Raw genomic sequence first — 45,539 nt, 5'->3', positions numbered from 1 at the left:
CCACCGCCCTCGTCGTCGGCCGGCGCGACCCGGCGTAGGTCAGCCGGCCGTGCGCGTCGCTGAGGGCTGGGGGACGACACCGCGGGCGCTAGGCTCGCCCGGTGCCGCCGACCCCGCCCGCCCGCGCTGCGGTGGTGATGCTGGCGGCAGGAGAGGGCCGGCGCAGCGGGCACCACACCAACAAGGTGCTGCTTCCGCTGGCCGGACGACGCGTGTTCACGTGGTCGATCCGGTGGGCCCGCGAGCTCGCCGCGGTCACGCACACGGTCGTCGTCATCCGCGAGCAGGACCGTGACGCCGTGACCGCGGCCCTCGACCGGGAGGTCGGTCCTCCCGACGTCTCCGTCGTCGTCGGCGGCGACAGCCGGCACAGCTCGGAGTGGCAGGCGCTCCAGGCACTGGCGCCCGCCATCGAGGCAGGAGAGATCGACGTCGTGGTGATCCACGACGCGGCCCGCCCACTGGCCGGGACCGGCCTCTTCGCCTCCGTCATCGAGGCGGCCACCGAGCACGGCGGCGCCATCCCCGTGCGCGAGCAGCGCAACCTCGCCACCCTCGAGGGCGGCGCGCAGCCGCCCAACCGGGTGGTCGCCGTGCAGACCCCGCAGGCCTTCCTCGCCCGGCCGCTCCTCGAGGCCTACCGGCTCGCGGAGGCGGACGGCTTCGTCGGCACCGACACCGCGAGCTGCATGGAGCGCTACACCGACGTCCCGGTGCGGGGCGTCGACGGCGATGCCGGCAACATCAAGATCACCTTCCCCGAGGACGTCCTCCTCGCCGAGCGCCTGCTCGCCAAGGCCGACTTCGACCTCTCCGGCCGTACGCCGCCCCGGCGCGAGTCGCCGCTGGCCCACCTGCGCGAGACCCTTCCGCACGAGGGCCGCGGATGAGCCTCGAGGAGGCCGATCCGCGCTGCGAGATGTGCGACCAGCTCACCGACCACGAGCCGCACCACACCGGGCGGCTACCTGCGCCGGCTGCCGCGCGCCGTGCTGCGGCAGCCGGTCACGTCCCTGCGCGAGTGCCGCGACCTGCTGCCCCGCTGACGGGACCGGCGCCGGCCTCCGTGCGCACGCGCCGCGCGAGCTCGTCGACGCACTCGAGCAGGTTCACCGCCGACGCGTCGTCGACCCGCCGGGCCAGCGACGGCGCGCGCACGAGCTCGACCCTTCCCCGCTCGCGCAACCAGGCCGCCAGCCGGGCGAAGTCGTCGACCGGTGGCTGCTCGCCCACCGCCACCGACGCAGCGACCAGCGACGGGGAGACCACGGCCGGGGAGACCAGCGCGGCGAGTGCCTCGCGGTCGATCGTGCCCTGGATCTGGTCGTCGACCACCGTCTTCACCGTGTCGGTCACGGGCCGGTAGGCCAGGAACGAGGTGTCGGGCTGCGCGCCGGCCCGCCGCCGTACGTCGCGCACGAAGTCGGCGGAGACCAGGGGACACAGCGGGTCGTGCACCACCAGGCCGGCGCCGGGCGCCTGCACCGCGGGCCACCAGTCCGCCCCGACGCGCACCGAGGCGGTGAGCCCGGCACGGCGCACCTCGCGGCGCACCCGGTCGTGGTCGGCCGGGTCGACGGCCACGACCACCGTCGAGCCACCGGAGGCGGCCAGCGACCGCAGCGCGTGGAGGTAGAGCGGCTGTCGGTGCAGCAGCGAGAACGGCAGTCCCCCGCGGCCCGTCATCGCCAGCACGGCGGGCCAGGCGACAGGGTCGCTCATGCCGGCTCGGGCGTGGTGAGGGCCTCGAGCGCCGCCACGTCGTCGGGGCCGGCGACGCGTCCGGCGCTGGCCGGGGCGGTGATCCGCTCGACGGGGAACCGGTCCTCGACCGCCGCCACGAGGACCTCGAAGTCCAGCGAGGGCAGCCCCTCGAGGCCGGCCACCACAGCCGGCGGCAGGACGACCGGCGACAGGACGGTGCCGTGCTCGTCGACGCCGACCACCGCCGCACCCGTCCGGGCCGAGCGCGTCAGGCAGTCGGCGATGAAGGACGCCGGGGTCATCGGGCACAGTGCGTCGTGGAGCACGAACGGCTCGCCGCTGTCGGCCAGGCCTGCCCACGCGGTGCCGAGGTCGACCGCGGTCACCCCCGCGTCGCCCAGCGCCCAGGCCGCGCAGGCGACCAGCGCCTCGCCGTGGATGAGGGCGAAGGGCAGGGCCCCGCGACCCTCCTCCACGATCGTGCCCAGGGCAGGGGTCGGGTCGTCGGTCTCCGGGGCGTGGATGTCCGTGGTCATGGCCCGCTCACGGTACAAGGGACAGCACGACCCCCGACACGGGACGTGTGTCGGGGGTCGTCCTGGTGCAGCAGGATCAGGAGGCGAGGACCTCGTCGAGGATCGCCTCGGCCTTGTCCTCGTTGGTGTGCTCGGCCAGCGCGAGCTCGGAGACGAGGATCTGGCGCGCCTTGGCCAACATCCGCTTCTCACCCGCCGAGAGACCACGGTCCCGCTCACGACGCCACAGGTCGCGCACGACCTCCGACACCTTCATGACGTCGCCGCTGTGCAGCTTCTCGAGGTTGGCCTTGTAGCGACGCGACCAGTTGGTCGGCTCCTCCACATGGGCCGCCCGCAGGACGTCGAACACGCGGTCGAGGCCAGCCTTGTCGACGACGTCGCGGACGCCGACCAGGTCGAGGTTGCAGGCCGGCACGCGGACGACCAGGTCCTGCTGGGCCACGATCCGCAGGACGAGGTACTGCCGGTCCTCGCCCTTGATGGTTCGCATCTCGATGTCTTCAATGACAGCGGCCCCGTGATTTGGGTAGACAACCGTTTCGCCGACGGTGAAAGTCATATGTTCGTTACCCTTTCCTAGGACTCCATTCTAACACGCTTTCACAGAGCCGCTTCCCCCGTTTGTGCAGGTCAGCGGCCTGTGGGGGGCTTGACAGAATCTGTGTTCGTGTGGTGGCGGCCACGTCGTGCACCTGCACGGGGCCCGGCCGGACGCCGTCCGCGCCGACCGGTCGCCCCCCGGCCGCGATACTGCGCCCCATGCCTGGACGCGCCGTGCCCGTGCTGCTGCTGCGCGTCGCGCACCCCCGGCAGGCGCTGCTGACGGCAGTCGGCGTGGCCGTCGCCGCGGCCCTCGCCGGGCGTCCCGGACAGGAGGTGCTGCTGGTGCTGGGCACCGTGCTGGTGGGCCAGGCGGTCCTCGGCTGGCACCACGACCTGGTCGACCGCGACCGCGACGCGCGCCACGACCTGCCCGGCAAGCCGGTCGCCCAGGGGCTCCTCGACCCCGGGACGGTCTCCTTCACGATCGCCTGCGCCGTCCTGCTCCTCGTGCCGCTCTCGGTCGCCTCGGGGGTGGAGGCCGCCGCGGCGTACCTGCTGTCGGTTCTCGTCGGCCTGGCCGGCAACGTGTGGCTGCGCACGGGCCGGCTGTCGTGGCTGCCCTGGGCGGTCGGCTACGCGCTCTACCCGGCGTACCTCTCCTACGGCGGGTGGGGCGGCACCGGCTCGGACACCCCGCCGGAGGCGGCGACGACGGTCGTGGCCGCGCTGCTGGGGGTCGGCGTGCACGTGCTCCGGGCGCTGCCCGGGCTGGTGGCCGACCACCAGGACGGCTACCGGTCGCTCCCCCTCCGCATCGCGGTGCGGACGGGCGCGAGGAGGCTGCTCGTCGTCACCTGCGTGTACGTCGTCGTGGTGCTCGTGGTGCTGCTCGTCCTCGCCCACCGGGCGGGGCCGGCCCTGCAGTCCTGACGGGGCGCGGCGGCGCTAGGCTGTCAGCGCGTCCGACCCACGCTGACCCAGACCGCGAAGGCCCACCGCATGCAGCTGCGACACACGTCCACCCCAGGCACCCTCGTCGGTGCGCTCCTGCTCACGGCGGCGCTGTCGAGCTCCTGCGGCTTCGAGCTCGGGACCGACCGGATCTACACCCCCGCCAACGGTGCCAACGACCGGGACGGCGAGATCGACGTGCTCAGCGCGCAGGTCGTCTCGCCCGAGCCCGGCACGGGCGTCTTCATCGCCTCGCTCTCCAACAACTCCGACGAGCCGGTCGAGCTGGAGGGCGTCGCCGGCAGCGACGCCCAGGAGCTGTCCGCCGAGGTGACCCCCGTCGAGGTCCCCGCCGGGGGGCTGGTCAACCTGGCCGTCTCCGAGACGCCCGTCACCCTCACCGGCGACTTCGAGGCGGGCGACTTCCTGCCGGTGGAGGTCTCCTTCAGCAACGGGGAGTCGGCCAGCATGGAGATCCCGGTGGTCATCAACTGCGGCTACTACGCCGACGTCGCCGGTGTGCCGCCGGGCGAGGAGGAGTGCGAGGTTCCTGAGCCAGCCCCGATCGAGGAGGCCGAGTGACCGTGCCGTACACCCTGGTGCTGCTCCGCCACGGCGAGAGCGAGTGGAACGCCAAGAACCTCTTCACCGGCTGGGTCGACGTCGACCTCACCGAGAAGGGCCGCGCGGAGGCGGTGCGCGGCGGCCGCCAGCTGGTCGAGGCCGGCATCCTTCCCGACGTCGTGCACACCTCGCTGCTGCGGCGGGCGATCACCACCGCCAACATCTCCCTCGACGCCGCGGAGCGTCACTGGATCCCCGTGCAGCGCAGCTGGCGCCTCAACGAGCGCCACTACGGCGCGCTCCAGGGCAAGGACAAGAAGCAGACCCTGGCGACGTACGGCGAGGAGCAGTTCATGACCTGGCGCCGCAGCTTCGACGTGCCGCCGCCGCCGATCGAGGACGGGGACGAGTTCTCCCAGGCCGCCGAGGCGCGCTACGCCGACCTCGGCGACGACCTGCCGCGGACCGAGTGCCTCGCGGACGTCATCGCCCGGATGCTGCCCTACTGGGAGTCCGACGTGACGACCGACCTGCGCGCCGGCCGCACCGTGCTCGTGGCCGCGCACGGCAACAGCCTCCGCGCGATCGTCAAGCACCTCGACGGCATCAGCGACGAGGACATCGCCGGGCTCAACATCCCCACGGGACTGCCGCTGGTCTACGAGCTCGACGAAAACCTCGCGCCGACAGTGCCGGGCGGTCGCTACCTCGACCCGGAGGCGGCCACCGAGGCCGCCGCCGCGGTCGCCAACCAGGGTCGCTGAGCCCGGCGAGCAGCGGTGAGCCCGGCACCGCCACCCGCACGACGTGACGCTCAGACCCCGGCCTCCTGGGGCGTCTGGCCGGTGACGACGAAGACCACCCGATTGGCGATCGACACCGCGTGGTCGGCGATGCGCTCGTAGTAACGGCCGAGGAGGGCGGCATCGATGGCCGCCTCCACGCCGTGCGACCAGTCGTCGGCGAGCAGCGTCACGAAGCTGTCCCGGCGCAGGCTGTCGATCTCCTCGTCGTCCTTGTGCAGGTCCAGCGCGGCCTCGACGTCGCGCTCGGCGATGATCGAGGTGGCGCGACGCACCATGTGCTCGGCGACCTCGGCCATCCGCTCGATGCTGGGCCGGATCTGCTCGGGCACGGCCACGTTGGGCACCCGCAGGCGGGCGATCTTGGCGACGTGCACCGACAGGTCGCCCATCCGCTCGAGCTCGGTGACCATCCGCAGGGCCGCCACCACGATGCGCAGGTCGCCGGCGACCGGCGCCTGCAGGGACAGCAGCTGGAACGCGTCGTCCTCCACCCGCTCGCGGGCCCGGTCGATGTCGACGTCGGCGGAGATGACCTGCTCGGCGAGGCCGGCGTCCGCGGTGAGCAGGGCGCGGGTCGCCCGCGCGACGGCGGTCTCGACGAGCCGGCCGATGGCGGCGAGGTCCTCGAAGATCGCGTCGAGCTGGTCGTGGAAGGCATTGCGCATGCGGCGCAGGGTACGGAGCCCGGGTGTCCGGACGGCGATGACGCGTGAACGAGGGGTGAACACTGGGAGGCCCCGGCGGCCGTGGGCGAACGTGAGGTGAATGCGCCCGTACGCTGGGACTGTGGATCCGACGACCCAGGCCTCCCTGGCCGCCGTCATCGGCGTGGTCGTCGGTGCGGTCTCCGTGCTCGCCTGGCACATCAGTGACCGCCAGCAGCACCAGCTCACCCAGCCGGAGGAGCCGGCCGTCCCGGTGGGGGTCGCCGCCGTGCTGTCGGTGCTCCGCAGCAGCGCCGTGGTCGTCGACGAGCACGACGTGGTGCTCAAGGCCTCCGCCCCGGCGTACGCGTTCGGGCTCGTGCGCGGCAACGAGCTGGTCATCGGCGACCTCGCCGACGTCGTGCGCCAGGTGCGCCGCGACGGCCAGATCCGCGAGACCGAGCTCACCCTCACCCGCGACAGGGCGGCCGCCCGCACCGTCGTCGCGCGGGTCGCGCCGCTGGGCTCGCGCCTGGTGCTCGCGCTGGTGGAGGACCGCACCCGCGAGCGCCGGGTCGAGGCCGTGCGCCGCGACTTCGTCGCCAACGTCAGCCACGAGCTCAAGACGCCGGTCGGCGCCATCCGGCTGCTGTCGGAGGCGGTCGCCGACGCCGCCGACGACCCGGAGGCCGTCAAGCGCTTCGCCGGCCGGATGCTGACCGAGAGCGACCGGCTCAGCCGGTTGGTCCAGCAGATCATCGAGCTGTCGCGGCTGCAGGGCGACGACCCCCTGGAGATGCCGGTGCGCGTGGGCGTCGACGACATCATCGCGATCGCGGTCGACACCAGCGCCATCGAGGCCCGCGCCAAGCGCATCAGCCTCGTGACCGGCGGCGACAGCGAGCTGGTCGTCCACGGCAGCCACGAGCAGATCGCCGCCGCGGTCAGCAACCTGGTGGCCAACGCCGTCGCCTACTCCGGCGAGGGCTCGAGCGTCGTGGTGACCACCCGCGGGACCGACACCAGCGTCGAGGTCTCGGTGATCGACCAGGGCATCGGCATCCCGTCCGGCGAGATCGACCGCATCTTCGAGCGCTTCTACCGCGTCGACCCCGCGCGCCACCGCTCCACGGGCGGCACCGGCCTCGGCCTCTCGATCGTCAAGCACGTCGCCGCCACCCATGGCGGCGACGTCACCGTGTGGTCGGTCGAGGGACAGGGATCGACCTTCACCCTCAGCCTGCCCCGCAGCCAGACCATGGACACCACCTACCAGAGCACCACCCAGGAGGTACGCCGATGAGCACCCCACGATGTCCGTCTCCACCGCTGCGCTCCTCCGACGAACACCGCGGGGACCCCGCGTGACCCGGGTGCTCGTCGTCGAGGACGAGGAGAGCTACAGCGACGCGCTCGCCTACATGCTCCGCAAGGAAGGCTTCGAGGTCGCCATCGCGGCCGACGGGCACACGGCGCTGAGCGAGTTCGACCGCAACGGCGCCGACATCGTGCTGCTCGACCTCATGCTGCCGGGCATCCCCGGCACCGAGGTGTGCCGGCAGATCCGGGCGACGTCCAGCGTGCCGGTCATCATGGTCTCGGCCAAGGACGACGAGGTCGACAAGGTGGTCGGCCTCGAGCTGGGCGCCGACGACTACGTCACCAAGCCCTACTCCCCCCGTGAGCTGGTCGCCCGCATCCGTGCGGTCCTGCGCCGCGGCCAGGAGCCGGACCTGCTGCCCGACACCCTCGAGGCGGGCCCGGTGCGGATGGACGTCGAGCGCCACGTCGTCACCGTCGGCGGACACGAGCAGCGGCTCCCGCTGAAGGAGTTCGAGCTGCTGGAGATGTTCCTGCGCAACCCCGGCCGGGTGCTGACGCGCGGGCAGCTGATCGACCGCGTCTGGGGCTCCGACTACGTCGGCGACACCAAGACCCTCGACGTGCACGTCAAGCGGCTGCGCGCCAAGCTCGAGCCCGACCCGTCGGACCCCCGCTACCTCGTCACGGTGCGTGGGCTGGGCTACAAGCTCGACCTCTAGCACGACGTCCGGAAGTCGCCGGTCATCGACCGGGAATCGGGCGGTGGCCGTCGGCGGGTTCGCCTACCGTCGTGGGGTGACCTCCTCCACCGCCCGCAGCACCCCGTCGGACGCCTCGCCGAGCGCTGCCGTGGCGCCGTGGAAGCCGCTGGCCGCCGTGGCCTTCACGCTGGTGACGTGGGCCTCGGCGTTCGTGGCCATCCGTCACCTCGGCCACGACGTCCCGCCGGGCGCACTGTCGCTGGGCCGGCTGCTGGTCGCGGTGGTGGTGCTCGGGGCGATGCTCCTCACCCAGCGCCACCGGCGCTGGCCGACGCTGCGTGAGTGGCCGCTCATCGCGCTCGGCGGCATCACGTGGATCGGCGTCTACAACCTCGCCCTCAACGAGGCGGAGCGCCGCATCGACGCCGGCACCGCGGCGCTGCTGGTGCAGATCGGCCCGATCCTGGTCGCGCTCCTGGCCACGGTCTTCCTGGGCGAGAGGCTGACCCGGTGGCTGCTGGCCGGCCTCGCGGTCGGGTTCGCCGGCGTCGTGGTCATCGGTCGTGCCTCGTCCAGCGGCGACAACGGCGACCTGCTGGGCGTCGTGCTGGGCGTGGTCGCGGCGCTCACCTTCGCCGTGGGCGTTCTCACCCAGAAGAAGCTGCTCGGGGCGATGAGCGCGCTGGAGATGACGTTCTGGTACTACGTCGTCGGGGCCGTCGTGTGCCTGCCGTGGGCCGGCGAGCTGGTCGAGGTCAGCCGCGAGACGAGTGCCGCCAACCTCGGCTGGATCGTGTTCCTGGGCGTGTTCCCCTCGGCCATCGCCTTCACCACCTGGGCCTACGCCCTCTCCCACTCCGACGCCGGCAGGTTCGCGATGTCGACCTTCCTGGTCCCCTTCATCACCACCCTCATCGCGTGGCTGGCGCTCGGAGAGGTGCCTGCCGCCCTGTCCTTCGTGGGAGGGGTCCTGTGCATCGTCGGCGTGCTGCTCACCCGGCGTACGACCCGGCCGGTGGCGCCGGCACCGGAGGGGCCGGCGCTGCGGTAGCGCGGCGCCTCCCCGACAGCCGCCTGCGCCGCCCAGGAAGGGCGACGGGTCACCGGTCGACCGGTGCGACCTCCGCGCCGCCCTCGCCGGCGCCGGAGGGGCGCAGGGCGGTGAAGGCAGCCAGGTTCGCCGTCGACTCCCCGCGGGAGAGCCGCCACTCCCACTCCTTGCGGATCGAGGACGCGAAGCCGAGCTCCAGGATGGCGTTGAACGACTCGTCGGCCTGGCTCAGCACGGACCCTAGGAGCCGGTCGAGCTCCTCGGCGTTGACCATCGAGAGCGGGAGCCGGGCGTCGAGGTAGATGTCGCCGTGGTGGTCGACGGCGAACGCCACGGCGTACATCCTCAGGTTGCGCTCGAGCAGCCACCTGTAGACGCGGGCGTGGTTCTCGTCGGGGTTGCGGCACACGAAGGCGTGCACGCCGAGCGCGTGCGGGCCTACGTCGAGCCGCACGGCCGTCTGCTGCTTGCGCTCGCCGGGCAGGCTCAGGGAGAACATGCCCGGCACAGGCTCGGAGAACTCGATCTCCTCGGCGACGAGGAAGTCGCGCACGGTCGCAGCGCTCATGCGGTGGCCTCGAAGCGCATCCGCCCCGCAGCCCGCTGGTAGACCTCGAGCGTGCGGGCGGCGGTGCGCTCCCAGGCGAAACCGCGGGCCTGCTCGACCGCGCCGGCCGAGAGCCGGGCGTGCAGCACCTCGTCGCGGACCACCGAGCCGATCGCGGCCGCCCAGTCGCGGGGCTCGTGGCTGTCGACCAGCACGCCGCTGCGGCCGTCGGCGACCACGGTGGTCAGCCCACCGACGGCGGCCGCCACGACCGGCGTGCCGGTGGCCTGGGCCTCGGCGGCGACCAGCCCGAAGGACTCGTTGTACGACGGCACGGCGACGAGGGTCGCGGCCGAGCACCAGGTGGCGAGCTCCCGCTGGGCGACGGGCGGCACGAAGCGCACCACGTCGCCGAGACCCAGCTCGTCGGCCAGCTGGGCGAGCGACTCGGGGTGCTCGAGCCCGCTGCCGGAGGGGCCGCCGACGACCGGGACGACGAGGCGCGAGCGCAGCGCCGGGTCCTGCTCGAGGAGGACCGCGACCGCACGCAGCAGCACGTCGGGCGCCTTGAGCGGCTGGATGCGGCCGGCGAAGAGCAGCACGACGGCGTCCTCGGGCACGCCCACCTCGCGCCGGGCCGCGGCCCGGTCGCGGCGGCGGAAGACGTCGAGGTCGACGCCGGGGTGCACGACCTGGACGCGCTCGGGTGCCGCGTCGTAGAGGTCGATGAGCTGGCGGGCCTCGATGCCGGTGTTGGCGATCAGCATGTCGGCGGCCTCGACCACCTGCTCCTCGCCGATGACCCGCGCCGCGGGCTCGGGGCTGTCGCCCTCGGCCAGGGCTGCGTTCTTGACCTTGGCCATGGTGTGCATGGAGTGCACCAGCGGCACGCCCCAGCGATCACGGGCCAGCGCCCCCACCTGCCCGGAGAGCCAGTAGTGGGAGTGCACGGCGTCGTAGTGGCCCATCGGCTGCAGCGCCTCGCTCCGCAGGACCTCGCGCGCGAAGACGCACAGCTGCCCGGGCAGCTCGGCCTTGGTGAGCCCGTCGAGCGGGCCGGCGTTGATGTGCCGCACGAGCACCCCGTCGGCCGCCTCGACGACCGGGGGCAACGAGGAGGACGTGGCGCGGGTGAAGATGTCGACCGCGAGACCGCGGGCGGCCAGCCGGCGGGAGAGCTCGATGACGTAGACGTTCATGCCGCCGGCGTCGCCCGTGCCGGGCTGGTCGAGCGGCGAGGTGTGGAGGCTGATCATCGCCACGCGTCCGCGCCAGCTCCTCCGCTGTCGTGTCACCGGTGCCCCTTCGTCAGATGTCCCCGGGGCACAACCCCGGACGTCGCGCCGTGATTCCCCAGTCGCGGGCGACGCTCGGCGGGCGTGGCCTCCAGCGCTCCCCCGTGGTACCCGTTCGCGCCCCGGAGCAACCCCGCTCAGGGCTCGCGGGTGCCCTGGTGGAAGCGCTGCACCCAGCGTCCGGAGACCCGTTGCCACAGCGACGAGCGCAGGGCGGTCGAGTCGTCGCGGAGGCTGCGCCAGACCAGCAGGACGACGTCGTCGGACACCCGCTGGACGTCGACCACGTCCAGCCCGACGTGCCCGCCGGGTCCGGTCTCGGCCAGCATCTCCTCGCGGCTCCAGAGGCGCCCGGACTGCCCGATCTCCTGCCACTGCGGGTGCAGCAGCGCCGCCACGGCGGCCGGGTCGGCACGGACGTCGTCGGTGAGCAGCGCCCGCTCGAGGGCGATGACGGCCTCCTCGTCGGTCGCGGGGGCCACCACGTCGTCGAAGGAGGCGAACAGGTCGGGCTCCTCCTCGACCTGCCCCGGGGCGGCCGCCGGGTGGGCCACCTGCGAGCCCGAGAAGCCGGGGCCCGGAGCGGGTGCGGACCCGGCCTTCCAGGCGGTGGCGGCCGCGTTCGCCAGCCGGTCGGCCTGCTCGTTGAGGTGGTGGCCGGCGTGCCCCTTCACCCACTCGAACCTGACTCGGCGCCCCTGCATCGCCTCGTCGAGGGCCTTCATCAGCTCCACGTTCAGCACGGGCTTGCCGTCGCCCTTCTTCCAGCCGCGACGCTTCCAGCCGGCCATCCACTTGGTGATCGAGTTGATGACGTAGGTGCTGTCGCAGACGACGTGCAGCTCGTCGTCGAGGTGCGCGGTCTGCTGGAGCAGGTCGAGCACGGCCATCAGCTCGCCCATGTTGTTGGTGCCGTTGGGCCAGCCACCGCACGCCCAGTGCTCGTCGTCGGCGTACCACCCCCAGCCGGCGGGACCGGGGTTGCCCAGGGCGGAGCCGTCGGCGGCGGCGGTGATCGTCACGGCGGTGATCCTGCCATCCCGGCGCGACGGCGTCGGCCGGGGCACCGCCTGGGCTCTGCGTCGACTCCGACCTCGAGGGCCGGCGTCAGGAGTCGGGCACCGACACCAGGGCCAGGCGGCCCGAGCCGTAGCCCGCGATGTCGACGAGCACGTCGTCGCGGGCGCCGATGGTGGCACCGACGGCGGCGAGCTCCGGCGGCAGATCCTCGCCCGGGTGGTAGGTGCGCTCGAGCCTCTGGTGGATCCCGCTGGCGTCGCCCAGCGGCGCGGCGAGCACGTTGAGCACCTCCGCGCAGTTCTCCATCAGGTTCGTCGGCATGAGGTTGTCCTCGATCGCAGCCTGGGCACCGCCCGCCGGGATCAGCGCCAGCGAGGCACCGGTGTGGGCGGCGAGGGCGAAGTCCATCAGCGCGACGGCCGAGAGGCGGCCGCTGTCGTCGACGTACACGGCGCACGCGGGCCTCGGCGCGACGTGGGGGCTGAGCGGCTCCGGTGCGTCCCCGACGGTGACGTCGCGGCCGAGCAGGCCCTCGAAGAGGTCCTTGAGCTGCTTGCGGTCAGGCATGTCCATGGTGGTGTCTCTCAGACGAGGACGCGACCGAGCGCGTCGCTGAAGGTGTCGGCGGTGAAGGGCTTGGCGATGACGAACATCGCGCCGGCCTTCTCGGCGATGTCGCGCATCTCGGGCGAGCCCTCGGAGGTGACGAAGCCGAACGGGACGGCGTTGCCGCCCGCGCGCAGCTCGCGCAGCAGCTGGATGCCCGTCATGTTGGGCATGTTCCAGTCGGAGAGCACCATGTCCGGGAGCTCGGTGGCGACCTTGGCGAGCGCGTCGGCGCCGTCCTCGGCCTCGACGAAGTCGTGGTGGCCGAGACCCGCCTGGCGCAGCGTGCGGAGCACGATCTGGCGCATGACGCGGCTGTCGTCGGCGATGAGGACCTTCATGGGAGTGTTCCGTTCCTGTGTCGTGAGGTGGTGTCCGCCGGCGGGGTCAGCGGGCGGGGTGGTGGATCGAGACGAGCACCGGGTCGCCGTGCCACGACGCGGTGAGGTGGGGTCCTGCCGGGGACCAGGCGGGCGACAGGCCCCGGGCCACGTGCGGGAGGCCGAGCCGGGAGGTGCCACCGAGGGCACCCTTGAGGCTGCCGGCCACGACGTTGACGACCTCGCCGAGCGCGTCCTCGACGTCCTCGGCGTCGGCCTCCGAGCCCGCAGCCGGCTTCAGCAGGGCGCGGGTCATCGACGTGGCGGCCCCGTCGGTGCACCACAGCCGGAGCGTGCCGCTCCAGTCGCCGGTGACCGTGATGGAGGCGAGCGGGCCCACCGTGCCGGTCGGCCACGGGGCGGTCCACGGCAGCACGGGCTGGTGCAGCATCGAGGCCCAGACCTGCTCGACGACGGCGCCGAGCAGCAGGTCGTCGGGGTGCAGGATCGTCGGCACGTCAGGCCTCCACGGGCACGTCGGGGAGCAGGCCGAGGAACGCCAGCTTCTGGCGCAGGTCGTCGGCCTCGAAGGGCTTGGTGAGGTACTCGTGGGCACCCGCGGCGAGGGCCCGCACGATGCGCTCCTGCTCGCTCTCCGTCGTCACCATCATCAAGGTGATCCCGCGCCACTCGGAGCGCCTGCGCACCCGGGTGATGAAGGTGAGCCCGTCCATGACCGGCATGTTCCAGTCGACGCAGGCCAGCTGCGGCGGCTCGGGCTGCGTCTCGAGCACGTCGAGCGCCTCCCTGCCGTCGCCGGCCTGCAGCACCTCGAACCCTGACGAGGCCAGGACCCCGCCGACGATGCGGCGCATCGCGCGTGAGTCATCGACTACCAGGGCACGCATGAGCGGTCCTCCTCCCGAACGCGGTACAGGGCTGAGCGTCCGGCCGGCTCTCGTTCCCACTTGTCGTCGAGGCCGCGCGTCATCTCGGCGGCACCGAGGAACAGGTAGCCGTCCGGAGCGGTCACCTGCCTGACCCGGCGAAGGATGTCCTGCTTGGTGGCCTGGTCGAAGTAGATGAGCACGTTGCGCATGAAGACGATGTCGAACCTGCCGAGCGACGTGTAGGGGCGCAGCAGGTTGAGCTGCTTGAAGTCCACGCGCGAGCGCAGCTGCGGGCTGATGCGCCAGCTGAGGCCCTCGCGCGTGAAGTGGCGCACCAGGAGCGAGGCCGGCAGACCGCGGTTGACCTCCAGCTGGGAGTACTCCCCCCTGCGGCCCTTCGCCAGCACCTCCTCGGAGAGGTCGGTGGCGACGATGGTGACGTCGAAGCCGGCGAGCAGCGGCGAGTCGAGCACGGTCATCGCCACGCTGTAGGGCTCCTGGCCGGTGGAGCAGGCGGCGCACCAGATCCGGATCGACCTGCGGGTCCGGGTCTCGGCGAGGGCCGGCAGGACGGTCGTGCGCAGCGCGGTGAAGGGGTCGTTGTCGCGGAACCACGACGTCTCGTTGGTCGTGAGGGCCTCGACGACCGCCGTCCGCGAGCGCGGCTGCCGACGCAGGGCCACCTCGGCGACGTACGACGTCACGTCGGGGTGGCCGGCGGCGCGCGCGAGCGGCAGGAGCCGGGACTCGACCAGGTACTCCTTGCCCGCGTCGAGCACGATCGCGCTCTCGGTGCGGACGAGGTCGCGGACGAAGTCGAACTCCCGGGCACCGAGGCTCACCCGGCCACCTCCACGGGTGTGGTTGCGGCGACGACGGGCCGGCCGGGACGGGCGAGCCGGCGGACCAGCTCGGGGGCGATCTGGGGCAGCGGGAGCACGAGCTCGGCGAGCCCGGCGTTCGTGACGGCGCCCGGCATGCCCCACACGACGGAGGTGGCCTGGTCCTGCGCGAGGACGGTGCCGCCACGCTGGGTGAGGACGTCGGCGCCGCGCTCGCCGTCGGAGCCCATGCCGGTCAGCACGACCCCGAGCACGCCGGCCCCGGCGGACGCGGCGGCGCTACGGAACAGCACGTCGACGGCCGGCCGGCAGTAGTTCTCCTGCGGGCCCTGGTGCAGCCTGGCGACGAACCCGCGCGAGGTCGAGACGACCTCGAGGTGGTGGTCGCCGGGGGCGACGACGACCTGCCCCGGCCCCAACGGCTGGTCCTGCTGCGCCTCGCTCACCTGCCACGCCGAGGACCGGTCCAGGCGGGCGGCGAACTGGCGGGTGAAGACCGGTGGCATGTGCTGGACCACGGCGACGGGCACGGGCAGCAGCGGCAGCGACGAGAAGAGGGTGTGCAGCGCCTCGGGACCACCGGTCGAGCTGCCGATGACGAGCAGCCGGTAGGTCTCGGTCGCCCTCCGCGTGGCGGGGGCCGGACGCGGCGGGACGGCGGCGCGGGGGGCGGGCGGCGTCACCGGCGGGCGCAGGGACGTGCGAGGCGCCAGGGTCTTGATCCGCGGGATGAGGGCCTGGCGGACCAGCTCCATCGACCGGCCGACGCTGCCCACGTTGGCCGGCTTGGCGACGTAGTCGGTGGCCCCGGCCGAGAGCGCGTCGAGGGTCGCGACGGCACCCTGCTCGGTGAGCGTGCTGAACATGATGATCGGCGCGGTGCAGCCCGTGGCACGCAGGGCACGGACCGCCTCGATGCCGTTCATCTCCGGCATCTCGATGTCCATGGTGATGATGTCGGGCTTCAGCGACTCGACCTTGTGCAGGGCGGCGCGGCCGTTCACGGCCGTGCCGGCGACCTCGATGTCGGGGTCGCCCTGGAGCAGGTCGGTGACCAGGCGCCGGATGACGACCGAGTCGTCCACCACGAGCACGCGGATCGGCGCCATGGAAGTCCTTCTCTTGCGGGGCTCGGGCCCCCCGGACGAGCGACCGCCTGGTCCATCGGCAGACGGTGGGACGACCTGAGTGGAATCAGCCGTGGACCAGGTGCCAGGGCCGCAGCAGCACCTCGGCCTCGGCCCGGGGCAGCAGGTCCTCGACCAGCCCCGCCTGCAGCACGCCGGCGAGCGCGTTCCACGCGCCGTACGCCGCGTCGATGGCGGTGAACCCGCCCCGGTGGAAGGCGATGACCCCGGCCAGCTGCACGTCCATGGCGATCCTCAGCCGCTCGGACAGGCTGACCGCCCACGTCGCGCGGTGCATCGCCGGCGCCCACTGGGTGGTGTGCGGGCGGAGGTCGTCGACGACCTGTCGCCAGGAGGTGCGCACGGCCTCGTCGGCGGCGGCGACGGCACGCAGCACCGTGGCCGCCTCCGGCGCGTCGGTGACGTCGAGGTCGTCGCGCAGGGGCACCGCGGCGCGGGCCAGGGGAGCCGCCATCTCGGCCCACAGCCCGGCGTGCACCGGCTCGTGCAGGTAGGAGGCGGCGGCCGCGTCGGAGAGCACGTCGGCGGCATCGGCGGCGACGGGGTCCTGCACGGCCATCGAGCCGCTCCGCAGCCAGGTCCAGTCGAGGATCTCGTGGCGCACGAGGTGGTCGAGGCCGGCGGCGTCGCCCAGCATGCCGGCCTCGAGACGGCGCAGCGTGTGGACCTGGCCCCGGGCGGCCTCCTCGAGGGCACGGCCGGCGTGCGGGAGCAGGGCCGTGAGCGCCTCGCGCTCGACGAGGGCCTGCTCCAGCGTGGTCTGGCGCCGGCGCCGCTCGTCGGGTCCCGGGTGCGCCAGGGCCAGTCGGTCGAGGCCGGCGGGGCCGCAGGCCAGCGCCGAGCGCAGCACCGCGGCGACGACGTCGCCGTGCGGGAGCCGGGCCAGGTCGAAGCCCAGGGTGGCCGCGCCGACGACGGTGTAGCGCATGCTCGACCCTCCCCCGGTTGCCGCGCCGCCTCCCGTCGTACGACGAGGCCGGCGGCACCCCCAGGATGCCACCGGCCCCGTTCTGCGTCAGCCCCGATTCAGGCGATGCGGAACCGCCCGACCTCCGAGCGGAGCTCCCCCGACATGCGGGCCAGCTCGTTGATGGCGTCGAGCGTCTGGGTGACCGACTGCGTCGTGGTGTCAGCGGCGGCGGCCACCCCCGAGATGTTGGCGGCGATCTCGCCGGAGCCGGCGGAGGCCTCGGCGACGTTGCGGCTCATCTCGTTGGTGGTCGCGGTCTGCTCCTCCACCGCCGAGGCGATGGTGAGCTGGTAGTCGTTGATCGAGGTGATGATGGTCGCGATCTCGCCGATCGCCTCGACCGCGCCGCCGGTGTCGCCCTGGATCGCCTCGACCCGGCGGGCGATGTCCTCGGTGGCGTTGGCGGTCTCCCGGGCCAGCTCCTTGACCTCGTTGGCCACGACCGCGAAGCCCTTGCCGGCCTCGCCCGCGCGGGCCGCCTCGATGGTCGCGTTGAGCGCCAGCAGGTTGGTCTGCTCGGCGATGGAGGTGATCACCTTGACGACGTTGCCGATCTCCTGGCTCGAGGTGCCCAGCTTGGACACGGCCACGTTGGTGGTGTCGACCATCTGCACCGCCTGCGACGCGACCCGGGCGGCCTCGTTGGCGGAGTGGGCGATCTCGCGGATCGAGGCACCCATCTGCTCCGCGCCGGCGGCGACGGTCTGCACGTTGCGGGAGATCTCCTCCGAGGCACCGGCCACCAGGCCGGCCTGGGTCGAGGTCTCCTCGGCACCGGCCGAGATCTGCTGCGAGGAGGCGGAGAGCTGCTCGGAGGCCGCGGCGACGGCGTCGGCGCTGCTCGCGACGGAGGTCACGATCTGGTTGACGGACTCGACGGAGTGGTTGATCGCCCGCTCGAGCTGGCCGAGCTCGGCCGCCGACTGCTCGGGCACCCGCTGGGTCAGGTCTCCGTCGGCGAAGGCGGCGAGCGCCTGCACCGAGCGGCGCAGCGGTCGGGTGATGCGCTGGGCGATGAGGAGCGCGGCGGCAGCGAGGACGCCGATGCCGAGCACGGCGATGAGCAGGGTCAGCGTGCGCACCTCGCTCGCGACCGCCTCCTGCTCGTCGGTGAGCTCGCCGAAGTGGTCGACCAGCGCGTCCTTGGCCGCCGAGACGGCTGCGTCGGTGACGTCGTTGGCCGCCTGGATGTCGTCGACGTCCTGCCGGGCGCGCGCGGGGTCGGTGCCGGCGAGGGACAGGAAGGCGTCGATGCTGCTGACGTAGTCGGTGAGCGCGTCGGGCAGCGGCTCGACGACCTCCAGGTCGTCGGCGTCGAGCGAGCCCGATCCGGCCTCGATCGCTGCCAGGAGCTCCTCGACCGTGGCCGCGTCCTCCGCCAGGCTCGCACGGAGCTCGGCGAGGTCGCCGCCGGCCAGCGACCGGTAGGCGGTCACCTTGATCTCGCTGGCCCGGGTGTCGAGGGCCAGGATGGTCGCCTGCACGTCGCTGGCCTCCGCGAGCCGCTCGCTGATGTCGTTCTGGCGTGACTGGCCGTGGATGGCGGTGGCGAGGATCGTCGTGGCCGTGAGGGCGCCGACGGCGGTGATGGACGCGATGCGGCGGCCGACGGTCCAGTTGATGTTCTTCAAGGCGATGGTTCCTTCGTGGTGAGGGGGGATCGGTCAGGCGGCGACGGCGCGGTCGACGTCGAGAGCGAGGAGAAGCCGGCCCTGGAGCTTGTAGGCGCCCAGGAGCAGGTCCCGGGAGGGGTCGGTGAGGGTGTCGGGCGGCGACTCGAACTGGTCGTCCTCGACGTCGACGACGGCACCGATGCTGTCGACGAGCAGCGCGATGGACTCGCCGGCGACCCGGATGACGACCAGCATCTGGTCGACCTCCGCGTTCCGGGGCGGGAGACCGAGCTGCTCGCGCAGGTCGAGCGCGCTGAGCACCTGGCCGCGCAGGTTGATCAGGCCGGCCATGGTGGCGGGGGCGAGGGGGATGCGCGTGCGCGGCAGGCCGCGCAACACCTCCTGCACCGACTCCACACGCACGCCGTACAGGCGTCCGTCCAGGGTGAAGGTGACGAACCGGGTGCTCACACCGCCTCCTTGACGAGTGCGTCGAACGCCGATCCGGTCCCCGACCAGGCGCCGACGGGCGTCGCCTCGGAGAGGTCGGTGCCGGCGTAGAAGTGGGGGTCGGCGGCGAGCACGGCGTCGCGGACGTCGAGGACCTCCACGACCCTGTCGCGCACCAGCACCGAGCCGAGCAGGCCGCGGTCGGCGATGTCGTGCTGGATCTCGGTCTCCTCGTCGACGATGTCGACGATCTCGTCGACGACGATGGCCAGGCTGCGGGAGCCGGCGGTGTAGATGATGACCACGAGGTTCTCCTCGTCCGCGCCCGGGTCGTACGACGCGACGCCGAGGTGCCGGTCGAGGCGCAGCAGCGGGAGGATGTCGCCGCGGTACTGCACGACCTCCCGGGTGCCGACGACCTCCACGGCTGCTCGGGGGATGTTCTCCAGCCGGGTCACCGACGAGAGGGCGATGGCGATGCGCCGGCCTCCGCCGATGCCGGCGACGAGCAGCCGCACGTGCTCCGCGGCTGCCCTGACGTCGTCGGGGCCCTCGTTGCCGCGCTCGAGGGTCTCGGCGTTGAGGGCCTTGCGGGCCAGGGCCTGCACGTCGAGGATCAGGGCCACGCGACCGTCACCGAGAAGCGTGGCGCCGGAGTAGGTGCCCAGCGCCTTGAGCCGGGCCCCGAGCGGCTTGACGACGATGTCCTCGGTCGAGAGGACCCGGTCGATGACCAGGCCGAAGCGCTTGCCCTCGGCCTGCAGCACGGCGATCAGGACGTGGCCGTCGCTGCGATCGGACTCGACACCGAGCACCTGGGCGAGGTGCACCAGCGGCAGCAGGCTGCCGCGCAGGCGGTAGACCGGCGCGCCGTTGACGTCTTCCACGGCCGTCGCGGCGCGATCGGCGTCCAGGGCCACGAGCTCGAGCAGGTTGACCTGGCCGATGGCGTAGGTGTCGCCGGCCGACTCCACGATCAGCGCCGGCACGATCGCCAGCGTGAGCGGGATGCGCAGCCGGCAGGTGGTGCCGCGGCCCAGCACCGACTCGATCTCGATCGTGCCGCCGATGCTCTCGATGTTGGTCTTGACGACGTCCATGCCGACGCCGCGGCCCGACACGTTGGTGACGGCGGCCGCAGTGGAGAACCCGGCGGTGAAGATGAGCTGGAGGATGTCGGCGGTCGCCATCTGGGCGACCTGGGCCTGGGTGCGCAGGCCCCTGTCGACGGCCTTGGCCGCGATGCGCTCGGGATCGATGCCGGCGCCGTCGTCGCAGACTTCGACCACCACCTGGCCGCCCTCGTGGTAGGCGCGCAGGGTCAGCAGGCCGGCGGCCGGCTTGCCGGCGGCGACCCGCTCGGCCGCGGACTCGAGGCCGTGGTCGACGGCGTTGCGGACCAGGTGGGTGAGCGGGTCCTTGACCGACTCCAGGAGCGAGCGGTCGAGCTCGGTCTCGCGACCCACCATGGCGAGCTCGACCTGCTTGCCGCACGCGGCGCCGAGGTCGCGCACGACGCGGGGCAGCTTGGCCCACAGGTGGTCGATGGGCTGCATGCGCGTCTTCATGACGCCCTCCTGCAGCTCGGTGGCGATGAGGTTCAGCCGCTGGGCGGCCCGGGCCAGCTCGACGTCGTGCTGGGACGACGCCTGGCGCACGATCTGGTTGCGGGTGAGGACCAGCTCGCCGACCTGCCGCATGAGGCTGTCGAGCAGGTCGACGTCGACGCGGATCGACGACTCGGCCACGTTCCGACGGCCGGCGTCCTCGTCGCCGGCAGGGAGGGCGGTCTCGCGCACCGGTGCCGGCTGGGCGACCGGGGTGGCAGCCAGCGCGGGCTCGGGCTCGGGCTCGGGCTCGGGATCAGCGACGGCGGCGGGTGCCTCGGCGCGGCCCTCGAGCACGTCGGTGATGCGGGCGACGACCGAGCTCACGTCGACGTCGCCCTCGGTCCCGTCCCGCTCGATGGCGGCGAGCAGGTCGCGCACGCGGTCGACCATGGCCAGCAGCACGTCGGTGGTGCCCGGCGTCATCGTCATCTTGCCGTCGCGCAGCCGGGCGAGGAGGTTCTCGCCGACGTGCGTGACCGCCTCCAGCCGGCTGAACGCCAGGAAGCCGCTGGTGCCCTTGATCGTGTGGATGGTGCGGAAGATGCTCCCGAGCAGGTCCCGGGAGGCCGGGTTCCTCTCCAGCTCGACCAGGTCGCGGTCCAGCTGGTCCAGGTTCTCGTGGCTCTCCACCAGGAACTCGGAGACGATCTCGTCCATCTCGTCGAACTCGCTCACATTGACGGCCCTTCCCACATGTGTCGACAGGGGGCCTATCGACAGGGGCAGGGACGACCTGAGGGAATCACCGCAGCGGCGGCCCCTCGCCCTGGTCGGAGAGCACCACGCGAGCCAGCCTGTGCAGCCGGTCGGAGAGGGCCTGCTCCGGCAGGACCACGGGATCGGCGCCGCAGATCTCGAACGTGTAGACGAACATGTCCGGCATCGGCGCCGCGGGCTTCACGCGCTGCAGGTCCAGCCCGGCGACCAGCTCGCGCACCTCGGTGGCACGCGGATCGGGCCCGTCGAGGTCGACGACGCCGCCCGTGGTGCGCCCCGCGAAGCCTCCCGAGCGGCTCACGGCGACGACCCCCGCCGGTGCCGACGCCCGCTCCGGCCGTCCGGTGACCGGCGCGCCGCCCGAGGGGTCGACGCCCACGGCGAGCCAGGCGTCGCGGACGACGTCGGCGTGCTCGCCGGCCACCGAGACCGTGACGCCCGCGAAGGACGCGAAGTCGCTGTCGGTGGCGACGTCGCCCGAGGTGAGCGCGGCGTACCAGACTCGGCCCGCGCCCTCCCACAGCAGGCCGCCGATCCCCGTGGCGGCGAGGTGGAAGGCGCGGTTGGGGATGCCGGAGTTGAGGTGCACCCCCCCGTTGTCGTCGGTGGTCTCCACGAAGTCGTCGAGGTGGCCGACCTGGGGGTCCTTGCCGAGCGCCGGGTCGTCGTAGGCCGTGCCGGGTGCGGCCATGTCGCGCAGCGCCCGCGCCCGGACCCCGGGCAGGAACAGCCCCTCCCCGATCAGCCAGTCGGCCGTGTCGACGCTCTGCCCGAGCACGCGTTGCTTCAGGCAGGCGGCGAAGGCGTCGGAGACCGCCTCGTTCAGGGCCCCCGACTGGCCCTCGTAGGCCAGGCCGACGGTCTTCTCGGTCACCGCGTGGGTGAACTCGTGCGCGAGCACGTCGACGGGCTTGGTGAAGCGGTCGAAGACCTCCGCGTCGCCGTCGCCGAAGACGAGATGGGCGCCGTCCCAGAAGGCGTTGTCGTAGTCCTTCTCGTAGTGGACGGTGAGCGAGACGCCGACGCCCCGCCCGTCGTACGACGAGCGGCCGAACTCCTCGGCGAACAGCGCGAGCGTCGCCGTGATGCCCTCGGCCGCCTCGTCGACGGCGACGTCGCCCACCGCCGGGGCCCCCGCCTCGCGGACCGGACGGCCGGGCAGCGAGGTGCCGTTGTCGGCGTCGTGGACGACCCACGCCGCCCCCGGCGACGGCGGGGTCACCAGGCCCTCGCTGCGCCGGGCGCGCAGGGTGGAGTCGAGCTGCAGCGTCTGGCCGGAGGTGGTGGCGACGGCGAGGCCGGACTCGGCCAGGCGGCGGAGGAGGTACGGCGGCACGAACTGGCAGGTCATGCCCCCAGTCCTACACGCGACCACCGACGAACTGAAGGTGCCCGGGCGGCTCAGGCGGAGAACCGGGCCCGCATCGTGCGCATCGCGCCCCGGGGGCGCAGGCGCAGGAAGTCGACCGGCTGCACGCCTCGCTGCTCCGGCTGCGCGAGATCACCGATCCGTACGCCTCCTGACGAATCGAGGTGACGACCCCTCCACCCCTAGAATGGAGTGCTGCCCGCTCGGGCCCGCGCCTCCCCCAGAAAGCGATGTCGTACCACCATGTCTGGAACCACCACCCGCAACGACCTGCGCAACGTCGCGATCGTCGCCCACGTCGACCACGGCAAGACCACCCTGGTCGACGCCATGCTCCGCCAGGCGGGCGCGTTCACCGCCCACCAGGCCGAGAGCGTCGCGGAGCGGGTCATGGACTCCGGCGACCTCGAGCGCGAGAAGGGCATCACGATCCTCGCCAAGAACACCGCGGTGCACTACGCCGGGCCGGCGGCCGAGGGCAAGCCGATGACCATCAACATCATCGACACCCCGGGCCACGCCGACTTCGGCGGCGAGGTCGAGCGCGGCCTGTCGATGGTCGACGGCATCGTGCTCCTCGTCGACGCCTCCGAGGGCCCGCTCCCCCAGACCCGCTTCGTGCTGCGCAAGGCCCTCAACGCCGACATGCCGGTCATCCTCGTGGTCAACAAGACCGACCGCGGTGACGCCCGGATCGCCGAGGTCGTCGACGAGACCTACGAGCTCTTCATGGACCTCCTCGACGAGAGCCACAGCCAGGACGCCCTCGACTTCCCCGTCGTCTACGCCTCCGGCCGCGCCGGCATCGCCAGCCTGACCGCCCCCGAGAACGGCACCATGCCCGAGGGCGGCGACCTCGAGCCGCTGTTCCGGACGATCCTCGAGACCATCCCGGCGCCCGCCTACACCGAGGGGGCGCCGCTGCAGGCGCACGTCACCAACCTCGACGCCTCGCCGTTCCTCGGCCGCCTCGCGCTGGTGCGCGTGCACGAGGGCACCCTCAGGAAGGGCCAGACCGTGGCCTGGATGAGGCGCGACGGCGAGGTCAAGAACGTCCGCATCACCGAGCTGCTCGTCACCGAGGGCCTCGAGCGCAAGCCCGGCGAGTCCGCCGGTCCCGGCGACATCGTCGCCATCGCGGGCATCCCCGACATCACGATCGGCGAGACCCTGGCCGACGCAGAGAGCCCCGTCGCCCTGCCCCTCATCCACGTCGACGAGCCCGCCATCTCCATGACCATCGGCACCAACACCTCGCCGCTGGTCGGCCGGGTCAAGGGCGCCAAGGTGACCGCGCGGCTCGTCAAGGACCGCCTCGACGCCGAGCTGGTCGGCAACGTGTCGCTGCGCATCCTCCCCACCGAGCGACCCGACGCCTGGGAGGTGCAGGGCCGCGGCGAGCTGGCGCTGGCCATCCTGGTGGAGCAGATGCGTCGCGAGGGCTTCGAGCTCACCGTCGGCAAGCCGCAGGTCGTCACCAGGGAGGTCGACGGCAAGCTCCACGAGCCGTTCGAGCGCCTCACGATCGACGCCCCCGAGGAGTACCTCGGCACCATCACCGAGCTGCTCGCCTCCCGGAAGGGCCGGATGGAGCAGATGACCAACCACGGCACCGGCTGGGTGCGCATGGAGTTCCTGGTGCCCGCCCGCGGCCTCATCGGGTTCCGCACCGAGTTCCTCACCGACACCCGTGGCACCGGCATCGCGCACGGCATCTCCGAGGGCTACGAGCCGTGGGCGGGCGAGATCCGCTCCCGCACGAACGGCTCGCTCGTGGCCGACCGCAAGGGTGCTGCCACGGCGTACGCCATGACCAACCTGCAGGAGCGCGGGATCATGTTCGTGGAGCCCACCACCGAGGTCTACGAGGGCATGATCATCGGTGAGAACTCCCGCGCCGACGACATGGACGTCAACATCACCAAGGAGAAGCAGCAGACCAACATCCGGTCCGCCACCTCCGACAACTTCGAGAAGCTCATCCCGCCGCGGCGCCTCTCCCTCGAGCAGTGCCTGGAGTTCTGCCGCGACGACGAGTGCGTCGAGGTCACCCCGGAGTCGGTGCGGATCCGCAAGGTCGTGCTCGACGCGAACGAGCGCGCCAAGACGGCGAGCCGCGCCCGCAAGGCGGCCAAGTGACCCCTGGGGTCCTGTTCCGGCGGGTGGCGGTGGCCGAGGCGATCACCTGGGCGCTGCTGCTCGCCGGGATGTTCCTCAAGTACGTCACCGAGACCACCGAGCTCGGCGTCCGGGTCTTCGGCATGGTGCACGGCGTCGTCTTCGTCGCCTACTGCGTCGCCACCGTCGTGGTGGCGATCGACCAGCGGTGGTCGGCCGGCCGTGCCGTCCTCGGCCTCGCGGCCGCGGTGCCGCCGTTCGCCACCCTGCCCTTCGAGCGGTACGCCGGGAGGCGTGGGCTGCTCTCCGACTCCTGGCGCCTCCGGTCGGCGCCACCGGCGTCGCTGCCGGAGCGCCTGGTCGCCTGGCTCGTGCGCAACCCCGTCCGGGGCCTCGTCGCCGGCCTGGCGGCCGTGGTCGTGCTGACCGGCGTGGCCCTGCTCGCCGGCCCGCCTGCCTGACCAGCCCACCCCCCTCGATCGGCCGCGCACCACACCGCCCCGGGCGCGACGCGGGGCCGCCCGCACTCGGCGGACGGCCCCGGATCGGTGAGCTAGGTCAGCTCGGGTCGGTGATCACCGCCACGCCCTCGATGCGCACGGGCTTGTTCTTGCCCACCACGATCTTCAGGTTGCCGGTCTGCGTCCCGTCGAAGTCGATGCGACGCAGCTGCTTGGTGGCGTTGCGGCCCTTGAGGCTGAACGTCTTGACCTTGTCGTCGCCGACGAAGACCTTGATCGTGCCCGCGTTGCGACGGGTGCCCACGACGATGGCGGCGCCGGTCGCCTTGCGGATCCTGGCGATGAGCTTGGTGCCCTTGTCGCGCGAGGTGACGTAGTCGTTGCCGTACGCCCTCTTGTCGACCACCCGGCGCCACTCGCCCTTCTTGCGGATGAGCTGGCCGTCGTCGCGCGGCACCGTGAAGGTGACGCTCGCCGGCGTGGGGTCGGTGACCCCAGCCGCGTTGACCGCGGCCACGGTGAACACGTGCGTGCCGGCCCGGAACCTCAGGCTCTTGCCGCCCGATCCGCAGGCCACGGCCTTGCCGTCGACCGTGCAGACGAACGTCCCCGTGACCGGACTGGCCGCGTAGTCGAAGGCGATGACCTTCTCGAAGACCACCGAGCCGTCCACGGGACCCTCGGTGATCGTGGTCTCCGGCGCCGGGCTGGCCGCCAGCTCGAACGAGGCGTCGTTGACGTCGAAGAAGTAGTTGTCCACCGCCTCGATCTTGATGCGGACGTCTGCCGCCGTGACGTTCGGCATCGTCAGCGTCTGGGACCCGTCGTTCGGCGTCGCCGCGGCGAGCACCGTGTCGAAGGTCCTCCCACCGTCGGTCGAGGCCGAGATCCTCACCGTCGGCGCGAGGCCCTGGGTGTTGTTCACGGCCCAGGTGACCGGCACCGCGGTGCCACCCGCCACCGTCGCGCCCGGGGTGGCCTGGGAGGTCACCAGGAACGGTCCGGCGGTCGGGTCGAGGTTCAGCGTCACGTCGTCGAACGCCACCCCGCCACCGGTCGGGAACAGGTCCCGGGCGGTGAAGCGGAAGCGCATCCGCGGCAGGGCGTCGGGGTTGCCGATGACGCTGCCCGTGTATCCCGGCTCGGGGAGGTACTCCGAGAAGCACTCCAGCTGCTCGGGGGTCAGCGGGACGGTCGCGTCGGCCGGCGGCGGGCAGTCACCGGTGGCCGCGTTGGTGTTGCCGGCGAGCACCTGGGCCATGTCCGGGAACACCCGCGTGGGGTTGCCGTCGGCGATGTTGATGCCCGGGGCCGGCGACTTGAGCGCGTCCTCGTCGCTGACGAGGGCCGCGGTGCCGAAGACCCGGAACAGCGGGCCGTTGAGCTTGACGTTGTCGGGCAGCCGCGTGCCGGAGCCGAAGTCGGCCTGCTCCCACAGGTAGGTCAGCGCGTCGCCGTTCGCGTCGGTGCCGGCGCCGGTGAGGGCGAACGGCGTACGCATCGGGATGGTCTTGTCCTCCGGTGCGGTGACGGCCGGAGAGGTGTTGCCGGTCGCCTCCTGGGCGAAGCCCTCGCTCTCGTCGGGACCGCCCTGGGCGGTCTCGCCCACGAAGCCCGACCCGCCGGTCACGCCGATGGTGATCGCCGGCTGGTCGACGTCGGTGGCGTCGACGTCCTCGATGCTGGGCACGCTGTTGAAGATGACCTGGAAGCCGGTGGCGTCCGGCGAGGGCAGCGTCGCCCCGAGGACGTACTCGTCGTAGCCCCACTCGGCGATCGACACGTCCTCACCCGTGGCCGTCTCGACGGCGGCCTCGATGCCGGCCTCGGTGTAGGCGGTGACGGGGACGTCGGCCGCGGCGTCGGAGGAGATCGTCAGCGTGTCGGTGCTCGGGGCGAAGTCACGCAGGGAGACCGTCTGGACCTCGGTCACGTCGATCTCGAAGCCCTCGGTGTACGCCGTCGCCTCGTCGATGGTGTGGAAGGAGAAGTACGGGTCGGAGTGCTCCTGCAGGTTGTCCTGGCGGCAGATGCCGGCGTAGGCCATCACCGACGAGCCGGAGCCCGGCTCGACCGAGGCCTCGGAGATGTTGCCGCCGCAGTTGCCGGCGGCACCGTTGAAGGTGTGGTTGCCGGCGAACTGGTGGCCCATCTCGTGGGCGACGTAGTCGATGGCGAAGAAGTCGCCGATCGGGTCGGGCAGTCCGGTGCAGCCGCCACCCTTGTAGTCCTGGCCGACGACGCCGAGGTAGGCGACACCGCCGCCGTTCTTGCCGAGCGCGATGTGGCCGATGTCGTAGTTCGAGGCGCCGACGAGCTGGCCGAGGACGGTGCGGTTCTGGCCCAGCGTCAGGCCGCTGCAGAAGTCGAGGTCGCCGGGGAGGTCGTCGTCGGGGTCGGCGGGGTCGCCGAGGTCCTCGCTGCGGAAGCACGGAGCGGCACCGCAGGGGCCGTTCGGCTCGACGGCCTCGGCCTCGGTGTCCAGGTTCAGGGCCTCGGTGGCGTTGACCAGGCGCAGGTCGATGGCCAGGTCGTCGTTGTAGACCTGGTTGACGCGGTTCATCAGCGTCACCTTCTCCGCCAGCACGTTCTCGGTGCCGAAGTAGGCGGCGTACGACGGGTCGCTGGTCAGGGCCAGGCGGTAGAGCTTGCGGGAGACAGGTGCGTTGTCCTCCGTGGCGTTCGCGGTGATCTTGGCGTCCACGCTCTTGCCGATGGTCTCGATCTCCCCCTCGACGCGCCGCTGCTCCGGCTCCGGCAGCGAGCTGCCGTAGTAGCTCAGGTGCTCCGTCGTGCCGCGCCGGTTGTAGGCCGGGTCGACGAACCAGGCGCCCCGCTCACCGGGCGCGCGCACGGAGGCGTGGAAGCCCATCTGGGTGACGTCGATGGCGACGGAGACGCGGGCGTCCTCGACGCCGCGGCCGGAGTACGTCGCGATCTCCGGGTGGGCGGCAGCGAGCTCCGACTCCATCCGCTGGGTCTTCTCGACCCTGAAGTCGACCAGACGGCCGGACGGGTCGGGCACCGACACCAGGCCGGTGTCGAGCTGCGAGCGCAGCGCGGCGAGGTCGACGCGGTTGGCGGCGTAGTCACCCGGGCGGACCCGGGTCGTGGCGCCGGTGGGCGCGAAGCCCCGCAGCGCGGTGAAGGTGGGGTCGTCGGGAGCGGCGGTGGCAGGGACCAGGGACCAGGTCGGCAGCACCCCCGCACCTAGGACCAGCATGAGCAGGACGGCAAGGCGGCGTGCACCGGGCATCGGCAGGGGTTCCCCTCGAGAGTGTGAGTGACCGCACTCTAGGCACGGGTCGCGGTGGGCGCCACCCCCGGGTGCCGGGTCAGGCCGGAACGCCGGTCCTGCGCAGCAGGGGAGCCAGCACCACCAGGCCGAGCAGGGGCAGCGCGGCCAGGACGGCCAGGCTCCACGGCAGGCCGACGACGTCGCCCAGACCTCCGACGACCGCCGAGCCGACACTGCCGCCGACCAGGAAGAGGAGCGTCGCCACGCCCAGGGCGACCCCTCGCTCCTCGCTCTCGACGGCGTCGCCCACGGCGACGCTCAGGGCCGGCTGGCCGAGGCCGAAGATGACGGTGACCACGGCGACGACCAGGCCGAGCACCGGCGCGGACACGAGGTGGGCACCGAGCGCTGCCAGGAGCAGGGCGATGCTGGCCCCGGCGGTCGCGTACCCGATCGCCGCAGCGGGACCGATCCGCTCGATCAGCGGACCCGCGAAGCGCGGCACGAACAGGGCCACGACCGCGCTGGGCACCAGGAGCAGGCCGACCTGCCACGCCTCCCAGCCGTCGCCGACCAGCACGGCGGGCACCCCGATGAGCAGGGCGAACCACGACGCCGGGATCGCCGACGCCGCGACCGCGCTCCGCACGACCGCTGCGTTGCGGACCACGCCGAGCGGCAGGAAGCCGTGCGGCTTGCGTCGTACCCACCAGGCGACGGTGGGCGTGCCGAGCAGGATCAAGAAGGCGCCCGTGACGGCGACGAGCACGCCGGTCGAGGGCGACTGGACGAGCAGGACCAGCCCGGCGGACGTCGCCGCGACCAGCACGGCACCCACCACGTCGAGACTGGCCCCGGTGCCCTCACCGGTCAGCGACCGCCAGATCAGCGGCAGCACGAGCGCGCCGAGGATCGGCAGCGCCATCACCGCCCGCCAGCCGAACGCGTGCTCCACGGCTCCGCCGACGAGCGGGCCCAGGCAGCTCACGGCGGCCGCGGTGGCCGCCAGCCGCCCCAGGGCCAGCCCGCGCACGGAGCCGGAGTAGCGAGCGCTCAGCACGGCGATGCCCAGGGTGGGTACGGCGGCCGCCCCGGCTCCCTGGAGCAGGCGCGCCACGAGCAGCACCGGGTAGGTCGGCGCGAGCGCGGCCACCAGCGCGCCGCCGGTCATCAGGCCGAGCCCGACCAGCAGCGGGATGCGGACGCCGACCAGGTCGGACACGCGCCCGTAGACCGCGGTGGTCACCGCGAGCATGAGCGCGTAGAGGCTGATCGTCCACGTGGCGCCGCCGACGCTGATGCCGAAGTCGTCCGCGAGCAGCGGCAGGGCGACCGCGGCGGAGGAGGAGCCCATGCCGGCGAGCCCGAACAGGAGTCCGAGCAGGGTGGAGAGGCGGCGGGATTCGGCGGGCATCAACGGGCTGCAACCTCGACGAGCCGCTGCGCATTCCTCGGGGCGCGACCCGGGAGGCGTGCGCGGCCCGCCTAGCATCGCAGCCATGAGTGCCAGCCGCGTCCTGCCCACCGACGAAGCCACCGACCTGCTCAAGCTCGTGCGCGACGTCGCGACCACCGAGCTGGCGCCCCGGTCGAGCGAGGCCGAGGCGAGCGAGACGTTCCCCCGCGACGTGTTCGGCATGCTCGGCGAGCTCGGTGTCCTCGGGCTGCCGTACGACGAGGAGCACGGTGGCGGCGGCCAGCCCTACGAGGTCTACCTCCAGGTCCTGGAGGAGCTGGGCTCGGTGTGGGCCAGCGTCGGGGTGGGCACGAGCGTGCACGCCCTCTCCTGCTTCGGGCTGGTCTCCTTCGGCACCGACGAGCAGAGGGAGCGCTGGCTCCCCGACATGCTCGGCGGCGGCCTGCTGGGCGCGTACTGCCTCTCCGAGGCGCACGCCGGCTCCGACCCGGGGGCCATGCGCACGACGGCGCGGCGCGACGGCGACGACTACGTGCTCAACGGCGCCAAGGCGTGGACCACCCACGGGGGCCAGGCCGACTTCTACAAGGTGATGGCGCGCACCAGCGGCGAGCCCGGCGACCGCCGCGGGATCTCCTGCTTCCTGGTGCCCGCCGACACCGAGGGCCTGAGCGCGGACAACCCGGAGCGGAAGATGGGCCTGACCGGCTCGACCACCGCCACGATGCTCTTCGACGACGCCCGGGTGCCGGCCGACCGTCTCCTCGGCGCGGAGGGCGACGGGCTCAAGATCGCGCTCGCGGGGCTGGACGCCGGCCGCCTGGGCATCGCCGCGGTGGCGGTGGGGCTGGCCCAGGGCGCCCTCGACCGGGCCGTCGAGTACGCCCGCGAGCGGCACACCTTCGGGCAGCGGATCATCGACCACCAGGGCCTGGCCTTCGTGCTCGCCGACATGGAGGCCGCGGTGCAGACCGCCCGGGCGATGACCCTGCACGCCGCCCGCCTCAAGGACCGCGGGCTGCCGTTCTCCCGGGAGGCGAGCATCGCCAAGCTGGTCGCGACCGACAACGCCATGAAGGTCACCACGGACGCCGTGCAGGTGCTCGGCGGCTACGGCTACACCCGCGACTTCCCCGTCGAGCGCTACATGCGCGAGGCCAAGGTCATGCAGATCTTCGAGGGGACCAACCAGATCCAGCGCATGGTCATCGGCCGCTCGCTCGACAAGGGAGACGCCGGCAGCCTGCGCCACGGCTGAGCACGACGGCGTTCCGGCCCGGACGGGCTGGCAAGCCGGGCCCACGGCGGCCCGATGCGGATGAACATCCCGCCGCTGCTCGTGCGCCGCGACGGCGCCTGAACCCACCGCTACCGGTGATGTCCGGGCCACACCTGCGTGTCACCGTTGAGGGCATGACCAAGACGATCGCATTCCTGACCGCAGCCGAGGGCGTCGAGCGCGTGGAGCTCACGGAGCCGTGGAAGGCCGTCGAGGAGGCCGGTCACACCGCCGTGCTGCTCTCGCCGGAGAAGGGCGAGGTGCAGACCTTCGACCACCTCGACAAGGCCGAGACCCGTCAGGTCGACCAGGCGGTGTCCGACGCGCAGGTCGACGACTTCGACGCGCTCGTCCTCCCGGGTGGCGTGGCCAACCCCGACGCCCTGCGCACCGACGCCGACGCGGTGTCGTTCGTCAAGGCGTTCCTCGACTCCGGCAAGCCGGTCGCCGCCATCTGCCACGCCCCGTGGACCCTGGTCGAGGCCGGGGTCCTCGACGGCCGGCGGCTCACCTCGTGGCCGAGCCTGCAGACCGACATCCGCAACGCGGGCGGCACCTGGGTCGACGAGGAGGTCGTCTCCGACGGCAACCTGATCACCAGCCGCAACCCCGGCGACATCCCGGCGTTCAACCAGGCCCTGCTGGGCGCGCTGGGCTGACCTCAGCGGCTGACTCGCCAGCGCCCGAGCAGGGTTCCGGACTCCTCGAGCAGGAGCGTGGGCGAGAGCGACACGTCGAGCTCCGAGCCGGCCACGATCCGCAGGCGGTCACCGCCCACCAGGCGTGGCACCAGCGAGAGGCACAGCTCGTCGGCGACCCCCTCGGCCAGCAGCCGGTGGAGCAGCGCCGGGCCGCCCTCGGAGAGGATCTCGGTGTGGCCGCGGTCGTGGAGGGCGGCCTTGAGGGTGACCAGGTCGACGGAGTAGGAGCCGAGGACCAGCACGTTCTCGACACCGAGCAGCGAGCGGGCCCGGCCGAGGCCGGGCGCCCGCTCGGTGGTGGCCATCAGCACCCGGCCCGGCTCCGCGCCGCGCAGCAGGGGCGGCACCTCGGCCGACCGGCTGACGGCGACGAGCGGTGCACGGGCCGGCCGGTAGCCCTCGCTGCGGAGCGTGCCGGCGCCCACCACGATGCAGTCGGCGATCCGGCGCAAGGCGTCGAAGACCCGCTTGTCGGCAGCGTTGTTGATGCCGCCGCTCCTCCCGTCGGCGCCCTGCGCGGCGCCGTCGAGCGTGCTCACCATGTTGACCCGCAGCCACGGGCCCACGTGGTCGGGCGGGCGCGCGTAGCGCTCCTCGAGGTCGTCGTCGGAGAGCTCGGCTCCCGGGTCGTCACCGATCAGGACGCGCACGTCCACCTCACCACCCAGTAGGCGACGCCGAAGGGGTCGTCGTCGTAGTCGACCTGCGACTCCTCCACCACCAGCCCGCCCAGCGCGGCGAACGCCTCGGTGCCCGTCGCCCACAGCTCGGCGGCCAGCACGGGATCGATGCCGGCGAGCGCGGTGACGTCGCCCGTCGCCAGCGCGGCGCCCAGCGCCTCGTCGAAGGCGTGCGCCCGCTCGTCGAGGTGGCCGGGCGCCTTCTCGCTGCGCCGCGCCGACCCGTTGGCCATCACCAGCACCGCGTCGTCCGCCCGAGCCCGGGTCCCGGCCCGGTGTGGGGTGGACGACCCGAGGAGGTGGCGCGCGACCCGCTCGGCCAGCCCGTCGGCCGCCACGACGCGTACGCCGTCGGCTCCCTCGCACAGCCACGCGACCGCCGCCCCCGCCGCGGCGCGCAGGTCGGCCACGGGGTCGACCCGACCGGCGTGCTCCGGCAGCAGCGCCGGCACGGGCGGCACGACGACGACCCTCACTGCAGCCCCCGGATCGCGCGCTGCGGGCGGCGGCGCCCCAGGATCGTGTCGACCATGTCGACGGTCTGCCGGGTCGGGGTGACCTCGTGGACGCGGTAGATGCGGGCGCCGGCCAGCGCGCAGACCGCGGTGGCGGCCAGCGTGCCCGTCAGCCGCTCGCCCACGGGCAGGTCGAGGCTCTCGCCGACGAAGTCCTTGTTGGACAGCGACACCAGCACCGGCCACCCGGTCGCCACCATCTCACCGAGCCGGCGGGTGACCTCCAGGGAGTGGAAGGTGTTCTTGCCGAAGTCGTGGGCGGGGTCGATCACGATCGACTCGCGCGCGACGCCGGCGGCCAGCGCCCGCTCGGCGTACGCCACGGTGTCGCTGATCGCGGCGGCCACGACGTCGTCGTACTCCACCCGGTAGGGGCGGGTGCGCGGGGTCGCGCCGCCCGTGTGGGTGCAGACGAGCGCGGCGCCGTGCTCGGCGGCCGCGTCCACCAGCCCCGGGTCGGCACCGCCCCAGGCGTCGTTGAGCACGTCGGCACCCTCGCCGCACACCACCCGGCCCACCTCGGCGCGCCAGGTGTCGACGGAGATGACGAGGTCGGGGTACGCCGACCGCACGCGGCCCACGAAGGAGGCGACCCGGCCGATCTCGGCGTCGGCGTCGACGTCGGCCCCGGGAGCCGCCTTGATGCCGCCGATGTCGACGATCTCCGCACCCTCCTCGACGACCTGCGCGACCCGGTCGAGGGCCTTGTCCTCGGCCCAGGTGGCGCCCCTGTCGTAGAACGAGTCGGGGGTGCGGTTGACGATGGCCATCATCAGCGTGGCGTCGTCGGGGAAGGAGCGTCGCCCCAGCACGAGTGTCACCGGAGCTCCTCTGCGGGTGGACGTTCGAGCGCGGGCACCAGCATCGCCACGGCGCGGTGCAGCGTCGCGGCCAGGTCGCCGAGGACCCGGTCGTCCCGGTCGAAGGTCGCGGTCATCGCGGCAAACCTAGCGGGAGGTGGCGCACCCTGATCGTCAGCGCAGGTGCACGCGGATGCCGCGCACCAGCCCCGCGGCGTACGTCGCCCGGCCGCGCGCGCCGGTCATCCGGCGGGCGTCGGCGGCGTTGCGCATGTTGCCCAGCTCGGCCAGCACGACCGGCACGTCGGAGAGGTTGAGCGTGGCGAGGTCGCCGCGCACGTCGATGCCGTCGCCACCGGCGACGTAGCCCGCCACCGGCACGCCGGAGCGCCGGAGACCGCGCCTCACGTCGCGCGCGAGGTCGGCCGACTCCTCGGCGACGTCGGCGGTCCAGCGCGGTCGCGAGGCGGGGGTGATGACGTGGAAGCCGCGGGCGCCCGCGGCGTACGACCCGTCGGCGTGGATGCTCACCTTGAGGTCGGCGTCGATGCGGTTGCCGGCCCGGCCGCGGACGTCGACGCAGGGTCCCCAGCGGTCCGCCCGGTTGCTGGTGCGGGTCATCACGACCTCGGCACCGAGGCCGCGCAGCCGGCTGCGCACCTGCCGCGCCACCTGCCAGGTGAACGTCGCCTCGGGGTAGCCGCCGTCGGTCGAGGTGCCCGTGGTGTTGCAGGGCTTGGTGAACCCACCGGCCGGCACCGGCCGGCTGGTCTCGGCCGGGAACCTGGCGTTGCCGAGCTGGTGGCCGGGGTCGAGCACCACCGTCGTGCCGGCCAGCGGGGCGGCCAGCGACAGCGCGAGCAGGAGGGCGGCGATCACTCGTAGCCCAGGATCTCGTGCCGCTTCTCGCCCCAGGCGAGCGCGGAGGAGATGGCGTCGTCGAGGGTGAGCTCGGACTGCCAGCCCAGCAGCCGCGAGGCCTTGTCGACATTCGCGAACGCACCCACCGCGTCACCGGGACGCGGGGGCGCCTCCGAGACCGGGACCTCCTGGCCGAAGACCCGCTCGAAGGAGGCGACCAGCTCGCGCACGGTCACCCCCTCGCCGGTGCCCACGTTGATGATCGTGCTGGGCTGCTCCACCTCGGCGAGGACCTCGTCGAAGCGCTCCACCGCGCGGACGTGCGCCCGGGCGAGGTCCCAGACGTGGATGTAGTCGCGGATGCCCGTGCCGTCACGGGTCGGGTGGTCGACGCCGGTGATGGTGAAGGTGTCCTTGACGCCGCGTGCCGCCATGACCAGCTGGCCGAGCACGTGCGAGGGCTCCTTGGCGTAGATGCCGGAGTCGAGGTCGGGGTCGGAGCCGATGGGGTTGAAGTAGCGCAGGATGACCGCGCGGAGCTCGGTGGCGGCCGCCATGTCGGTCAGCACCTCCTCCATCATCCGCTTGGTGCGGGCGTACGGCGACGTCGGCGCGAGCGGGTCCTCCTCGGTCACCTCGAAGGACTCCTTCGTCGCGTAGAGCGACGCCGAGGAGGAGAACAGCACCCGCGGCTTGCCGAGGGCGGCGAGCTCGTCGAAGAGCTCCAGCGAGCCAGCGACGTTGTCGCGGTAGTAGAGGTAGGGCTTCTCGACCGACTCGGGCACCACGATGCGCGCGGCCATGTGGATCGTGGCGTCGAGGTCGGGGTGCTCCTCGACCACGCGGCGGACCAGTGAGCGGTCGGCGATGTCGCCCTCGTAGAAGGCGCGGTCGCGCACGAAGACCCGGGGACCGCTCAGCAGGGAGTCCAGGACGACGGGGGTGTGCCCGGCCTCCTCGAGCGCCTTCGCAGTGATCGAACCGATGTAGCCGGCGCCGCCGGTGACCAGGACCTTCATGGGCGGCAGCCTAGCCAAGTCCACCGTCGGTGCGGCGTACGGAGCGGACGGGCGCGGACTCGGCTAGCCTGCCCACGTGAGCACCCATCGTGTGGAGGCGTCACGGGTCGTGGAAGCCGACCCCGCCAGGGCCTTCGACGTCCTCTTCGCCGCGCCGCGCGAGTCGATCTTCGTGCGCCGGTTCGGGGCCTTCCCGCCGGTGATGGAGACCAAGGACCAGGAGGGTCGCTGGGACTCCGTGGGCCAGTCCCGCACCCTCGTGCTCGGCGACGGCGGCAGCGTTCGCGAGACGGTGACCTCGATCGACCGGCCCCACGGCTTCGAGTACCTCCTCGACGACATCCACGGCAAGCTGCGCCCCTTCGTCACCCGGGTCGACGGCGCCTGGACCGCCATCGCGGAGGACGACGGGGTGCGCATCGGCTGGGCCTGGACCATGCACCCCACCGGCCCGCCGGGCCGGCTCACGATGAACGTCATCGGCCGCATGTGGCAGGGCTACGCCGACCGCGCCCTGCGCACCGTCGAGGACCTGCTGCGACCCTGACACAATCGCGCGCATGCCCAGCAGCCAGCCCACCGCGCTCGTCACCGGCATCACCGGCCAGGACGGGCTGTACCTCGCCGAGCTGCTGCTCGCCAAGGGGTACGCCGTCCACGGCGTGGTCCGCGGCCAGAACAACCCGCGCCGCGGGCTGGTCGAGCGTCTCGTCCCCGACGTGCACCTGCACACCGGCGACCTCACCGACATGTCCAGCCTGCTGCGGGCGCTGCGCGCCGCCCGGCCCGACGAGGTCTACAACCTGGGCGCCGTCTCGTACGTCGCCTACTCCTGGGACAACGCGGCCCTGACCACCGACGTCACCGCCAAGGGCGTGCTCACCATGCTGGAGGCGGTGCGCCTGCACTGCGCCGACCACCGCGGCGACGACCTGGGCGCCGTGCGCTTCTACCAGGCCTCGAGCTCGGAGATGTTCGGCGCCTCCCCCGAGTCGCCGCAGCACGAGCGCACGCTGCTGTGGCCGCGGTCGCCGTACGGCGTGAGCAAGGTGTTCGGCCACCACATGACCATCAACTACCGCGAGTCCTACGGCATGCACGCCTCCTCGGGCATCCTCTTCAACCACGAGTCGCCGCGGCGGGGCGAGGAGTTCGTGACGCGCAAGGTCAGCAGGGCGGTGGCGGCGATCAGCCTGGGCCTGGCCGACGAGCTGGCGCTCGGCAACCTCGAGGCCCAGCGCGACTGGGGCTTCGCCGGCGACTACGTCGAGGCGATGTGGCTGATGCTCCAGCAGGAGGAGCCCGACGACTACGTCATCGCCACCGGCGAGACCCACTCGATCCGCGACCTCGTCGACGTGGCCTTCCGGCACGTCGGCATCGACGACTGGAGCGGCCACGTCCGGCACGACCCGGCGCTCATCCGGCCGGCGGAGGTGGACCGCCTGGTGGGCGATGCGAGCAAGGCGCGCGAGGTGCTCGGCTGGAAGCCGCGGGTCGGCTTCGAGGAGCTGGTCTCGATGATGGTGGACGCCGACGTCGCGGCGCTCCGCACCGGCTGGTGACCCTGGCCCTCGTCACCGGCATCGGTGGCCAGGACGGCGGCTACCTCGCCGAGCAGCTCCTCGGCCGGGGCGTCGAGGTGCACGCGCTCGTCCGCGGCCCCGGCCGGCCGGCGCACTGCCCCGACGCCGTGGTCCTGCACGTGGGCGACCTCACCGAGACCGCCGCAGTGCGCGCGCTGCTGCTCCAGGTGCGCCCCGACGAGGTCTACAACCTGGCGGCCGTCAGCTCGGTGGCCCGCAGCTGGCGCGAGCCGGAGGCCGTACGCCGGATCAACGGCGAGGCGGCCGTGGCGCTGATGGCCTCGGCGTACGCCCTGATGGAGGCGGCCGGGCGGCCGGTGCGCTTCGTGCAGGCGTCGTCGGCCGAGATCTTCGGCGCGCCGGCCACCGCCCCGCAGGACGAGTCGACGCCCGTCTCCCCGACCAACCCGTACGGCGAGGCGAAGGCGGTCGCCCACGGCGCCGTGGCCACGTGGCGGGCCCGGGGACTGCCCGCGGTCAGCGCGATCCTCTACGGGCACGAGTCACCGCGACGGCCCGGCCACTTCGTCACCCGCAAGATCACCCGCGGCGTGGCCGACGTCGTGCACGGGCGCGCCGACGCCGTCGTGCTGGGCAACCTCGACGCCCGCCGGGACTGGGGCTGGGCGCCCGACCACGTCGACGCGATGGTGCGTGCCGCCGGCCACCCCACGCCCCAGGACTACGTGGTCGCCACGGGCCAGAGCCACACCGTCCGCGACCTCGCGGCGGCGGCCTTCGCGCACGCGGGCATCGACGACTGGGAGCGCCACGTGCGCGTCGACGCGTCCCTGGTCAGGCCGACCGACGCGGCCGACCTGCGCGGGGACAGCGCCCGCGCCCGCCGCGAGCTGGGGTGGCGGCCAACGCGGTCGTTCACCGAGGTGGTCGGCGCCATGGTGGACGCCGACCTCGCGCGCCCAGCCGGATAGTCAGCCGCAGAACGGCTGTCGTACGGCCCGGGAGACGACCATTTCGCGCCTGACTACCCCGGCACGACGGCGTCGGCACCCCCCGACAGGCGCGGGTCAGCGGTCGTCGAGGAGGCCGAGGAGGTACTCGCCGTACCCGCTCTTGCGCAGCGGCGCCGCCCGCTCCTGCAGCTCGTCGTCGGAGAGGAAGCCCAGCCGCCAGGCGACCTCCTCGGGCGCGCCGATCTTGGTGCCCTGGCGGCCCTCGATGGTGCGCACGAAGTTGGAGGCGTCGTTGAGGGAGTCAAAGGTGCCGGTGTCGAGCCAGGCGGTGCCGCGCGGCAGGACGTGCACCTCGAGCCGGTCCTCCGCGAGGTAGCGGCGGTTGAGGTCGGTGATCTCGAGCTCTCCGCGCGCCGACGGCTCGAGCTCCTTGGCGTAGGAGATGACGTCGTTGGCGTAGAAGTACAGCCCCGGCACGGCGAAGCTGCTCTTGGGCTTCTCCGGCTTCTCCTCCAGCGAGACGGCCCGGCCGCGGTCGTCGAACTCCACGACGCCGTACGCCGTCGGGTCGGCGACGTGGTAGCCGAACACCGCGGCCCCGTCGATGCCGGCGAAGCCCTCGAGCTGGGTGCCGAGGCCGGTGCCGTAGAAGATGTTGTCGCCCAGGACGAGGCCGACCTTCTGGTCGCCCACGTGCTCCTCGCCGATGAGGAAGGCCTGCGCGAGGCCGTCGGGGCTCGGCTGCACCGCGAAGGTGATGCTGATGCCGAACTGCGAGCCGTCCCCGAGCAGGCGGCGGAACGCCTCGGCCTCGTGGGGAGTGGTGATGATCAGCACCTCGCGGATGCCGGCGAGCATCAGCGTCGAGAGCGGGTAGTAGATCATCGGCTTGTCGTAGACGGGCACCAGCTGCTTGCTGACCCCCTGGGTGATCGGGTGCAGTCGGGAACCGGTGCCACCGGCGAGGATGATTCCGCGCATGAGCATCACCCTAGGGGTAGGACGCCGCGACGCCCGTGCGCGGCCGGGGCGCCGGAGCGGGTGGCGGCTGGCCGCCGGACCGACCCGCGACCTCCCCTAGACTCCGCCGCATGAAGCGACTTCTCGTGACCGGCGGCGCCGGCTTCATCGGCTCCAACTTCGTGCACCACGTCGTCGGAGAGACCGATGCGCAGGTCACCGTGCTCGACAAGATGACGTACGCCGCCAACCGCGAGGCCGTCGATGCCCTGCCGGCCGACCGCGTCGAGCTGGTCGAGGGCGACATCGCCGAGGAGTCGGTGGTCGAGCCGCTGGTGGCCAGGCACGACGCGGTGGTCCACTTCGCCGCGGAGTCGCACAACGACAACTCCCTCGACGACCCCAGCCCGTTCATCCGCACCAACCTGATCGGCACCTTCACGATCCTCGAGGCCGTGCGCAGGCACGACGTGCGCCTGCACCACGTCTCGACCGACGAGGTCTACGGCGACCTCGCGCTCGACGACCCCAAGCGCTTCACCGAGGACACCCCCTACAACCCGAGCAGCCCCTACTCCGCGTCCAAGGCCGGCTCCGACCACCTGGTGCGCGCGTGGGTGCGGTCGTTCGGCGTCCGGGCGACGATCTCCAACTGCTCCAACAACTACGGCCCCTGGCAGCACGTCGAGAAGTTCATCCCGCGCCAGATCACCGAGGTGCTCGAGGGCCGCCGCCCCAAGCTCTACGGCAGCGGCGAGAACGTGCGCGACTGGATCCACGCCGAGGACCACTCCAGCGCGGTGCTCGCCATCCTCGAGCGCGGCGCGGTCGGCGAGACCTACCTGATCGGCGCCGACGGCGAGAGGAGCAACCTCGAGGTCGTCCGCCTCATCCTGACGCTGATGGGCCGCCCGGCCGACGACTTCGAGCACGTCAACGACCGTGTCGGTCACGACCTGCGCTACGCCATCGAGTCCGGCAAGCTGCGCACCGAGCTGGGCTGGTCGCCGCGGTTCGAGGACTTCGAGGCCGGCCTGGCCGACACCATCGAGTGGTACCGCTCGCACGAGGACTGGTGGCGCCCGGCCAAGGACGCCACCGAGGCGACGTACGCCGCGAAGGGGCAGTAGCCGTGCCGCTCCCCTCCCTGGAGACCACGCCCATCCCCGGGCTGGTGGTGGTCCGGCTCGACCTGCGCGAGGACGCGCGCGGCTTCTTCAAGGAGAACTGGCAGCGCCAGAAGATGCTGGCGCTGGGCCTGCCCGACTTCGGCCCGGTGCAGAACAACGTCTCGTTCAACGCCGACCGCGGCGTCACGCGCGGCATCCACACCGAGCCGTGGGACAAGTTCGTGTCCCTGGCCACCGGCCGGATCTTCGGCGCCTGGGTCGACATGCGCGAGGGCGACACCTTCGGTGCCACCTTCACCCTCGAGATGGACAGCTCGGTGGCCGTCTTCGTGCCCCGCGGGGTCGGCAACTCCTACCAGACGCTGGAGGACGCCACCTCCTACACCTACCTGGTCAACCAGCACTGGCGCCCCGGCATCAGCTATCCCGCGCTCGCGCTCGACGACCCGACGGCGGCGATCCCGTGGCCGATCCCCCTCGACGAGGCGATCGTCTCCGACAAGGACCGCACCAACCGCGCGCTCGACCGCGCCACCGCGATCCGCCGCCGGGTGCTCGTCCTGGGCGGCAACGGGCAGGTGGGGCGGGCGCTGAAGGCGGAGCTGCCCGAGGCCGAGGCGGTGGGCCGCGACCGGCTCGACCTCACCGACGCCGCGTCGGTGGCCGCCTGGCCCTGGGCCGACTACGACGTCGTGCTGAACGCCGCGGCGTACACCGCCGTCGACGCCGCGGAGACCCCCGAGGGCCGGGTCGCCGCCTGGGCCGCCAACGCCACCGGACCCGGCACGCTCGCCGCGCTCGCCCGCGAGCACGGCTTCACCCTCGTGCACTACTCCTCCGAGTACGTCTTCGACGGGACCGCCCCGGTCGAGCCCGGGCACACCGAGGACGAGCCGCTCTCCCCGCTCGGCGTGTACGCCCAGAGCAAGGCAGCCGGCGAGCTGGCGGTGGCCGCCGCACCCCGCCACTACGTCCTGCGCGCCTCGTGGGTGATCGGCGAGGGCGGCAACTTCGTGCGCACCATGCAGCGGCTCGCCGCCGGTGGCGTGTCACCGACCGTCGTCAGCGACCAGGTGGGCCGACTCACCTTCGCCGACGAGCTGGCGCGGGCGACCCGCCACCTGGTCGACTCCGGGGCGCCGTACGGCACCTACCACGTGAGCAACGGCGGTCCGGCCACGTCGTGGGCCGACGTGGCCGCCAGGGTCTTCGAGCTCTCCGGACGCGACGCGGGCGACGTCACGCCGATCACCTCCGAGGAGTACGCCGCGGGCAGGGTGCTCGCGCCGCGGCCGCTGCACAGCACGATGGACCTCACCAGGCTGCGCGCCACCGGCTTCGAGCCCGAGGACGCGCTGGTGGCGCTGGAGCGCTACTGCAGCGCCGCACCGCCGGCGCCGGCGCCGGCTGCGTCCTGACGGCCGTAGTCGTCGTCGAGGCGGCAGATGTCGTCCTCGCCGGTGTAGCCGCCCCGCTGGACCTCGATGATGACCAGCTCCTCGCTGCCGAGGTTGGCGATGCGGTGCTTGGCGCCCTGCGCCACGTCGACCGAGTGGCCCGGACCCGCCACGACGGTCACCCCGTCGATCAGGCACGTGGCCATGCCGAAGATGACCACCCAGTGCTCGGATCGGTGCGCGTGGGTCTGGTAGGACAGCTGCTGTCCCGGGTCGACGTGGATGCGCTTGACCTTGTAGCCGGCGCCCACGTCGATGACGTGCCACGAGCCCCACGGTCGCTGCTCCCAGTCCTCGCCCATCACCCCTCCTCCGACTCGGTCCGCGGGAGAACCTACCCGCGAGTCACCTGCGCTGTCAGCGCCTGGTCACCTCGGACAGGGCGGGGCGCACGTCGGCGAGGTAGACGAACGCCAGGACGATGAACCCCAGCGAGATCAGGTTGATCGGCGAGGAGTCCAGCATGATCAGCTGCGCCGCGAAGCCGACCGCCAGGCCGATGGACCAGGCAACCTTCGTGCCCTTGCTCGCCGCGTCGTACGCCGGCCCGCTGAAGGTGAGCGCGCTGATCAGCGCGAACCCCTTCACCGCGAGCATGGCGAGCAGGACGAAAAGGTAGATCCAGCCCTGGAGCTCGAAGACGATCACGGCTCCAGCCTACGGGGCGCCCCCGCTCCGGCGGCCGGGGAAGCGCAGACCCCCGGTCCGTGGAGGACCGGGGGTCTGCGGCGAGCCGTCAGGACGGCGGGAGCTGACGGTCGTCGGGCTCAGTCGCCGACCTTCTGGGCGGCGTCGGCGACGGCCTTGCCGGTCTCCGCGGCCGCCTTGCGGGCGGAGGTCGCGGTGGCCTTGGCCGACGACCTGGTCGTGGTCGCCTTCTTCCTCGTCGTGGTGGTGCTCCTGCGGGCGGCGGTGGTGCTCTTCCTCGCCGCCTTGGTGCCCGCGGCGGCCGTGCCGACGGCCTGCGTGCGGGTCGTCTTCGCCTTGCTGACCGTGGTGCCGGCCGAGCTCGCGGCGCGGGCGGTCGACTCCTGCCTGCGGATCCGTCCAACGAGGCTCTGGCCGCGCTCGACGAGGTCGCCGTAGGCGGCGATGTTCTCGGTGACGAGCTCGCTGGCACGGGCCTGCACCCTGGTCGGGTAGCCCTTGGCTTCGTCCTGCAGCTCGGCCACGCGGGCCTCGACGGCCCTGCGGCGTGCCTTGGCGTCGTTGGACAGCGCGTCGATGCGGGCGTTGACCGCGGTCACGGCCTGCTCACCCAACACCTTGGGGTCGAGGATGGTGACGGTCCTCTGGACCGTCTTCTGGGCGGTGGTGACGAGGTCGCGGACGGCCTCGACCGCCAGGTCGTTGACACCGACACCGGCGTAGAAGGCCCGGGTGGCCTCCGTCTTGACGTCGAACGTGGCCTTGGCCATGGGATCTCCTTCGGGTTGGTGTGGATCAGGTCCGGTCGTCCGCGACCCGCTCCGCAGCCCGGTTGAGGGCGAGGAACGAGGCGTGGACGTCCAGCAGGGACTGCTTCTGGCGCTCGGTCAGGCCGGGGTCGGCCAGGACAGCGAGCTCGACCGAGCCCTCGCTCACGCGGGACGAGCCCTCGTCGGGGCTGACGATCCCGGCGCGCACGTAGAGCTGCTCGGCGGAGATGCGGAGCGCCTTGGCGATCTGCTGCAGCACCTCGGCGGAGGGTCGGCGCAGTCCGCGCTCGATCTGGCTCAGGTAGGGGTTGGACACGCCGGCGAGGTCCGAGAGCTGCCGCAGGGAGAGGCGCGCCTTGACGCGCTGCTCCTTGAGGTGCTCGCCGAGGCCCTCGACGGACTTGCCGACCTTGCCCTTCGCCATGCCTCCAACAGTGCTTGCAGCTGCTAGCAGAATGCAAACACAGCAAGCGTGAACCGGGTCACACGGGCCGGCCCCACGCTCAGAAGCAGGCGCGGATCTCGCCCACCGGACGCCCGCCGCCCAGCAGGTCCACCCGGCCGGTGCGGCGTACGGCGACGGCGTCGACGCCCGGGGTCTCGAGCACGCCGCTGCGCTCCAGCGCCTGCGCCATCAGCACCGGGCGCACCCGCGCCGCCCCGTCGTCGGTCTTGAGGGCGATGGCCCGGCCGTCGGGCAGCGCGACGGCGTAGCAGGACTCGGCCCCGGCCTTGCCGATCGCGCCCGGGAGGGCCGTCAGCAGGTCCCGTTCGTCGCGGGAGGTGCCGGACACGTGCGCGGGGTGCTCGCGGATCGCCTCGGCCACCCTCCTCGGCTCGCCGGACCCGGCCACGGCCAGCGCGCGGAAGGAGCGGGCCAGCCCGGTCAGCGAGGTCGAGAGCAGCGGCGCTCCGCAGCCGTCGACGGCGACCGCCTCGATCTCGTCGCCGGTCAGCTCGGTGAAGGTCGCGGCGATGGCGACCTGCAGGGGGTGGCCGGGGTCGAGGTAGGTGCCGGTGTCCCAGCCGTTGACGACGCAGGTCGCGAGCATGGCGGCGTGCTTGCCCGAGCAGTTCATCAGGATCGAGGACTTCTCCCCGCCCGCCAGGAGCACCGCCGTCCGGGCGTCGTCGTCGAGCGGGTGGTCGGGCGGGGTCTGCAGGGCCGACTCGTCGAGCCCGGCGCCGGCCAGGATGCGGCGCACGCCCTCGACGTGGAACGGCTCGCCGGAGTGCGACGCGCAGGCGAGCGCCAGGAGGTCCGGCGGCAGGTCCAGCCCGAGCCGCACCATGGCCAGCGCCTGGATGGGCTTGTTGCACGAGCGCGGCAGGATCGGCGCAGTCACGTCGCCGACCGACCAGGCCACCTTGCCTGACTCGTCGAGAGCGACGAGCGACCCGTAGTGGTGGCCCTCCACGAACCCGGAGCGGACGATCTCGGCGACGACGGGCGAGGAGGTGGGTGCGACAGCAGGCATGCGGCGCAGGCTACCGAGTCGCTCGGTGGCAGGATGACGCCCGTGTCAGCGACCTCCCCCACGCTCCCCCAGCACTGTCCCACCCCCACGGAGCTCGACGACCTCGAGCTGCTCACCTCGGGCGGGCTGGCACCGACCACCGGCTTCAACGAGGCCGGCAGCCCGGTCACCCTGGCGCTGCCGGACGAGGTGGCCGGCGCCGAGGCCGTCGAGCTGGTCGACCCCGAGGGGCTGCCGCTGGCGGTGCTGACCCCGGCCACGGGCGCGATCCAGGTGCGCCGCCGCGCCCAGCACGGCCCGTTCCGCCGACTGCACCTCACCCCGGCCCAGGTGCGGGAGCAGCACGCCGGCGCCACCTTCGTGCCGGTCGACGACGCGCTGACGAACGGCCAGCTCGCCGCCCTCGCGGAGGCCGGGCGCGTGGTGCTGCTCGCCTTCGCCGGTCACGGGACCTCCGGCCTCTCGCCCGTCGGCCTGGTGCGCGCGACCCTGGCCGCCGCCCGGGAGCTGCCCGACGCCCACGTCGTCGTGGTGCCGCTGGCCAGCCACGGCGACGCCGCCGTCGACCACGAGCTGGGCATCCGGGTGGTCCGGAACTACGCCGCGGGCGACCCCGTGCACGCCCTGCACGAGCCGCACCCCGACGACGCGTGGCCGGCGGAGGTCGCAGCCGTGGTGGCCCACGACCGTCCCGAGCCGGGCGAGCAGGGACTGGTCGTCTTCTTCACCGGCCTCTCGGGCAGCGGCAAGTCGACGCTCGCGCAGGCCCTCATCGACCGGGTGCTCGAGCACGGCGAGCGCACCGTCACCAGCCTCGACGGCGACGTCGTACGCCGCAACCTGTCGGCCGGGCTGACGTTCTCGAAGGCCGACCGCGAGACCAACATCCGCCGCATCGGCTGGGTGGCCGCCGAGATCTCCCGCCACGGCGGGGTCGCTGTGTGCAGCCCGATCGCCCCCTTCGACGACACCCGGCGGCAGGTCCGCGAGATGGTCGAGGACGCCGGCGGGGCCTTCTTCCTGGTGCACGTGGCCACGCCGCTGGAGGAGTGCGAGCGGCGCGACCGCAAGGGCCTGTACGCCAAGGCGCGGGCCGGCCAGATCCCGGAGTTCACCGGCATCTCCTCCCCCTACGAGGAGCCGCAGGACGCCGCCGTCCGCGTCGACACGACCGGGCGCAGCATCGACGACGCGCTCGACGACGTGCTCCAGGCCCTCCGGGGCGGCGGACACCTCGACCTCCCAACGACGCCCGAGGACGCCTGATGGACTGGCTCACCACCA

48 protein-coding genes are annotated in these 45,539 nt (G+C 72.8%); 17 read left to right on the top strand and 31 right to left on the bottom strand.

Translation table 11 applies throughout. The features are described from left to right. The first annotated feature begins 101 nt into the window (after window positions 1–101). Window positions 102–890: a 2-C-methyl-D-erythritol 4-phosphate cytidylyltransferase gene (locus QZX64_RS04760; RefSeq protein WP_295657408.1), complete on the top strand. Its 789-nt coding sequence runs from the start codon at window positions 102–104 to the stop codon at window positions 888–890. A 115-nt stretch (window positions 891–1,005) separates the two neighbouring features. On the opposite strand, the gene QZX64_RS04755 is transcribed toward QZX64_RS04760, so the two are convergent. From QZX64_RS04755 to QZX64_RS04745, 3 genes are all read right to left on the bottom strand, one after another. Continuing rightward, entirely contained in the window at window positions 1,006–1,722 is a 717-nt protein-coding gene (locus QZX64_RS04755; protein ID WP_295657406.1) for a 2-C-methyl-D-erythritol 4-phosphate cytidylyltransferase, read from the bottom strand. Beyond that, the gene (locus QZX64_RS04750) at window positions 1,719–2,240 is read right to left on the bottom strand and encodes a hypothetical protein (protein WP_295657404.1); all 522 of its coding nucleotides are present in this window, start codon (window positions 2,238–2,240) and stop codon (window positions 1,719–1,721) included. The genes QZX64_RS04755 and QZX64_RS04750 overlap by 4 nt, the downstream gene beginning before the upstream one ends. A 76-nt stretch (window positions 2,241–2,316) precedes the next feature. Next, window positions 2,317–2,802: a CarD family transcriptional regulator gene (locus tag QZX64_RS04745; RefSeq protein WP_295657402.1), complete on the bottom strand. Its 486-nt coding sequence runs from the start codon at window positions 2,800–2,802 to the stop codon at window positions 2,317–2,319. Window positions 2,803–3,002: 200 nt separating this feature from the next. Between QZX64_RS04745 and QZX64_RS04740 the strand changes: the two genes are divergently transcribed. From QZX64_RS04740 to QZX64_RS04730, 3 genes are all read left to right on the top strand, one after another. Continuing rightward, complete coding sequence (locus tag QZX64_RS04740) at window positions 3,003–3,716, top strand: UbiA family prenyltransferase (RefSeq protein ID WP_295657400.1); 714 nt, start codon at window positions 3,003–3,005, stop codon at window positions 3,714–3,716. Between the two features lie 69 nt (window positions 3,717–3,785). Continuing rightward, a complete protein-coding gene (locus QZX64_RS04735) occupies window positions 3,786–4,319 on the top strand; it encodes a hypothetical protein (RefSeq protein ID WP_295657398.1) in 534 nt (177 codons plus the stop codon). 2 nt (window positions 4,320–4,321) lie between these two features. After that, the gene (locus QZX64_RS04730) at window positions 4,322–5,065 is read left to right on the top strand and encodes a phosphoglyceromutase (protein WP_295657410.1); all 744 of its coding nucleotides are present in this window, start codon (window positions 4,322–4,324) and stop codon (window positions 5,063–5,065) included. A 50-nt stretch (window positions 5,066–5,115) separates the two neighbouring features. Here QZX64_RS04730 and phoU read toward each other — a convergent pair whose 3' ends face one another. Then, window positions 5,116–5,772: a phosphate signaling complex protein PhoU gene (phoU, locus tag QZX64_RS04725; protein WP_295657396.1), complete on the bottom strand. Its 657-nt coding sequence runs from the start codon at window positions 5,770–5,772 to the stop codon at window positions 5,116–5,118. A 121-nt stretch (window positions 5,773–5,893) separates the two neighbouring features. On the opposite strand from phoU, the gene QZX64_RS04720 reads away from it, so the two are divergent. The 3 genes from QZX64_RS04720 to QZX64_RS04710 all read left to right on the top strand — a co-directional run bounded on the left by QZX64_RS04720 (window position 5,894) and on the right by QZX64_RS04710 (window position 8,826). Further along, window positions 5,894–7,054 carry a cell wall metabolism sensor histidine kinase WalK gene (locus QZX64_RS04720; protein WP_295657395.1) on the top strand — a complete coding sequence of 387 codons (1,161 nt, stop codon included), beginning with the start codon at window positions 5,894–5,896 and terminating at the stop codon, window positions 7,052–7,054. Between the two features lie 61 nt (window positions 7,055–7,115). Further along, window positions 7,116–7,793 (top strand): response regulator transcription factor, encoded by a 678-nt coding sequence (locus QZX64_RS04715; RefSeq protein WP_295657392.1) that lies wholly within the window; start codon window positions 7,116–7,118, stop codon window positions 7,791–7,793. 76 nt (window positions 7,794–7,869) lie between these two features. Beyond that, window positions 7,870–8,826: a DMT family transporter gene (locus QZX64_RS04710; RefSeq protein ID WP_295657391.1), complete on the top strand. Its 957-nt coding sequence runs from the start codon at window positions 7,870–7,872 to the stop codon at window positions 8,824–8,826. 49 nt (window positions 8,827–8,875) lie between these two features. Here QZX64_RS04710 and QZX64_RS04705 read toward each other — a convergent pair whose 3' ends face one another. From QZX64_RS04705 to QZX64_RS04640, 14 genes are all read right to left on the bottom strand, one after another. Beyond that, window positions 8,876–9,394, bottom strand: coding sequence for a YbjN domain-containing protein (locus QZX64_RS04705; RefSeq protein WP_295657389.1), 519 nt, complete (start codon window positions 9,392–9,394; stop codon window positions 8,876–8,878). After that, window positions 9,391–10,629 (bottom strand): D-inositol-3-phosphate glycosyltransferase, encoded by a 1,239-nt coding sequence (mshA, locus tag QZX64_RS04700; protein ID WP_295657387.1) that lies wholly within the window; start codon window positions 10,627–10,629, stop codon window positions 9,391–9,393. Before mshA ends, QZX64_RS04705 begins: the two co-directional genes overlap by 4 nt. 176 nt (window positions 10,630–10,805) lie before the next feature. Next, on the bottom strand, window positions 10,806–11,690 hold the full coding sequence (locus QZX64_RS04695) for a ribonuclease HI family protein (RefSeq protein WP_295657385.1): 885 nt from the start codon (window positions 11,688–11,690) through the stop codon (window positions 10,806–10,808). A gap of 85 nt (window positions 11,691–11,775) precedes the next feature. Further along, on the bottom strand, window positions 11,776–12,255 hold the full coding sequence (locus QZX64_RS04690) for a hypothetical protein (RefSeq protein WP_295657383.1): 480 nt from the start codon (window positions 12,253–12,255) through the stop codon (window positions 11,776–11,778). A gap of 17 nt (window positions 12,256–12,272) precedes the next feature. Next, entirely contained in the window at window positions 12,273–12,635 is a 363-nt protein-coding gene (locus tag QZX64_RS04685; protein ID WP_295657380.1) for a response regulator, read from the bottom strand. Window positions 12,636–12,681: 46 nt separating this feature from the next. Next, window positions 12,682–13,131 carry a chemotaxis protein CheX gene (locus tag QZX64_RS04680; RefSeq protein ID WP_295657378.1) on the bottom strand — a complete coding sequence of 150 codons (450 nt, stop codon included), beginning with the start codon at window positions 13,129–13,131 and terminating at the stop codon, window positions 12,682–12,684. A gap of 1 nt (window position 13,132) precedes the next feature. Next, window positions 13,133–13,522 (bottom strand): PleD family two-component system response regulator, encoded by a 390-nt coding sequence (locus QZX64_RS04675; RefSeq protein ID WP_295657376.1) that lies wholly within the window; start codon window positions 13,520–13,522, stop codon window positions 13,133–13,135. After that, window positions 13,507–14,346, bottom strand: coding sequence for a protein-glutamate O-methyltransferase CheR (locus QZX64_RS04670; protein WP_295657374.1), 840 nt, complete (start codon window positions 14,344–14,346; stop codon window positions 13,507–13,509). Before QZX64_RS04670 ends, QZX64_RS04675 begins: the two co-directional genes overlap by 16 nt. Further along, the gene (locus tag QZX64_RS04665; protein WP_295657373.1) at window positions 14,343–15,455 is read right to left on the bottom strand and encodes a chemotaxis response regulator protein-glutamate methylesterase; all 1,113 of its coding nucleotides are present in this window, start codon (window positions 15,453–15,455) and stop codon (window positions 14,343–14,345) included. The genes QZX64_RS04670 and QZX64_RS04665 overlap by 4 nt, the downstream gene beginning before the upstream one ends. Window positions 15,456–15,540: 85 nt before the next feature. After that, on the bottom strand, window positions 15,541–16,422 hold the full coding sequence (locus QZX64_RS04660; RefSeq protein ID WP_295657371.1) for a hypothetical protein: 882 nt from the start codon (window positions 16,420–16,422) through the stop codon (window positions 15,541–15,543). Window positions 16,423–16,520: 98 nt separating this feature from the next. Continuing rightward, entirely contained in the window at window positions 16,521–18,095 is a 1,575-nt protein-coding gene (locus QZX64_RS04655; RefSeq protein WP_295657370.1) for a methyl-accepting chemotaxis protein, read from the bottom strand. A 33-nt stretch (window positions 18,096–18,128) separates the two neighbouring features. After that, window positions 18,129–18,548 carry a chemotaxis protein CheW gene (locus QZX64_RS04650; protein ID WP_295657368.1) on the bottom strand — a complete coding sequence of 140 codons (420 nt, stop codon included), beginning with the start codon at window positions 18,546–18,548 and terminating at the stop codon, window positions 18,129–18,131. Next, window positions 18,545–20,812, bottom strand: a complete 2,268-nt coding sequence (locus tag QZX64_RS04645) for a chemotaxis protein CheW (RefSeq protein ID WP_295657367.1) — start codon at window positions 20,810–20,812, stop codon at window positions 18,545–18,547. Before QZX64_RS04645 ends, QZX64_RS04650 begins: the two co-directional genes overlap by 4 nt. A gap of 67 nt (window positions 20,813–20,879) precedes the next feature. Then, entirely contained in the window at window positions 20,880–22,205 is a 1,326-nt protein-coding gene (locus tag QZX64_RS04640) for a protealysin inhibitor emfourin (protein WP_295657366.1), read from the bottom strand. Window positions 22,206–22,466: 261 nt separating this feature from the next. Here QZX64_RS04640 and typA point away from each other — a divergent pair, with 261 nt between their 5' ends. Next, complete coding sequence (gene typA, locus QZX64_RS04635; protein WP_295657365.1) at window positions 22,467–24,362, top strand: translational GTPase TypA; 1,896 nt, start codon at window positions 22,467–22,469, stop codon at window positions 24,360–24,362. Then, complete coding sequence (locus QZX64_RS04630; RefSeq protein ID WP_295657364.1) at window positions 24,359–24,802, top strand: DUF3817 domain-containing protein; 444 nt, start codon at window positions 24,359–24,361, stop codon at window positions 24,800–24,802. The genes typA and QZX64_RS04630 overlap by 4 nt, the downstream gene beginning before the upstream one ends. A gap of 97 nt (window positions 24,803–24,899) precedes the next feature. Here QZX64_RS04630 and QZX64_RS04625 read toward each other — a convergent pair whose 3' ends face one another. Beyond that, window positions 24,900–28,004 carry a reprolysin-like metallopeptidase gene (locus QZX64_RS04625; RefSeq protein WP_295657363.1) on the bottom strand — a complete coding sequence of 1,035 codons (3,105 nt, stop codon included), beginning with the start codon at window positions 28,002–28,004 and terminating at the stop codon, window positions 24,900–24,902. Window positions 28,005–28,137: 133 nt separating this feature from the next. Next, window positions 28,138–29,454: an MFS transporter gene (locus tag QZX64_RS04620; protein ID WP_295657361.1), complete on the bottom strand. Its 1,317-nt coding sequence runs from the start codon at window positions 29,452–29,454 to the stop codon at window positions 28,138–28,140. A gap of 85 nt (window positions 29,455–29,539) precedes the next feature. Here QZX64_RS04620 and QZX64_RS04615 point away from each other — a divergent pair, with 85 nt between their 5' ends. Both QZX64_RS04615 and QZX64_RS04610 read left to right on the top strand, forming a co-directional pair. Continuing rightward, the gene (locus tag QZX64_RS04615; protein WP_295657359.1) at window positions 29,540–30,715 is read left to right on the top strand and encodes an acyl-CoA dehydrogenase family protein; all 1,176 of its coding nucleotides are present in this window, start codon (window positions 29,540–29,542) and stop codon (window positions 30,713–30,715) included. Window positions 30,716–30,870: 155 nt separating this feature from the next. Beyond that, a complete protein-coding gene (locus tag QZX64_RS04610; RefSeq protein ID WP_295657357.1) occupies window positions 30,871–31,395 on the top strand; it encodes a type 1 glutamine amidotransferase domain-containing protein in 525 nt (174 codons plus the stop codon). 2 nt (window positions 31,396–31,397) lie between these two features. Here QZX64_RS04610 and QZX64_RS04605 read toward each other — a convergent pair whose 3' ends face one another. The 5 genes from QZX64_RS04605 to galE form a co-directional block, all read right to left on the bottom strand. Next, window positions 31,398–32,093, bottom strand: a complete 696-nt coding sequence (locus tag QZX64_RS04605; RefSeq protein WP_295657356.1) for a dihydrofolate reductase family protein — start codon at window positions 32,091–32,093, stop codon at window positions 31,398–31,400. Next, entirely contained in the window at window positions 32,075–32,578 is a 504-nt protein-coding gene (locus QZX64_RS04600; protein ID WP_295657355.1) for a hypothetical protein, read from the bottom strand. Before QZX64_RS04600 ends, QZX64_RS04605 begins: the two co-directional genes overlap by 19 nt. A gap of 11 nt (window positions 32,579–32,589) precedes the next feature. Continuing rightward, entirely contained in the window at window positions 32,590–33,453 is an 864-nt protein-coding gene (gene folP, locus QZX64_RS04595) for a dihydropteroate synthase (protein WP_295657353.1), read from the bottom strand. A 153-nt stretch (window positions 33,454–33,606) separates the two neighbouring features. Then, window positions 33,607–34,311, bottom strand: a complete 705-nt coding sequence (locus QZX64_RS04590; RefSeq protein WP_295657351.1) for an N-acetylmuramoyl-L-alanine amidase — start codon at window positions 34,309–34,311, stop codon at window positions 33,607–33,609. Beyond that, window positions 34,308–35,312: a UDP-glucose 4-epimerase GalE gene (gene galE, locus QZX64_RS04585; protein WP_295657349.1), complete on the bottom strand. Its 1,005-nt coding sequence runs from the start codon at window positions 35,310–35,312 to the stop codon at window positions 34,308–34,310. The genes QZX64_RS04590 and galE overlap by 4 nt, the downstream gene beginning before the upstream one ends. Before the next feature lie 76 nt (window positions 35,313–35,388). Between galE and QZX64_RS04580 the strand changes: the two genes are divergently transcribed. Genes QZX64_RS04580 through QZX64_RS04570 form a run of 3 tightly spaced genes read left to right on the top strand, consistent with a single transcriptional unit; the run spans window position 35,389 to window position 37,830 of the window. After that, window positions 35,389–35,859 carry an SRPBCC family protein gene (locus QZX64_RS04580; protein ID WP_295657347.1) on the top strand — a complete coding sequence of 157 codons (471 nt, stop codon included), beginning with the start codon at window positions 35,389–35,391 and terminating at the stop codon, window positions 35,857–35,859. A gap of 13 nt (window positions 35,860–35,872) precedes the next feature. After that, window positions 35,873–36,877 carry a GDP-mannose 4,6-dehydratase gene (locus QZX64_RS04575; protein ID WP_295657345.1) on the top strand — a complete coding sequence of 335 codons (1,005 nt, stop codon included), beginning with the start codon at window positions 35,873–35,875 and terminating at the stop codon, window positions 36,875–36,877. Further along, a complete protein-coding gene (locus QZX64_RS04570; RefSeq protein ID WP_295657342.1) occupies window positions 36,874–37,830 on the top strand; it encodes a GDP-mannose 4,6-dehydratase in 957 nt (318 codons plus the stop codon). Before QZX64_RS04575 ends, QZX64_RS04570 begins: the two co-directional genes overlap by 4 nt. Window positions 37,831–37,926: 96 nt before the next feature. Here the strand turns inward: QZX64_RS04570 and rfbA are convergent, their stop codons facing one another. Continuing rightward, complete coding sequence (rfbA, locus tag QZX64_RS04565; RefSeq protein ID WP_295657340.1) at window positions 37,927–38,793, bottom strand: glucose-1-phosphate thymidylyltransferase RfbA; 867 nt, start codon at window positions 38,791–38,793, stop codon at window positions 37,927–37,929. Window positions 38,794–38,903: 110 nt separating this feature from the next. Between rfbA and rfbB the strand changes: the two genes are divergently transcribed. Next, window positions 38,904–39,902, top strand: a complete 999-nt coding sequence (gene rfbB / locus QZX64_RS04560) for a dTDP-glucose 4,6-dehydratase (RefSeq protein WP_295657339.1) — start codon at window positions 38,904–38,906, stop codon at window positions 39,900–39,902. 2 nt (window positions 39,903–39,904) lie between these two features. Then, the gene (locus tag QZX64_RS04555) at window positions 39,905–41,320 is read left to right on the top strand and encodes a sugar nucleotide-binding protein (RefSeq protein WP_295657337.1); all 1,416 of its coding nucleotides are present in this window, start codon (window positions 39,905–39,907) and stop codon (window positions 41,318–41,320) included. Here the strand turns inward: QZX64_RS04555 and QZX64_RS04550 are convergent. The 5 genes from QZX64_RS04550 to QZX64_RS04530 all read right to left on the bottom strand — a co-directional run bounded on the left by QZX64_RS04550 (window position 41,275) and on the right by QZX64_RS04530 (window position 44,255). Further along, window positions 41,275–41,661: a phosphomannose isomerase type II C-terminal cupin domain gene (locus QZX64_RS04550; RefSeq protein WP_295657335.1), complete on the bottom strand. Its 387-nt coding sequence runs from the start codon at window positions 41,659–41,661 to the stop codon at window positions 41,275–41,277. The two genes, QZX64_RS04555 and QZX64_RS04550, sit on opposite strands and share 46 nt — an antisense overlap. Window positions 41,662–41,716: 55 nt before the next feature. Beyond that, the gene (locus tag QZX64_RS04545) at window positions 41,717–42,007 is read right to left on the bottom strand and encodes a DUF2516 family protein (protein ID WP_295657333.1); all 291 of its coding nucleotides are present in this window, start codon (window positions 42,005–42,007) and stop codon (window positions 41,717–41,719) included. 119 nt (window positions 42,008–42,126) lie between these two features. Then, window positions 42,127–42,777 (bottom strand): hypothetical protein, encoded by a 651-nt coding sequence (locus QZX64_RS04540; RefSeq protein ID WP_295657331.1) that lies wholly within the window; start codon window positions 42,775–42,777, stop codon window positions 42,127–42,129. Window positions 42,778–42,802: 25 nt separating this feature from the next. After that, the gene (locus QZX64_RS04535; protein WP_295657330.1) at window positions 42,803–43,201 is read right to left on the bottom strand and encodes a helix-turn-helix domain-containing protein; all 399 of its coding nucleotides are present in this window, start codon (window positions 43,199–43,201) and stop codon (window positions 42,803–42,805) included. Between the two features lie 79 nt (window positions 43,202–43,280). Further along, window positions 43,281–44,255, bottom strand: coding sequence for an asparaginase (locus tag QZX64_RS04530; protein WP_295657328.1), 975 nt, complete (start codon window positions 44,253–44,255; stop codon window positions 43,281–43,283). A 42-nt stretch (window positions 44,256–44,297) separates the two neighbouring features. Here QZX64_RS04530 and cysC point away from each other — a divergent pair, with 42 nt between their 5' ends. Next, window positions 44,298–45,521, top strand: coding sequence for an adenylyl-sulfate kinase (gene cysC, locus QZX64_RS04525; protein WP_295657327.1), 1,224 nt, complete (start codon window positions 44,298–44,300; stop codon window positions 45,519–45,521). Window positions 45,522–45,539 lie beyond the last annotated feature (18 nt).

Source organism: uncultured Nocardioides sp., from assembly GCF_902805925.1.
Taxonomy (GTDB): Bacteria; Actinomycetota; Actinomycetes; order Propionibacteriales; family Nocardioidaceae; genus Nocardioides.
The sequence above is the reverse complement of the archived record's forward strand: the minus strand, read 5'-3'. Positions and strand labels throughout refer to the sequence as shown.

What these genes read in the sequence shown, in the direction of transcription:
- QZX64_RS04755 (WP_295657406.1), bottom strand. Translation starts at nt 1,722, where the DNA reads ATGAGCGACCCTGTCGCCTGGCCCGCCGTGCTGGCGATGACGGGCCGC.
- QZX64_RS04750 (WP_295657404.1), bottom strand. Translation starts at nt 2,240, where the DNA reads ATGACCACGGACATCCACGCCCCGGAGACCGACGACCCGACCCCTGCC.
- QZX64_RS04745 (WP_295657402.1), bottom strand. Translation starts at nt 2,802, where the DNA reads ATGACTTTCACCGTCGGCGAAACGGTTGTCTACCCAAATCACGGGGCC.
- QZX64_RS04740 (WP_295657400.1), top strand. Translation starts at nt 3,003, where the DNA reads ATGCCTGGACGCGCCGTGCCCGTGCTGCTGCTGCGCGTCGCGCACCCC.
- QZX64_RS04735 (WP_295657398.1), top strand. Translation starts at nt 3,786, where the DNA reads ATGCAGCTGCGACACACGTCCACCCCAGGCACCCTCGTCGGTGCGCTC.
- phoU (WP_295657396.1), bottom strand. Translation starts at nt 5,772, where the DNA reads ATGCGCAATGCCTTCCACGACCAGCTCGACGCGATCTTCGAGGACCTC.
- QZX64_RS04705 (WP_295657389.1), bottom strand. Translation starts at nt 9,394, where the DNA reads ATGAGCGCTGCGACCGTGCGCGACTTCCTCGTCGCCGAGGAGATCGAG.
- mshA (WP_295657387.1), bottom strand. Translation starts at nt 10,629, where the DNA reads ATGATCAGCCTCCACACCTCGCCGCTCGACCAGCCCGGCACGGGCGAC.
- QZX64_RS04690 (WP_295657383.1), bottom strand. Translation starts at nt 12,255, where the DNA reads ATGCCTGACCGCAAGCAGCTCAAGGACCTCTTCGAGGGCCTGCTCGGC.
- QZX64_RS04685 (WP_295657380.1), bottom strand. Translation starts at nt 12,635, where the DNA reads ATGAAGGTCCTCATCGCCGACGACAGCCGCGTCATGCGCCAGATCGTG.
- QZX64_RS04675 (WP_295657376.1), bottom strand. Translation starts at nt 13,522, where the DNA reads ATGCGTGCCCTGGTAGTCGATGACTCACGCGCGATGCGCCGCATCGTC.
- QZX64_RS04665 (WP_295657373.1), bottom strand. Translation starts at nt 15,455, where the DNA reads ATGGCGCCGATCCGCGTGCTCGTGGTGGACGACTCGGTCGTCATCCGG.
- QZX64_RS04660 (WP_295657371.1), bottom strand. Translation starts at nt 16,422, where the DNA reads ATGCGCTACACCGTCGTCGGCGCGGCCACCCTGGGCTTCGACCTGGCC.
- QZX64_RS04640 (WP_295657366.1), bottom strand. Translation starts at nt 22,205, where the DNA reads ATGACCTGCCAGTTCGTGCCGCCGTACCTCCTCCGCCGCCTGGCCGAG.
- typA (WP_295657365.1), top strand. Translation starts at nt 22,467, where the DNA reads ATGTCTGGAACCACCACCCGCAACGACCTGCGCAACGTCGCGATCGTC.
- QZX64_RS04620 (WP_295657361.1), bottom strand. Translation starts at nt 29,454, where the DNA reads ATGCCCGCCGAATCCCGCCGCCTCTCCACCCTGCTCGGACTCCTGTTC.
- QZX64_RS04615 (WP_295657359.1), top strand. Translation starts at nt 29,540, where the DNA reads ATGAGTGCCAGCCGCGTCCTGCCCACCGACGAAGCCACCGACCTGCTC.
- QZX64_RS04610 (WP_295657357.1), top strand. Translation starts at nt 30,871, where the DNA reads ATGACCAAGACGATCGCATTCCTGACCGCAGCCGAGGGCGTCGAGCGC.
- galE (WP_295657349.1), bottom strand. Translation starts at nt 35,312, where the DNA reads ATGAAGGTCCTGGTCACCGGCGGCGCCGGCTACATCGGTTCGATCACT.
- QZX64_RS04575 (WP_295657345.1), top strand. Translation starts at nt 35,873, where the DNA reads ATGCCCAGCAGCCAGCCCACCGCGCTCGTCACCGGCATCACCGGCCAG.
- rfbA (WP_295657340.1), bottom strand. Translation starts at nt 38,793, where the DNA reads ATGCGCGGAATCATCCTCGCCGGTGGCACCGGTTCCCGACTGCACCCG.
- rfbB (WP_295657339.1), top strand. Translation starts at nt 38,904, where the DNA reads ATGAAGCGACTTCTCGTGACCGGCGGCGCCGGCTTCATCGGCTCCAAC.
- QZX64_RS04550 (WP_295657335.1), bottom strand. Translation starts at nt 41,661, where the DNA reads ATGGGCGAGGACTGGGAGCAGCGACCGTGGGGCTCGTGGCACGTCATC.
- QZX64_RS04540 (WP_295657331.1), bottom strand. Translation starts at nt 42,777, where the DNA reads ATGGCCAAGGCCACGTTCGACGTCAAGACGGAGGCCACCCGGGCCTTC.
- QZX64_RS04535 (WP_295657330.1), bottom strand. Translation starts at nt 43,201, where the DNA reads ATGGCGAAGGGCAAGGTCGGCAAGTCCGTCGAGGGCCTCGGCGAGCAC.
- QZX64_RS04530 (WP_295657328.1), bottom strand. Translation starts at nt 44,255, where the DNA reads ATGCCTGCTGTCGCACCCACCTCCTCGCCCGTCGTCGCCGAGATCGTC.